The 57,671-nt window shown below is 62.5% G+C and carries 48 protein-coding genes and 1 riboswitch (2 of these 49 running past the window's edge); of the genes, 16 read left to right on the top strand and 32 right to left on the bottom strand.

The genetic code is table 11. The features are described from left to right. Together mmsB and araD1 are read left to right on the top strand one after the other, a co-directional pair. A protein-coding gene (gene mmsB, locus NKH50_RS10730; protein ID WP_292659525.1) for a multiple monosaccharide ABC transporter permease crosses the window boundary here: on the top strand, window positions 1–1,068 show its 3' portion. The gene continues 225 nt to the left of window position 1, outside the view; 1,068 of the gene's 1,293 nt are visible here — the last part of the coding sequence; its start codon lies off the left edge, out of view; the stop codon is at window positions 1,066–1,068. Between the two features lie 183 nt (window positions 1,069–1,251). Beyond that, window positions 1,252–2,244, top strand: a complete 993-nt coding sequence (araD1, locus tag NKH50_RS10725) for an AraD1 family protein (protein WP_023719489.1) — start codon at window positions 1,252–1,254, stop codon at window positions 2,242–2,244. A 55-nt stretch (window positions 2,245–2,299) separates the two neighbouring features. On the opposite strand, the gene NKH50_RS10720 is transcribed toward araD1, so the two are convergent. Then, window positions 2,300–3,394, bottom strand: a complete 1,095-nt coding sequence (locus NKH50_RS10720; RefSeq protein WP_352702273.1) for a 2'-deoxycytidine 5'-triphosphate deaminase — start codon at window positions 3,392–3,394, stop codon at window positions 2,300–2,302. A gap of 135 nt (window positions 3,395–3,529) precedes the next feature. Beyond that, window positions 3,530–3,607: riboswitch (SAM riboswitch) on the top strand. 69 nt (window positions 3,608–3,676) lie between these two features. Between NKH50_RS10720 and NKH50_RS10715 the strand changes: the two genes are divergently transcribed. Beyond that, complete coding sequence (locus NKH50_RS10715; RefSeq protein ID WP_352702275.1) at window positions 3,677–4,867, top strand: O-succinylhomoserine sulfhydrylase; 1,191 nt, start codon at window positions 3,677–3,679, stop codon at window positions 4,865–4,867. A gap of 35 nt (window positions 4,868–4,902) precedes the next feature. Here NKH50_RS10715 and NKH50_RS10710 read toward each other — a convergent pair whose 3' ends face one another. Beyond that, complete coding sequence (locus NKH50_RS10710; protein ID WP_352702277.1) at window positions 4,903–6,057, bottom strand: ceramide glucosyltransferase; 1,155 nt, start codon at window positions 6,055–6,057, stop codon at window positions 4,903–4,905. 228 nt (window positions 6,058–6,285) lie between these two features. Here NKH50_RS10710 and apaG point away from each other — a divergent pair, with 228 nt between their 5' ends. Next, on the top strand, window positions 6,286–6,678 hold the full coding sequence (gene apaG / locus NKH50_RS10705) for a Co2+/Mg2+ efflux facilitator ApaG/CorD (RefSeq protein WP_254816331.1): 393 nt from the start codon (window positions 6,286–6,288) through the stop codon (window positions 6,676–6,678). A 6-nt stretch (window positions 6,679–6,684) separates the two neighbouring features. Here the strand turns inward: apaG and NKH50_RS10700 are convergent, their stop codons facing one another. The 3 genes from NKH50_RS10700 to NKH50_RS10690 all read right to left on the bottom strand — a co-directional run bounded on the left by NKH50_RS10700 (window position 6,685) and on the right by NKH50_RS10690 (window position 9,983). After that, window positions 6,685–7,695 (bottom strand): Hsp33 family molecular chaperone, encoded by a 1,011-nt coding sequence (locus NKH50_RS10700; RefSeq protein ID WP_352878493.1) that lies wholly within the window; start codon window positions 7,693–7,695, stop codon window positions 6,685–6,687. A 162-nt stretch (window positions 7,696–7,857) separates the two neighbouring features. Next, a complete protein-coding gene (gene argF, locus NKH50_RS10695; protein WP_254816329.1) occupies window positions 7,858–8,769 on the bottom strand; it encodes an ornithine carbamoyltransferase in 912 nt (303 codons plus the stop codon). Between the two features lie 14 nt (window positions 8,770–8,783). Next, a complete protein-coding gene (locus NKH50_RS10690) occupies window positions 8,784–9,983 on the bottom strand; it encodes an aspartate aminotransferase family protein (RefSeq protein ID WP_352878490.1) in 1,200 nt (399 codons plus the stop codon). A 355-nt stretch (window positions 9,984–10,338) separates the two neighbouring features. Between NKH50_RS10690 and NKH50_RS10685 the strand changes: the two genes are divergently transcribed. Beyond that, entirely contained in the window at window positions 10,339–10,863 is a 525-nt protein-coding gene (locus NKH50_RS10685) for a GcrA family cell cycle regulator (protein WP_352878487.1), read from the top strand. A gap of 117 nt (window positions 10,864–10,980) precedes the next feature. Here NKH50_RS10685 and NKH50_RS10680 read toward each other — a convergent pair whose 3' ends face one another. The 3 genes from NKH50_RS10680 to NKH50_RS10670 all read right to left on the bottom strand — a co-directional run bounded on the left by NKH50_RS10680 (window position 10,981) and on the right by NKH50_RS10670 (window position 14,214). Continuing rightward, entirely contained in the window at window positions 10,981–11,988 is a 1,008-nt protein-coding gene (locus NKH50_RS10680) for a magnesium and cobalt transport protein CorA (protein WP_023677347.1), read from the bottom strand. Window positions 11,989–12,105: 117 nt separating this feature from the next. After that, the gene (gene phoU, locus NKH50_RS10675) at window positions 12,106–12,831 is read right to left on the bottom strand and encodes a phosphate signaling complex protein PhoU (protein WP_254816325.1); all 726 of its coding nucleotides are present in this window, start codon (window positions 12,829–12,831) and stop codon (window positions 12,106–12,108) included. A 117-nt stretch (window positions 12,832–12,948) separates the two neighbouring features. Beyond that, window positions 12,949–14,214, bottom strand: coding sequence for a sensor histidine kinase (locus NKH50_RS10670; protein WP_352878485.1), 1,266 nt, complete (start codon window positions 14,212–14,214; stop codon window positions 12,949–12,951). A gap of 213 nt (window positions 14,215–14,427) precedes the next feature. Here NKH50_RS10670 and ppk2 point away from each other — a divergent pair, with 213 nt between their 5' ends. Beyond that, the gene (gene ppk2, locus NKH50_RS10665; protein ID WP_352475928.1) at window positions 14,428–15,330 is read left to right on the top strand and encodes a polyphosphate kinase 2; all 903 of its coding nucleotides are present in this window, start codon (window positions 14,428–14,430) and stop codon (window positions 15,328–15,330) included. A 24-nt stretch (window positions 15,331–15,354) separates the two neighbouring features. Here the strand turns inward: ppk2 and NKH50_RS10660 are convergent, their stop codons facing one another. From NKH50_RS10660 to NKH50_RS10650, 3 genes are all read right to left on the bottom strand, one after another. After that, a complete protein-coding gene (locus NKH50_RS10660) occupies window positions 15,355–16,104 on the bottom strand; it encodes an enoyl-CoA hydratase-related protein (protein WP_352702289.1) in 750 nt (249 codons plus the stop codon). Between the two features lie 15 nt (window positions 16,105–16,119). Further along, the gene (locus tag NKH50_RS10655) at window positions 16,120–16,758 is read right to left on the bottom strand and encodes an acyl-homoserine-lactone synthase (RefSeq protein WP_023677342.1); all 639 of its coding nucleotides are present in this window, start codon (window positions 16,756–16,758) and stop codon (window positions 16,120–16,122) included. 97 nt (window positions 16,759–16,855) lie between these two features. Then, window positions 16,856–17,587, bottom strand: a complete 732-nt coding sequence (locus NKH50_RS10650; protein WP_254816321.1) for a helix-turn-helix transcriptional regulator — start codon at window positions 17,585–17,587, stop codon at window positions 16,856–16,858. 271 nt (window positions 17,588–17,858) lie between these two features. On the opposite strand from NKH50_RS10650, the gene NKH50_RS10645 reads away from it, so the two are divergent. After that, window positions 17,859–18,710, top strand: a complete 852-nt coding sequence (locus NKH50_RS10645; protein WP_352644333.1) for an ABC transporter substrate-binding protein — start codon at window positions 17,859–17,861, stop codon at window positions 18,708–18,710. A gap of 8 nt (window positions 18,711–18,718) precedes the next feature. Here the strand turns inward: NKH50_RS10645 and NKH50_RS10640 are convergent, their stop codons facing one another. Then, complete coding sequence (locus NKH50_RS10640) at window positions 18,719–19,129, bottom strand: tellurite resistance TerB family protein (protein WP_352506179.1); 411 nt, start codon at window positions 19,127–19,129, stop codon at window positions 18,719–18,721. 246 nt (window positions 19,130–19,375) lie between these two features. Between NKH50_RS10640 and NKH50_RS10635 the strand changes: the two genes are divergently transcribed. Beyond that, a complete protein-coding gene (locus NKH50_RS10635; RefSeq protein ID WP_352878481.1) occupies window positions 19,376–21,031 on the top strand; it encodes a lysine--tRNA ligase in 1,656 nt (551 codons plus the stop codon). Here the strand turns inward: NKH50_RS10635 and NKH50_RS10630 are convergent. From NKH50_RS10630 to NKH50_RS10595, 8 genes are all read right to left on the bottom strand, one after another. Then, window positions 20,994–21,833 carry a thermonuclease family protein gene (locus NKH50_RS10630; protein ID WP_352878479.1) on the bottom strand — a complete coding sequence of 280 codons (840 nt, stop codon included), beginning with the start codon at window positions 21,831–21,833 and terminating at the stop codon, window positions 20,994–20,996. The two genes, NKH50_RS10635 and NKH50_RS10630, sit on opposite strands and share 38 nt — an antisense overlap. An 11-nt stretch (window positions 21,834–21,844) precedes the next feature. Then, the gene (locus tag NKH50_RS10625) at window positions 21,845–22,489 is read right to left on the bottom strand and encodes a S24 family peptidase (protein WP_352702294.1); all 645 of its coding nucleotides are present in this window, start codon (window positions 22,487–22,489) and stop codon (window positions 21,845–21,847) included. 81 nt (window positions 22,490–22,570) lie between these two features. Then, window positions 22,571–24,790 carry a 3-hydroxyacyl-CoA dehydrogenase NAD-binding domain-containing protein gene (locus tag NKH50_RS10620; protein ID WP_352878476.1) on the bottom strand — a complete coding sequence of 740 codons (2,220 nt, stop codon included), beginning with the start codon at window positions 24,788–24,790 and terminating at the stop codon, window positions 22,571–22,573. A 12-nt stretch (window positions 24,791–24,802) separates the two neighbouring features. After that, window positions 24,803–26,011, bottom strand: coding sequence for an acetyl-CoA C-acetyltransferase (locus tag NKH50_RS10615; RefSeq protein ID WP_352878473.1), 1,209 nt, complete (start codon window positions 26,009–26,011; stop codon window positions 24,803–24,805). Window positions 26,012–26,028: 17 nt separating this feature from the next. Then, window positions 26,029–26,484: an OsmC family protein gene (locus NKH50_RS10610; protein WP_254816313.1), complete on the bottom strand. Its 456-nt coding sequence runs from the start codon at window positions 26,482–26,484 to the stop codon at window positions 26,029–26,031. An 8-nt stretch (window positions 26,485–26,492) separates the two neighbouring features. Then, a complete protein-coding gene (locus NKH50_RS10605) occupies window positions 26,493–27,662 on the bottom strand; it encodes an acyl-CoA dehydrogenase family protein (protein WP_352878471.1) in 1,170 nt (389 codons plus the stop codon). A gap of 238 nt (window positions 27,663–27,900) precedes the next feature. Continuing rightward, a complete protein-coding gene (locus tag NKH50_RS10600; protein WP_352589117.1) occupies window positions 27,901–29,697 on the bottom strand; it encodes an acyl-CoA dehydrogenase in 1,797 nt (598 codons plus the stop codon). Between the two features lie 237 nt (window positions 29,698–29,934). Continuing rightward, window positions 29,935–30,396, bottom strand: coding sequence for a MerR family transcriptional regulator (locus NKH50_RS10595; protein ID WP_023677331.1), 462 nt, complete (start codon window positions 30,394–30,396; stop codon window positions 29,935–29,937). A gap of 552 nt (window positions 30,397–30,948) precedes the next feature. Here NKH50_RS10595 and NKH50_RS10590 point away from each other — a divergent pair. The 4 genes from NKH50_RS10590 (at window position 30,949) to NKH50_RS10575 (ending at window position 38,081) form a co-directional block, all read left to right on the top strand. Further along, window positions 30,949–34,809, top strand: coding sequence for a peptidoglycan-binding protein (locus NKH50_RS10590; RefSeq protein ID WP_352878467.1), 3,861 nt, complete (start codon window positions 30,949–30,951; stop codon window positions 34,807–34,809). Window positions 34,810–35,000: 191 nt separating this feature from the next. Continuing rightward, window positions 35,001–35,924, top strand: a complete 924-nt coding sequence (locus tag NKH50_RS10585; protein ID WP_023676949.1) for a sulfite exporter TauE/SafE family protein — start codon at window positions 35,001–35,003, stop codon at window positions 35,922–35,924. After that, window positions 35,924–36,715, top strand: coding sequence for a TIGR02186 family protein (locus tag NKH50_RS10580; RefSeq protein WP_352448631.1), 792 nt, complete (start codon window positions 35,924–35,926; stop codon window positions 36,713–36,715). Before NKH50_RS10585 ends, NKH50_RS10580 begins: the two co-directional genes overlap by 1 nt. 109 nt (window positions 36,716–36,824) lie before the next feature. Continuing rightward, window positions 36,825–38,081, top strand: coding sequence for an Hsp70 family protein (locus NKH50_RS10575; protein ID WP_352777893.1), 1,257 nt, complete (start codon window positions 36,825–36,827; stop codon window positions 38,079–38,081). Window positions 38,082–38,086: 5 nt separating this feature from the next. On the opposite strand, the gene NKH50_RS10570 is transcribed toward NKH50_RS10575, so the two are convergent. After that, window positions 38,087–38,989 (bottom strand): LysR substrate-binding domain-containing protein, encoded by a 903-nt coding sequence (locus tag NKH50_RS10570; protein WP_352738420.1) that lies wholly within the window; start codon window positions 38,987–38,989, stop codon window positions 38,087–38,089. Window positions 38,990–39,268: 279 nt separating this feature from the next. Between NKH50_RS10570 and NKH50_RS10565 the strand changes: the two genes are divergently transcribed. From NKH50_RS10565 to NKH50_RS10555, 3 genes are read left to right on the top strand one after another with little or no spacing between them, the layout of a single operon-like run. Next, window positions 39,269–42,202, top strand: a complete 2,934-nt coding sequence (locus NKH50_RS10565; RefSeq protein ID WP_352738417.1) for a molybdopterin oxidoreductase family protein — start codon at window positions 39,269–39,271, stop codon at window positions 42,200–42,202. After that, window positions 42,199–42,933: a 4Fe-4S dicluster domain-containing protein gene (locus tag NKH50_RS10560; protein ID WP_254816304.1), complete on the top strand. Its 735-nt coding sequence runs from the start codon at window positions 42,199–42,201 to the stop codon at window positions 42,931–42,933. Before NKH50_RS10565 ends, NKH50_RS10560 begins: the two co-directional genes overlap by 4 nt. Window positions 42,934–42,943: 10 nt before the next feature. Next, a complete protein-coding gene (locus tag NKH50_RS10555) occupies window positions 42,944–43,879 on the top strand; it encodes a dimethyl sulfoxide reductase anchor subunit family protein (RefSeq protein ID WP_352738415.1) in 936 nt (311 codons plus the stop codon). A gap of 2 nt (window positions 43,880–43,881) precedes the next feature. Here NKH50_RS10555 and pdeM read toward each other — a convergent pair whose 3' ends face one another. The 5 genes from pdeM to NKH50_RS10530 all read right to left on the bottom strand — a co-directional run bounded on the left by pdeM (window position 43,882) and on the right by NKH50_RS10530 (window position 49,860). Next, window positions 43,882–44,580 (bottom strand): ligase-associated DNA damage response endonuclease PdeM, encoded by a 699-nt coding sequence (gene pdeM / locus NKH50_RS10550; RefSeq protein WP_502906846.1) that lies wholly within the window; start codon window positions 44,578–44,580, stop codon window positions 43,882–43,884. Window positions 44,581–44,594: 14 nt separating this feature from the next. Continuing rightward, complete coding sequence (locus NKH50_RS10545; RefSeq protein ID WP_352878459.1) at window positions 44,595–47,117, bottom strand: ligase-associated DNA damage response DEXH box helicase; 2,523 nt, start codon at window positions 47,115–47,117, stop codon at window positions 44,595–44,597. 67 nt (window positions 47,118–47,184) lie between these two features. Beyond that, a complete protein-coding gene (locus tag NKH50_RS10540) occupies window positions 47,185–48,045 on the bottom strand; it encodes a C40 family peptidase (protein ID WP_352686789.1) in 861 nt (286 codons plus the stop codon). Between the two features lie 30 nt (window positions 48,046–48,075). Further along, the gene (locus NKH50_RS10535) at window positions 48,076–48,426 is read right to left on the bottom strand and encodes a MarR family winged helix-turn-helix transcriptional regulator (protein ID WP_023676939.1); all 351 of its coding nucleotides are present in this window, start codon (window positions 48,424–48,426) and stop codon (window positions 48,076–48,078) included. 69 nt (window positions 48,427–48,495) lie between these two features. Beyond that, window positions 48,496–49,860: a leucyl aminopeptidase family protein gene (locus tag NKH50_RS10530; RefSeq protein WP_352878455.1), complete on the bottom strand. Its 1,365-nt coding sequence runs from the start codon at window positions 49,858–49,860 to the stop codon at window positions 48,496–48,498. Window positions 49,861–49,982: 122 nt separating this feature from the next. Between NKH50_RS10530 and NKH50_RS10525 the strand changes: the two genes are divergently transcribed. Continuing rightward, window positions 49,983–50,804, top strand: a complete 822-nt coding sequence (locus NKH50_RS10525; protein ID WP_352878452.1) for a tetratricopeptide repeat protein — start codon at window positions 49,983–49,985, stop codon at window positions 50,802–50,804. Between the two features lie 114 nt (window positions 50,805–50,918). Here NKH50_RS10525 and NKH50_RS10520 read toward each other — a convergent pair whose 3' ends face one another. The 6 genes in view from NKH50_RS10520 to NKH50_RS10495 are tightly spaced (at most 55 nt apart) and all read right to left on the bottom strand, a layout consistent with a single transcriptional unit that may run on beyond the window. Further along, the gene (locus tag NKH50_RS10520) at window positions 50,919–51,935 is read right to left on the bottom strand and encodes a type II secretion system F family protein (RefSeq protein WP_352702302.1); all 1,017 of its coding nucleotides are present in this window, start codon (window positions 51,933–51,935) and stop codon (window positions 50,919–50,921) included. A 9-nt stretch (window positions 51,936–51,944) separates the two neighbouring features. Next, window positions 51,945–52,958, bottom strand: a complete 1,014-nt coding sequence (locus tag NKH50_RS10515) for a type II secretion system F family protein (protein ID WP_352878449.1) — start codon at window positions 52,956–52,958, stop codon at window positions 51,945–51,947. Between the two features lie 29 nt (window positions 52,959–52,987). Further along, on the bottom strand, window positions 52,988–54,493 hold the full coding sequence (locus NKH50_RS10510) for a TadA family conjugal transfer-associated ATPase (protein WP_352878446.1): 1,506 nt from the start codon (window positions 54,491–54,493) through the stop codon (window positions 52,988–52,990). A 29-nt stretch (window positions 54,494–54,522) separates the two neighbouring features. Continuing rightward, on the bottom strand, window positions 54,523–55,806 hold the full coding sequence (locus NKH50_RS10505; RefSeq protein ID WP_254816295.1) for a CpaE/TadZ family protein: 1,284 nt from the start codon (window positions 55,804–55,806) through the stop codon (window positions 54,523–54,525). A gap of 55 nt (window positions 55,807–55,861) precedes the next feature. Next, entirely contained in the window at window positions 55,862–56,596 is a 735-nt protein-coding gene (locus NKH50_RS10500; protein WP_352506158.1) for a CpaD family pilus assembly protein, read from the bottom strand. 14 nt (window positions 56,597–56,610) lie between these two features. Beyond that, a protein-coding gene (locus NKH50_RS10495; RefSeq protein ID WP_352702306.1) for a type II and III secretion system protein family protein crosses the window boundary here: on the bottom strand, window positions 56,611–57,671 show its 3' portion. The gene runs 469 nt beyond the window's last position; only the last 1,061 of its 1,530 coding nucleotides appear in the window; its start codon lies beyond the right edge, outside the window — the gene reads right to left on this strand; it ends in the stop codon at window positions 56,611–56,613.

The raw sequence follows: 57,671 nt of genomic DNA, 5'->3' as shown, positions 1-57,671 counted from the left end.
GCGCTGGGCATGCTTCTGGTGATCGTTTCGGGTCACATCGATCTCAGCGTCGGCTCCGTCGCCGGCTTCATCGGCGCATTGGCGGCGATGATGATGGTCATCTGGCCGCTTGGCCCATTGAGCAATCCGCTGGTGGTGTCGATCATCTGCCTGATCGTCGGTGGTGCGATCGGCGCGGCACAAGGCTACTGGATTGCCTATCACCGAATACCGAGCTTTATCGTCACGCTGGCGGGCATGCTGATCTTCCGCGGCATCTGCCAGGCGCTGCTTGGTGGCGGGTCTTCCGTGGGGCCGCTTCCAGTCGGCTTCAAGGCGCTCAGTTCCGGCTTCATTCCGGACCTGATCGGCCCATTGACGCTGATACCGCCAACCGTGAACGCCGCCGGCAAAACCATTGTCGGCAGCGGCCTCACGCTGCACCTGACGACGATCGTGATCGGCCTCGTCGCCGTGCTCGCCTATGCCTATTTCGGGCTCAGGGCACGGCGCACCCGCGAGAAGCATGGCTACGAAGCCGAGCCCTTCTCGCTGTTCGTCGTCAAGACCCTGGTGATCAGCGCGCTGGCGCTGTTTCTCGTTTACCAATTCGCCACCTATAGGGGCCTCCCCATCGTTCTCATGGTGATGGGCGTGCTGATCGCGTTGTTCGTCTTCGTTACCAAACGCATGACGATCGGCCGCCGCATCTATGCGATGGGCGGCAATGCCAAGGCAGCCCAGCTATCGGGCATCAAGACCGAACGGCTGACGTTGATGGTGTTCATCAATATGGGCGTGCTGTCGGCACTCGGCGGCCTGATTATCGCAGCGCGCTTGGGGCAAGCTGTGCCGGCGGCCGGCCTCGGCAGCGAGCTCGACGTCATCGCTGCAGTGTTCATCGGTGGCGCTTCGGCGATGGGCGGCGTCGGCCAGGTCATCGGCGCGGTGGTCGGCGGTTTCATTATGGGCGTCATGAACAACGGCATGTCGATCATGGGCGTCAATGTCGACTGGCAGCAGGTGGTCAAAGGCCTGGTGCTGCTCGGCGCCGTCGTCTTCGACGTCTACAACAAGAACAAGGCTTGAGAGGCAACCAGGAGGCATACGGGTCACATCGCGGCGCTGCCGGGCGGCGCGAAGAAGTCCCCCGAGGGACCTGACCCGCGAGCGCAATCCGGACGAAGAATTTCAACCGCGGCGTGGACAGGGTCTGAGCCGCGCCGGGCAGGGTTTGCCAAGAAGGCAGGCCGCAATTCAGAGAGGGTTACCATGCTGATCTCCCAGATCCTCGACGACGCCGAGACGATCCGCGTCGTTGCCCGCAACGGCGGCAAGACCCGCGTCATCAACGGGGCCCGCAGCGTCTATTCGCTGGCGATGGAAGCCGCGCGCACCGGCACCGGGCTTGTCGCCCTGATCGAGCGCAAGGGCTTCGGCGAAACCGTCGATCTCGATGCAGCCTACAAGAAGGGACGGCTGCTGTCGCCGATCAACCATCCCGATCCGGCGCATCTCCATCTCACCGGCACCGGGCTGACGCATCTCGGCTCCGCCGCGACCCGCGATTCCATGCACAAGAAGCTCAGCGATGGCGGCGAGGAACAGCTGACCGATTCCATGAAGATGTTCCGCATGGGGCTGGAGGGCGGCAAGCCGGCGAAGGGCCAGATCGGCGTGCAGCCCGAATGGTTCTACAAGGGCAACGGTACCATGGCAGTGGCGCCCGGCGCGGCGCTCATGTCGCCCGCCTTCGCCCAGGATGCCGGCGAGGAGCCGGAAATCGCCGGAATCTATGTGATCGGCGACGACGGCGCCCCGTTCCGCGTCGGCTTCACGCTGTCGAACGAGTTTTCCGACCACGTCACCGAGCGCGTGAATTATCTCTTCCTCGCCCATTCGAAACTGCGCAACGCCTCGTTCGGGCCGGAGATCCTGATCGGCGACCTGCCGTCCGACATTCGCGGCGCTTCACGCATCCTGCGCCACGGCAAGCTGCTTTGGGAAAAGCCGTTCCTGTCGGGCGAGGCGAACATGTCGCACACCATTGGCAATCTCGAGCATCACCACTTCAAATACTCGGCCTTCCGCCAGCCGGGCGACGTGCATGTGCACATGTTCGGCACGGCGACGCTGTCCTTCGCCGACGGCATCAGGACCGAGGCCGGTGACGTATTCGAAATCGAGGCGCAGGATTTCGGCCTGCCGCTGCGCAACCCGCTTGAAATCGAGCAGCCGGTGAAGGTGGCGGTGAAGGCGCTTTGAGGCGTCGATGACAGCGTGATCTCCCCCCTCGTGGGGGAGATTGGCAGTTCCAAACTCATCGCGCGGCGCGGAAATGCTTGGACAGTTTCAGGCCCTGCGCCTGATAGTTCGAGCCGAGATCTGTGCCGTAGAGTGCCTGCGGCCGTTTCAGCATATGCTCGTAGACCAACCGTCCGACGATCTGGCCGTGGTCGAGGATGAACGGCACTTCGTGGCTACGCACCTCGAGCACCGCCCGGCTGCCGGTGCCGCCCGACGCCGAATGGCCGAAACCCGGGTCGAAGAAACCGGCATAATGGACGCGGAACTCGCCGACCAGCGGGTCGAAAGGCGTCATTTCGGCGGCGTAGAGTGGCGGCACATGCACCGCCTCGCGCGACACCAGAATATAGAATTCGTCCGGATCGAGCACCAGCTCGCCGGCACCGCTCTTGTAGAGCGGCTCCCAGAAATCGACGACATCCTGCGCGGCGCGCTTGTCGACGTCGACCAGGCCGGTGTGGTGCTTGCCGCGATAGCCGACCAGCCCGTCCTTGTCGCCGTCGAGATCGATCGACAGCGCGATTCCCCCGCCTGAGATGTTGGGTGGTTCGGTGGCGACCAACATTTCGGCGCGGTGCAACTCGTGCAGCTCGCTTTCCGACAAGAGCGCATTGCCGGTGCGGAACCTGATCTGCGACAGCCGCGAGCCGGTCCGCACGATGATCGGGAAAGTGCGCGGGCTGACCTCCAGATAGAGCGGGCCTTCATAGCCGGCGGCGATCTTGTCGAACTCGTGGCCACGGTCGGTCATTACCCGGGTGAAGATATCGAGCCGTCCAGTCGAGCTTTTCGGGTTGGCGGAGGCGGAAATATGGGCGGGCAGCGCCAGGCTTTCGAGCAGCGGCACGATGTAGACGCAGCCGGTTTCCAGCACCGCACCTTCGGCGAGGTTGATCTCGTGCAGCTTCAGCCGGTTGAGCTTGTCGACAACCCTGTGGTCCGGGCCGGGCAAGAAGGAAGCACGCACTCGCCATGCCTTGTCGCCGAGCCTGAGGTCAAGGCTGGCCGGCTGGATCTGATCGGCATCGAGCATGCGCGGCGACTTCAGCGCGCCCGTCTGGAACAGCGCGGAAATATCCTGATCGGGAAGAATGCCTGTCTGCCGCAAGGGTCTGGCTCCGTTCGAACGCCGGGCGAGGTCTTGTTCTGTCGCAGGTCCGACCGTGGACGCCTTTGGCACCTGCTTGGTACAATCCTCTTAATCATGCCGGCAATTGACGCAAGCGTGGCGCGGGTCTAAAGCTCGTTATCCCGTGGTGATTTGGCCGGTCGGCTTGCAGCCACGTTAAACAAGTCGCTAAAGGACCGTCGGCCGCAAGGCCATATGGACCGGTTGCGACTTTCGCGGCCGGTTTTTTGTTGTTTGGACCAATTTTGGTGTTTGGATGGAATGATGACCAAGAAGCGCGACTGGAAGCCTCAGACCGCACTCGTGCATGCCGGGACGCTGCGTTCCGGCTTCGGCGAGACCTCCGAGGCGATGTATCTCACCCAAGGCTATATCTACGAGACGGCGCAAGCGGCGGAGGCCCGCTTCAAGGGCGAGGAGCCGGGCTTCATCTATTCGCGCTATGCCAATCCGACGGTCGACATGTTTGAGAAACGCATGTGCGCGCTGGAAGGAGCCGAGGACGCGCGCGCCACGGCATCCGGCATGGCGGCGGTGACGGCAGCACTGCTGTGTAGCGCCAAGGCGGGCGACCATATCGTAGCGGCCCGCGCGCTGTTCGGCTCCTGCCGCTGGGTGATCGAGACGCTGGCGCCGAAATACGGCATTGAGGCAACGCTGGTCGACGGCACCGACATCGCCAATTGGGAAAAGGCGGTCAAGCCAAACACCAAACTGTTTTTCCTGGAAAGCCCTACCAATCCAACGCTGGAGGTAGTCGACATTGCCGCCGTGGCGGCACTTGCCAATTCGATCGGCGCCAGGCTGATCGTCGATAATGTCTTCGCTACGCCCTTGCAGCAGAAACCCCTGCAGCTCGGCGCCCACATCGTCGTCTATTCGGCCACGAAGCATATTGACGGCCAGGGGCGTTGTCTTGGCGGCATCGTTCTGTCGGACAAGAAATGGATCGACGAGAATCTGCATGACTATTTCCGCCACACCGGCCCCAGCCTCTCGCCCTTCAATGCCTGGACGCTGCTGAAAGGCCTGGAGACGCTGCCGCTACGCGTACGCCAGCAGACGGAAAGTGCCGGCCGCATCGCGGATTTCCTGGCCGAGCGCCCGCAAATCGCCCGCGTCATCTATCCCGGCCGCGCCGACCACCCGCAAGCGGCCGTGGTCAAGAAGCAGATGTCGGGCGGCTCGACGCTGATTTGCTTTGATGTGAAGGGCGGCAAGCAGGCGGCCTTTGCCTTCCAGAACACACTCGACGTCGTGCTGATTTCCAACAATCTCGGCGACGCCAAGAGCCTGATCACCCATCCGGCGACGACCACACACAAGAACTTGACTGATGAAGCCCGCGCCGAGCTCGGCATCGGACCGGGAACGCTCAGGCTGTCAGTCGGCCTTGAGGACGCCGACGACCTGCTCGAAGACATCGAGCAGGCACTGAGAGTTGCCGGATAAGGGCTGGCCGAACAGAGGCAGCGGGGACGTGCCGATCAGGCGCCGGACGGGGTCTCTTCCAGCTCCGCGACAGTCTTCGTCTGGATAGTCATCACGTTGCCGCGCCAGTCGATGGCGCCGCTCAGCCATCCGCGCGCCCAAATGACGGGAAGCATCAGGTCTCGTGCCATCATCGCCGGGATCGTGCGCGGCGACAGGTGCCATCCCTTGGCCGAGGCCAAGGCGCATTCCGGCAGGTAGGCCGCGACCAGCACGGCGACGGCGGTTGCCGGCAGGCTGACGCCGGCGTCAGCCGCGGCGATCAGTGCAAGCACCAGCGGCGGTGCCGCGCCGATCAGGATTTCGGGGGCAAAGAACAGTGCAAAGGTGACGCGGCGCAGCCGCGCCCAGCGCGCCTGCCGCGACCAGATCTCGCCAAGCGTGCGCCGGCCGAGCGGCTGTTCGAAGGGAGAGGCGACAAGATTGACCCGTAGTCCGAGCCCATTGACCAGCTTGGTCGCGGCGGCGTCCTCGGCGATCTCGGCGGCAAGCGCGCGGATGCCGCCATTGGCATCGAGCATTGGCTTGTTCCACAACATGCTCTTACCCTGGGCGAAGCCGAGGCCGAGCGCCTCTCCAGCGTACTGCCAGCGTGCCTGCAGCGTGTTGAGAAAGGCGCATTCGACCTCCCCCCAGAAGCCGTCCGGCCGCGAGCCGATTGGCGTCGAGCAGACGAGGCCGGTGTCATGCCGCCACGCCGCCATCAGGTGCTGGACGTAGTCGCTCGGCATAAGCACATTGGAATCGGCAAGGATGACCCAGCGATAACGCGCCGCCTCCCAACCCTTCACGCAATTGTTGAGTTTTGGATTGCCGCTGATGCGGTCGTCACCGACCAGAAGGCGGGCGCGAATAGCTGGAAAGCGCGCCATTGCGGCGGTGATCGGCTTGACCACCGGGTCGTCGGCATGGGCGACACAGAAGATGAGTTCGTAGCGCGGCCAGTCGAGTGAGAAGGCGCGCTCCAGCGTCTCTTCGGCAAACGGCTCGACGCCGCGCGCCGGGATGACGATCGATACCGGCGGCGCGTTGGCCGCGGGCGGTGCAATACTGGCTGGTCGCTTCAGCTTCTGCGAAGCTAACAGGATGCTGGCGAGATTTGAAAGAAGGAGGGCTATGGAAAGGAGGGCGGCTGCGAATGTCGGTTCCATCGAGATCTGGTCGCTCCAGAAATGCCGGCCGCATGACAGCCGTTTTCAACAATTCGACAGAACGCTGAGTCGTCCGGCACAAGCCTGCACACCATCATTGTCATGTGTCACTCAAATGACATTGTTTTTCGGCACCTGCGCTTGAGATCGGGCAAGAAGATGCTGCGCATCGTTGACCAAACTGCGCTGAGCATCGAAAGTTCCATCTACATTGCTTTGGAGCAGTTTATGTACAGCGCCGTCACCCGCAACATCGAAGTGCAGGTCAGGCCGTTCTATCTGGAGGATCACTCCGATCCGCCGCAAAACCGCTATGTCTGGGGCTACCAGGTGACCATCGACAATCAGTCGGATGAGTTCGTGCAGCTTCTGTCACGCTACTGGCACATTACCGACGGTACCGGCAAAGTCGAGGAAGTGCGCGGCCCCGGGGTCGTCGGCGAGCAACCCGGACTCAACCCCGGCGACAGCTATCAGTATACGTCCGGATGCCCGCTCTCGACCCCGTCCGGCATCATGGTCGGGCACTACACAATGCGCAACAAGCGGGGCGAGACGTTCGACGTCGCCATCCCCGCCTTCTCGCTCGATTTGCCGGGCACGCGGCGCACCGTCAATTGAGGGCCGTCATCCAGCCGCTGCAAACTCCGCCGGGTCGAAGTCATATTGCTTCGAGCAGAATTCGCAGGCGACGTGAATGCTGCCATCCTCGGTGCTGTCCCTGATCTCCTCGGCGGAAAAGCCTTCGAGAATGCCGCGGATCTTCTCCCTCGAGCATGAGCACTGGTCGGCGACCGGCACGCCGCCGAACACGCGGACGCCATGCTCGTGGAAAAGCCGGTAAAGCAGCCGTTCGGCGCCGATCGTCGGATCGATCAGCTCGGTCGGTTCAATAGTACCAAGCAGCGCCAGCAGCTCCTGCCAGGAATTGTCGGTCGGGTCATGGATTTCCTCACGCGGATCGCCGTCGCCACCGGGAAGGTCGGGTACGCGCATACGCTCCGCCGACTGCGGCAGGAATTGTGCCAGCAGGCCACCGGCCCGCCATTGCTCGCGGGCACCGCCGACGCCGGGCGTCAGAAGCTTGGCAACCGAAAGGCGGAGGTCGGTCGGAATCTGCTCCGACTGGCGGAAATAGGTGCGTGCGGCATCTTCAAGTGTGACACCGTCGAGCTGGACGATGCCCTGGTAGCGTTGCGTGTGAGCGCCCTGGTCGATGGTCAGCGCCAGGACGCCGCTGCCGAGCAGCGTCTGCGGTGACGTCTCGCCGGCCGAAGTCAAAGCCTGCAGCCGGCCGGCATCGAAGCGGGCATAAGCGCGCAGCGCGTGCGGCGTGGAGAAATCGGCGACCAGCATGTCCACCGGCCCGTCGGTGCGGGTCTGCAGAATGAACTTGCCCTCGAATTTCAGCGAAGTTCCGAGCAGTACCGTCAGCACACAGGCTTCGGCCAGGAGCCGGGCGACCGGCTCGGGATAGTCGTGGCGGCTGAGAATGGCGTCGAGCATCGGCCCGAGCTGGACGGTGCGGCCGCGCACGTCGAGCGGGCCGACCTCGAACGGCACGACATGATCGTCGCCGGCGTAGCCGAATTCGCCGAGCTTGGGTTTATGTTCAGCCAATTGATGAGTTTCCAACATGACAAAGCTCCGGGGCGCGGCGATGCCGCCCTCCGGGGCGCATGCGACGAGACGCGCTCGATTTGCGTGATGCGCCTGAGATAGGCACCACCCACTCCCGGATCAAGGCGGCCCGGATCAAGGCGGCGCAGATCAGGCCGGCCCGGATCATCGCGGCCCGTATCAAGCGCCCAGGCACCAGGCCAGGACCGCCTTCTGGGCATGGAGCCGGTTCTCGGCCTCATCGAACACCACAGAATGCGGTCCGTCGATGACCTCGTCGGTAACCTCCTCACCGCGATGCGCCGGCAGACAGTGCATGAACAGCGCGTCCGGCTTGGCTTTCGCCATCAGTGCCGCGTTGACCTGATAGGGCAGGAAGACATTGTGGCCGCGGGCACGGTGCTCCTGGCCCATCGACACCCAGCAGTCGGTGACGATGCAGTCGGCCTCGTGAACGGCCTCCTCGGGCGAGCGGGTGAATTTCAGCTTGCCGCCATTGGCTTTCGACCAGTCTACATGCTTCTGAGCCGGTTCGCTGCCCTCGGGCACGGCGACGTTCAGCTTGAAATGGAACCGCGCAGATGCCTCCAGGAGCGAATGCAGCACGTTGTTGCCGTCGCCGGTCCAGGCGATCGTCTTGCCGGCCACCGGACCGCGGTGCTCTTCGAAGGTCATGATGTCGGCCATCAGCTGGCAGGGATGGGTCTCGTCGGTCAGCCCGTTGATGACGGGGACCGTAGCGTTTTCCGTCAGTTCCAACAGCCGGTCATGCGAGGTGGTGCGGATCATGATGGCATCGACATAGCGCGACAGCACCTTGGCCGTGTCGGCAATGGTCTCCGAGCGGCCAAGCTGCATCTCGGTGCCGGTCAGCATGATCGTCTCGCCACCCAACTGCCGCATGCCGACGTCGAACGATACGCGCGTGCGCGTCGACGGCTTGTCGAAGATCATCGCCAGCACCTTGCCTTCGAGCGGCTTGCTGCGTTCTCCGGCCTTGAGCCTTGCCTTTCGCACAGCTGCGTCGTCGAGCATGAAGCGCAGATCGCCTTCGGAAACGGCAGAAAGATCGGTAAAATGGCGAAGGGACATCAGGAATTCCAGGATTACTTCGCAGCGGCAGCGACGATGGCATCCGCCAGGCTCTTGGCGCCGGCACGAATGCGCTCGAGCGCCTCGTGGATCTCGGCGTCGGTGACGGTGAGAGGCGGCAGCAAGCGGATAACGTTGTCGCCGGCCGGAACCGTCAAGAGATGCTGGTCACGCAGTGCCACCGTGACCTTGGTGTTGGGCATCGCGCATTTAAGCCCAAGCATCAGGCCGGTGCCCCTGATGCTTTCGATAACATCCGGAAATTCGTCGGCGACACCGGCAAGCCCCTGCTTCAACAGCAGCGCCTTGCGCCGGACGTCCTCGAGAAAGCCGTCTTCCAGCACCACGTCGAGCACGGCGTTGCCGACCGCCATCGCCAGCGGACTGCCGCCGAAGGTGGTGCCGTGCACGCCGGCGGTCATGCCGACCGCCGCCTCGTCGGTGGCGAGGCAGGCACCCATCGGGAAGCCGCCGCCGATGCCCTTGGCCACCGCCATCAGGTCGGGGGTGACGCCCGCCCATTCGTGCGCGAACAGCTTTCCGGTGCGGCCGACGCCGCATTGGACCTCGTCGAAAATCAGAAGCAGTCCGTGCTGATCGCAGAGCTGCCTGAGCCGCTTCAGCGATTGCGTCGGCACTTGCCTGATGCCGCCCTCGCCTTGCACCGGCTCGATCAGGATCGCCGCGGTTTCAGGCGTGATCGCCTTTTCGGCCGCATCCACATCGTCGAAGCCGACCTGGTCGAAGCCGTCGACCTTGGGGCCGAAACCTTCCAGGTATTTGTATTGGCCCCCGGCGGCGATGGTCGCCAGGGTACGGCCGTGGAAGGCGCCTTCGAAGGTGATTGTGCGGTATCGCTCGGGATGGCCCGTGACGAAGTGGTAGCGCCGCGCCGTCTTGATGGCGCATTCGAGCGCCTCTGCGCCGGAATTGGTGAAGAACACCTTGTCGGCGAAGCTGGCGTCGGCCAACCGCTCGCCGAGCCGGCTCTGTCCCGGAATCTCGTACAGATTGGAGACGTGCCAGAGCTTGGCGGCCTGCTCGGTGAGGGCCGCGACCAGATGCGGATGGCCGTAGCCCAACGAATTGACGGCGATCCCGCCGGCGAAATCGAGATATCGCTCGCCCTTATCGGTGACCAGCCATGTGCCTTCACCGTGGTCGAAAGCCAGGGGTGCGCGAACAAAGGTCTCGAAAAGCGCCGAACCGCTCATTATATGCGTCTCCGGAACCGGAAAAATCAAAAAGCCGCCAAAGCGGCGGCCCTTGTGGCTTATCGTGTTTTTCGGCCGTGAAGTCAACGAAAAGGTCGCACAAGGACGTGCGGCAAGCCCTCCAGCATAACGCCGGCTCATAAGCGACCGGGCAAGTTGGGGAAAACCGAAAAAACCGATTCGTGTTGGCCTTGGGACTCTTGTCACCGAGTCAGCGCATAAGGTAATTGTAGTAGAGAAATAACTAGATTTCGTGCGGCGGACCTAATCACCCGATATATGTGGTGTCTGCCCGGCAGAAGCCGGGTCGGGAATGGATTCCGATTGCCGCACGTTTCAGCAGGAGCGCGGTCTCATGAACTGGACTGACGAGCGAGTCGAACTTCTCAGAAAATTGTGGTCGGAGGGCCTCAGCGCCAGCCAGATCGCCGCACAGCTTGGCGGGGTCAGCCGCAATGCCGTCATCGGCAAAGTGCACCGGCTGAAACTGTCCGGTCGCGGACGCACGACCGCCTCACCGGCACGCCAGAAGAAGACGGTACAGGGATCGACGATCCAGAAATCGGTGTCTCGGGCAGCAAGTGCCACGCGCCATGCCACCACGTCGATATCGATCGGTGCGACCGCGCTCAAGGCGCAGTTCGATGCCGAACCGGTAGCGCGCCACTATATCCGCCCGGTCGAGAACGTCGTCGTGCCGATCTCGCGGCATCTGCAACTCGTCGAGCTGAACGAGCGCACCTGCAAATGGCCGAATGGCGATCCGCTTTCGGAAGATTTCCATTTCTGCGGCAACGACGCCGCCGAAACCGGCCCTTACTGCAAGTACCACGCCCGCGTGGCGTTTCAGCCAGCATCGGAGCGGCGGCGGCATAGATAGGCGATAGGCACTGGGGAGTAGGCAGTAGGGGAAGATAGCGCTTCACAAGGGTCGTTTCGCCAACAACCCACTTCCGTATTGCCTATTCCCTACTGGCTACTGCCTATTCCCTTACCCCTACAGCCACCCATTCTTGCGAAACCGCCAGTAAAGAAACGTGCAGATCAGGGCAATTGCCGCTAGGACGGCCGGGTAGCCATATTCCATCCTCAGTTCCGGCATGTCGCTGAAATTCATGCCGTAAATGCCGGCGAATGCCGTGGGCACGGCCAAGATGGCCGCCCATGAGGCAAGCTTCTTGGAAATCGCCGTCTCCTGGCTTTGACCGACCAGAAGGCTCGCCTCGAAGGCGAAAGCGAGAACCTCACGCAGGCTGTCGATCTTTTCCTGGACAGTGCGGATATGGTCGGTGACGTCGCGAAACAGCGGATGCATGGCTGTGTGGATTTGCGGCAGATCGGCGCTGGTCAGCCGCCGGCAGACCTCCACCAGCGGCAGAGCAGCGTTGCGCAGGCGCAAGAGATCGCGGCGCAGCATGTAAAGCCGCTCGATATCGGAGCCGGTCATCGGTTTCAGCAGAACCTTGTCCTCGATCGCCTCGACCTCGTTTTCGATCTGCTCGAGCACGGGCATGTAGTTGTCGACGATGAAATCGAGAATGGCGTAGAGGACAAAATCCTCGCCCTTGGCGAGGGAATGCGGACAGCTTTCCCAGTGCTGGCGAACGGCGGCGTAGGAGGTCGACGGGCCATGCCTGACGCTGACGATATAGCCGGCGCCGACGAACAGATGCGTCTCGCCAAAGGTGACACGGCTGTCGATCAACTGCGCCGTGCGGGCAACGATGAACAGGGCATCGCCATATTGCTCGATCTTCGGCCGTTGGTGCGGATGCTCGGCGTCCTCGATCGCCAGCTCATGCAGATGAAATTGCGCCTGGACGCGCAGTAACAAATTGCGGTCGGGCTCCAGCAGTCCGATCCAGACGACATGGCCCGGCTTCCCGGCCCATTCGCCGGCTTCCTCGATCGGAATGTCGGCGATGCGCCGCCCAGCCGTATAGACGCCGCAAGCGATTATACCCGACATCGGCGGCGCAGGAGCAAACTCGCGGACATATTCCATCGCAGCCTCCTGAAGGCGGGGCCTTCATCGCGGAACCGAGAAGTCAGCGCGTCGAAAGCTTAGCGCAATTTTCGGTCAGGTGGCGAATCCGAAATTCGCATTGGTATCGAGAGACACTCATTTCGCTGGTTGCGTTGCGGGAAGAATAATCTTGTCCGTCTTGTCGCCCTTCGGACGATCGGCCGGCATCTGGTCGCCGGTGACAATATAGTAGATCGTCTCGGCGATGTTGGTGGCGTGGTCGCCGATGCGCTCGATGTTCTTGGCGCAAAACAGGAGATGCGTGCAGGGCGTGATGTTGCGTGGGTCTTCCATCATGTAAGTCAGCAACTCGCGAAACAGCGAGGTGTACATGGCATCGATCTGGTCGTCGCGGTCGCGCACGAAACCGATTTTTTCCACTGACCGCGATGCGTAGACGTCGAGTACTTCCTTGAGCTGTGTCAGCGCCAGATTAGCCAAAGCCTCGAGGCCGCGGAACAGGCTGCTCGGCTGGCGCCCATCAGCGACAGCAACCACTCGCTTGGCGACGTTCTTGCCGAGGTCGCCTACCCGTTCGAGGTCCGCCGAGATGCGGATCGCACCGACGATCTCGCGCAGATCCGTCGCCATCGGCTGGCGCTTGGCGATGATGATGATCGCCTTATCGTCGATCTCGCGCTGCCCCTCATCCAGAACCAGGTCGTCTCGAATGACTTTCTGGGCAAGTCCCGGATCCGCATTGACCAGTGCCGCGACGGCCTGCTCGACCATGCGCTCGGCATGCCCGCCCATCGCCGCGATGCGCTTCGACAGATATTTCAGCTCCTCGTCATAGGCGCTGACGATGTGCACGGACTGCATGGACCAAATGCCTTCCCGGGATCTTGTGGTTGAGTCGCTCCCTCGAATCCCCGCTGATACGCTAGCCGGATGACAGAAAAAAGAAACGGCCCATCATGGGCTAGAGATAGTACTGCGTCAGCGAGCCGGCAAATGGACGGTGAACGCCGCACCCTTGCCGACTTCCGACCAGATGGAGAGCCTGGCGTTGTGCCGGGTCAGGATATGCTTGACGATGGACAGGCCAAGGCCGGTGCCCTTCTGGGTCCGGCTGTTCTCGACGTCGACGCGGTAGAAGCGCTCGGTGATGCGCGGGATGTGTTCTTCGGGAATGCCGGGGCCGAAATCCCTGATAGTGACGTCGATCCCCGGTTCGGTATCGCCGTCGCTGCGCGTGATCGACACCACGACGCGTCCGCCCGACTGGCCATATTTGCAGGCGTTTTCCAGCAGGTTTTCGAAGACTTGGAAAAGCTCGTCCCGATCGCCAGGCACGGCGAGCGGCCCTTCCGCGAAATCACGCTCGATCACGACGCCGTTTTCTTTGGCGAGCGGCCCAAGCGAATCGATGACGCTGTCGATGGCCTGGCGCAGATCGACCTCGGTTCCCAGCTTGAGATAGGGCTTCATCTCCAGCCGTGACAGCGACAGAAGGTCGTCGATGAGGCGCGCCATACGGCTGGTCTGGTTCTGCATGATCTGCAGGAACTGCTCGCGTGCCGCAGGGTCGTTGCGGGCCGGCCCGCGCAGCGTCTCGATGAAGCCGGCAATCGAGGCGAGAGGCGTGCGTAGCTCGTGGCTGGCATTGGCAATGAAGTCGGCGCGCATTCTGTCGATCCGGCGCGCCTCGCTCTGGTCCTTGAACACCAGCACGTAGAGATCCGTGGCGTGACCGACAGAAGACGCGCTCACCCGATAGGCTCGTTCGACCGGCAGCCTTTCTATGTAGTCAACGCTGTCCGACGCGACGTTGCCTGCCAAGATATTATCCAGCAAGGACTGCATTTCCGGCGCGCGGAATTTCAGCGACAGCGACATGCCGGGGGCAATCCCGCCAAAGGCTGCAAAGGCGGCGGCGTTGGCATGGACGATGGCGGCGGAACGATCGAAAATGATCAGCGGATCGGCAACCGCTGCCGCGAGATATTCGCCGGAAAGTTGTTGCAAGCCGCTCGCCTCGACGGCCGCGGCATTTTCGGTCGATTGACGGGCGACGCCGGCCGGCAGTATCACCGCGGCAACCAGCACGGCGCCTGCCAGCAGCACCACATAGCCAGACATGCCGGCAAAACCATAAACGATCAGAACCGCAGCGAAGCCGGCCGCGAGCAGCCAGCGGCTGTTCCACAGCCGCATCGCGACGGCTTGCGCCCTGCCTTTCCGCTCTGTGCCGATATCGGCCATTTGCGCTCCGTCGCCTGCGCTCCGTGTGCGGCCAACGCTCAATAACTTCCTGCTGGACCGACGCTAGAGCGCCGTGCGTCCAATTGGGCGCACAAAGGACGCTCTACCGCTTTATCTGCTGCATCGTTCTTTCCGAAAATCGATTCCGATATTCCGGCCGATGCAGTAAGGCTTCCAATAGCATGAGTCCGGAGGCCGGAAAGGTTCGTCTCGATGAAAAACGCCAAGGAAAGCCCCGCTGCAGCTTCGTCGGGGCCGCTGAAGATCATGATCGACGGCAAGGAGCGGGAGTTCGACATCGAGGCCCCGACGCTTCCCGACTGGATCGAGGACCGCAAGCTCACCGCCGGCGGCTACCCTTACGACAAGAAAATGAAGAGCGAGGAGTATGACGAGAGGTTAGAGAAGCTGCAGATCGAGCTGGTCAAGGCGCAGGCGTGGCTGCAGTCGACAGGCAAGCGGGTAATGTCGCTGTTTGAGGGACGCGACGCTGCCGGCAAGGGCGGCACGATCTTCGTTTTGCGCCAGTATCTGAACCCTCGCACGGCGCGCAACGTGGCGCTGACCAAGCCAACACCCACCGAGCTTGGACAATGGTACTTCCAGCGTTACGTCGACCACTTCCCGACGTCGGGCGAATTCGTCACCTTCGACCGCTCCTGGTACAACCGCGCCGGTGTTGAACCGGTCATGGGATTCTGCACGCCCGAGCAGCACGAGCAATTTCTGGACGAGGTTCCGCATTTCGAGCGGATGATCCGCAACGAAGGCATCCATTTCTTCAAATTCTGGCTGAACATCGGCCGGGAAACACAGCTCGAGCGGTTCCACGACCGTCGCTGGAGTCCGCTGAAGAGCTGGAAGTTTTCCCCGATCGACATCGCCGGCATCACCAAATGGGACGACTACACCAAGGCGCGCGACCTGATGGTGGAACGCACGCACAAGGAGTTCGCGCCCTGGATCATTGTGCGGGCGAACGACAAGCGGCGCGCGCGGCTGGCCGTCATGCAGCGCATTCTCCTGTCGCTTCCCTATGACGGCCGCGATCTCGACGTCATCGGCAAGGTGGACAAGAAGATCATCGGCGAAGGGCCGACTTTCCTCGAAAAATAAGCTCACCTAATCGATCCGCGGCTGTCATGCCGCCAGCCGGGCAATCCGCTGCAGTCGCTTCAGCGTAGTGTCGTCCTGCAGCGCCTGCTGGAAAAGCGAGATCTCCTGGTCGATGCGGTCGCAGAGCGCGCCGGTGTCGCCCCTAAGCAGGTCGCGCGTCTGCTGCAGCGCCGCGACAGGCTTCTTGGCGAGTTGCCTGGCTCTTGCCAACGTGGCCTCCTCGACGCTGGCGTCCGTCACGATCTCGCCGACAAGGCCCAGTGCCCTGGCATCTTCGGCGGCGAGCGTGTCGCCCAGGCAGAAGAAGCGGAACGCCCCGGCATAGCCGAGCTTCTGCGGCGCCAGGATGCTGGTCGCCGCGTCCGGCACCAGGCCGAAATCGACGAACGGCACCCGAAACGTGCTCTTGCTCGAGGCGATCACCATGTCGCAGTGGAACAGGATGGTGCAGCCGACGCCGACGGCGTCGCCGTCGACACAGGCAAGGACCGGTTTCGGGAATGTCGCCAGCGTGCGGAACATATCGGTGACGGCGTCAATCAGTCGCCGATGTTTGGTGGCGTCGAGAAATTCGGAGAAGTCGGCGCCGAGGCAGAAGCACCCGGCCAGGCCGCGTAGGACCACGACGCGGACGTCGTCGTCGGCAGCGGCTTCATGGAATGTCCTGGCCAGGCTTTCATAGGCCAGCCTGTCCAGCACCGGGCGGCCGTCACCCGACGATACCGTGACGATCAGCGTGTGATTGCGGAATTCTGCTTTTGAATGAACGTTCATGGCCTCTCTCCAATCTCACGAGGCGCGTCTCTGTCCGAGCATGTCCGGGTACCCTCTGGCCAGCACCGGCGCAAAGTGGTTGCGGCGCGAACGCACCACGTCGAGCGTGTGCTCGTTGAAGGTGAGCAGTGTGGCAACCACCTGCTGGTTGCCATAGGTACGCTGGTAACCGAGCGGCGTTGCCAGGAAATGCAGCTGCAGCGCGCGAAGCACCCACATCGGCTCGAATTCGATGATAACCTGGTTGACGTTGCGCTTCAGACCCCACTCGACGAAGCCGGCGATCAGCTCCGTGCCGACCGTCGACACGCCGCGCCGGCCGTCGCGGAACCCCGGTGCAACCGCATAGCGGGTCAGTTCATAGACATTCGGGCCCGACGGTGGGGTTCCCTCATAAAGGTCCGCCAGCACATCGGTTAGAAGATGTGCCCGAGTCGTCGGCAACATCCGCTGGTAACCGGCGAGCTCGCCATTGCGGATGACGATCTGGTGCACTGCCTCGTCGTGGTCGAATTGATCGATCTCGAGGCCGTCGGGGCGCTGCAGATCGGTCCATCCCATCTCTTCGACGAAAACTCTGTAACGCAAACGATGAACTGCCTCCCAGAGGTCGGGCCGTTCCATCAATTCCTGGGTCGTGAGGGAAAAAAGCATTTGCCGTCTCCTAGTTTCAATAGGAAGATACGGCCGTGCTTCCCCGAAAAAATTACGCGATCGCGTAGGCAAGAATTTCTAGGCCGGCGCGGCCGACCTAGTTAATATAGCCGCGCCTTATCGCTTCCGCGACGGCCTGGACCCGGTTGACGGCACCGAGTTTGCTTTTGGCGTTAAGAAGGTGTTTCTCTGACGTGTGTTCAGAAATGCCGAGAATTTGTGAAATCTCCCATTCGGACTTCCCAACGGCGGCCCATTGCAGGCATTCGCGCTCACGCGGCGTCAATTCGACATGGTCGATGGTTTTGCCCGCCATAGTGTGGAGCTGCATGGCGCGGCCAATCGCATAAGTCGAGACCAGCGACACAAGCCCGAATTCGGCGCCCGACAATTCGACAGCCTCGCCGCCTAGCGACACCATGACGATCTGGCCATCGAGCGTGATCAGCGGGAAGGCCAATCCGTCGCGCAGCTTGAATTCACCGGCGTCACCCATGACATCGCCGCCGCTCTTGCCGATACGGATGCCCTGAGACGCTTCCCGCCACTGGAATGGCGCTTGAAGCTGCTTCATGTGACTGACGACTGGGTCGTGATCGACATAGTTGCGCGCAACGTAGCGCTCAAGCCATTCGGCCGGCCAGTCGCAAAGCAACACATGGTCCTTTTGCCGATTTCTCGGCGTGCCGGGTTGCGGAACCGTCCCGGCCATGAGCGCCGTCAGCCCGAACCCGCTTGTTACCCCCAGCAGCTTTTCGCAGACGGCGGCCGCTGTACCGGCGTGCTGCAACTGATCTATCAACTCCAGGGTACGATCGAAATGACCCATCGCAACATCTACCCCATGTTGCCTTCCGCTCTTGAGACCAATGGCAGTGATCAACCCGCACTATGCCATCAACCCCGGACTGCAAAGCTGCTCCCTTTGTACGCCCTACCGCTCCTCTTCAGCTGGCATCACACAGTCATTTGCAAACTCACTAAACAATATCCCTAAATCGTCACGATGAAACCAAAAACCGTTGTGCCTGTGTTATTTTCGTACAAAAAACTGTGTTATTTCGTACTAAAGTCGGGGCAAGACCGGACGGAGTCGTCGCGTGGCGTTTCGGCGCATATCCATTTCATTGATTTCGATATTGATCGGAGCGCAATCGCTTGCGGCTGATGCGCTCGCCGCGGAGCCGCAGGTGCCGGTGTTTTGGGACGCCAAGGAGCGGCTGCCTAAGCCGGACCTTTCGATGCTGCCGCGGCTGCGATTCCTGACCACCACGGATTTCCCGCCGTTCAATTTCCTCGATGGGGCAGGCCGGCTGTCGGGCTTCCATGTCGACCTGGCGCGCGCCATCTGCGCCGAGCTCGGCATTGCCGAAAAATGCCAGATCCAGGCGCTGCCCTGGGCCGAGCTCGAAGGTGCGCTCGGGAAAGGCGAAGGCGAAGCGATCATTGCCGGCATCGCCGCAACGCCGGAGTCGCGGTCGAAATACGCATTCTCACGCCCCTACCTGCAATTTCCGGCACGCTTCATCATGCTGAAGACACAGGCGCTGACCGAACCAATGTTCGACAGGCTGCGCAGCAAACGTGTCGGCGTGATAGCCGATTCCGCGCATGAGCGGATGCTGCGCACTTATTTCGGCGACGTCCAAATCGTCCCCTTCGCAAGGCCGGAGGAGCTTTATGGCAAGCTGAAAGCCGGCAAGATCGACGCCGCCTTCGGCGACGGCATGCGTTTCGCCTTCTGGCTCGGCGGCTCCGATGCGGCTGGCTGCTGCCGCTTTGCCGGCGGCCCCTATCTGGCGCCCGAATACCTTGGCTCGGGCATGGCGATCGCCACCAGGGCCGACGATCCGGCACTGGCGGCCGCATTCGACTACGCGCTGCAGGAAATTTCGGTGAAAGGTACGTTCGCCGAGTTCTATCTTCGCTATTTTCCGGTCAGCTTTTTCTGACTGCCGGCTCAGGTCAGCGTGCGAAGGCGCGCCTTGGCGGCTCGCGCGATGGCGGCGACCGTCAGCGCATCGAGATCGAGTTCCCGGCGGACGAGCTGCAGCACGCGCACCTCCTCCAGGCGCATTTCGAGGTCGACGGCCGCAACCTCGAAGGCGGCCGCATAGGCGGTGTCACGCAGCCGTTCGGGCAGCGCCTCGGCGACACGCGCCAGGACGCCCTCCAGCCCGTCCTTTTCCTGCAGCATTTCCTGGCAGGCCTGGGCGACATCGACCAGCCGCTCCTGATTGAAATCCTCAAACACCGGCCAGGATCGAACGACGTCACCGATCCGCGCCAGTTCGATGTCGGTCATGTCGCGGTCCGACGCCGAAGTGATGACCATCAGGTAGATCATGGCTTCGTGTGGCGACAATGGCATTTAGAACTCCTTGAGATGGGTCCCGAAGTTAGGAACGAGGGATCGGCGCCGCAAGGAAAAAGAGCGGCGATCGTTGGCGCTCCGGTCACGCTTTGGAATTTGATCCTCCCGACTAATTGGGACGGGAGCTCTCAATCTTCTTGCCTGATCGCGGTCCTGCCCTGAAACCGGGTTCCACTTTTCGGGATCATGGTCTAGAGCATGCGGCTGCCGGCATGCATGCCGGCAAGTTGCAGGAATAGCATCATGGCCGAACAACAGCCGATCGATCTCAGCCCGGAACTCCTCACTGCCGCCGCCGAAAGCAAGGCGTGGCCGTTCGAGGAAGCGAAAAAGATCGTCGCTCGCTACGCGATCGGCGGCTACCCGGAAACGGTGCTGTTTGAGACCGGCTACGGCCCGTCCGGCCTGCCGCATATCGGCACGTTCGGCGAGGTGGCGCGCACATCTATGGTGCGCCACGCCTTCCGCGTGCTGACTGAAGACAAGGTCAAGACGCGACTGCTGTGCTTCTCCGACGACATGGACGGATTGCGCAAGGTGCCGGACAATGTGCCTAACAAGGACATGCTGCGCGCCTATCTCGGCAAGCCGCTGACCAGGATACCGGACCCTTTCTCCAATGAGTATCCGTCGTTCGGCGCCGCCAATAACGCACGGCTGCGCGCTTTCCTCGACCGTTTCGGCTTCGATTACGAATTCGCTTCCTCGACCGACTATTATACTTCCGGCCGCTTCGACGCGACGCTGCTCAAGATGCTCGAGCGCTTTGATAAGGTGATGGCAATTATGCTGCCGTCGCTGCGCGAGGAGCGGGCGCTGAGTTATTCGCCCTTCCTGCCGATCCATCCCAAGACCGGGATCGTCATGCAAGTCGCGATCGACGAGCGCAAGCTCGACGCCGGCACCATCGTGTGGCGCGATCCGGACACCGGCGAGCGCTTCGAGACGCCGGTGACCGGCGGTCATGCCAAGCTGCAATGGAAGCCCGATTGGGCGATGCGCTGGGCAGCACTCGGCGTCGATTACGAGATGTCCGGCAAGGATCTGATCGATTCCGTCAAGCTCGCCGGGCAGATTTGCCGCGCGCTCGATGCTCCGGCGCCGGAGGGCTTCAATTATGAGCTGTTCCTCGATGAGCACGGCCAGAAGATCTCGAAGTCGAAGGGCAATGGGCTAACCATCGACGAGTGGCTAACTTACGCGCCGACCGAGAGTCTTAGCCTTTATATGTTCCAGCGCCCGCGAACCGCGAAGAAGCTTTATTTCGACGTTATCCCGAAGGCAGTGGACGAGTATTATACGTTCCTCTCTGCCTATCAGAGGCAGGACTGGAAGGAGCGGCTGGGCAATCCGGTCTGGCACATGCATGACGGCAATCCCCCGGCAGTCGACCTGCCGGTTCCGTTCTCGCTGCTGCTCAACCTGGTCAGCGCCTCGAATGCCCAAAACAGGAGCGTGCTGTGGGGTTTCATTTCGCGCCACGCGCCGGGTGTGACGCCGACGACCCATCCCGAGCTCGACCGGCTGGCCGAATATGCCATCCGCTATTTCGACGATTTCGTGAAGCCGGCGAAAGTGTATCGTGCCGCCGACGCGGTCGAGCGCGAGGCGCTGACCAAGCTTTCGGAAGCGCTCGCCGCGCTGCCGGCTAATGCCGACAGCGAGGCGATCCAGAACGCTGCCCTCAATGTTGCGCGCAAGATTGAGCGCTACCAGGATCATTCCAAGCAGAGCCCGGAGGGCGGACCCGGTGTCTCCGTCGCCTTCTTCCAGATGATCTATCAGGTGCTGATAGGTCAGGAACGCGGGCCGCGCTTCGGCTCCTTCGCCGCGCTCTACGGCATCGCCGAAACGCGTGAGCTCATTCGGCGGGCGCTGGCTGGTCAGCTGGCGGCATGAGGGCGCCGTCCTGCTCCTCCAGGATCGAGCTAGGCGCTACAGGCGCGGATCGCGACGCAGCAGCCGGGAGCGGCGGCAGGCCTGAAACGCTCGGCGGCGGCCCGAAGACGCCTTTTTTTGCTGCACGCGCCTTCTCGCCGGCTTCTACGTAAGGGCCGCCCTTGGCGGCGCGCGCCCAGCCATTTTCGACCAGCCATTGGCCGATATCCTGATTGCCGATCCGGCACTCGGCGGCGATCAGATCACGACCGCCTTCGGGCGGCACGGCACAGACCACCGCACGACTGCGGAGAAAGGCGCGGAAGGCCGTTCGCGCCCGAATGCCGCAATTCCAGGACTCGCCGCCGTCGGTGCAAGTCTCCTCCTGCTTGACGATGTCGATACCGGAAACCGCAATCGAATAGCCCTTTGCTTCGATGACCCCGGCGGCCGACGCGACGGGCTGGAATAGTTTCGTGCCTTTCCAGTCGTCGGGCATTTTCGTTTTTGGCGGCTTGGGCGGTCCGGCCAATGCCAGATCGCTCAACGGGGCGCGCGGCTCTATCCGTTCAAGCTCGTTGGAACCAAGCTGCGGCGGCACCACGATTTCTGGATCGATTGCCCTCGAATGCGCGGCCTGCTTGGCCGGCACTGGTTTCGGGATGGCCGACGTAGCCGGCGCGGCGGGCTGAGGTTCAGCGCCGACCTGGATTTGCTCCCAGGCGCCGCCGCTTTCGCTCTGGACGACGCGGCCGCCGGCGACAATTGCCGTGGCCATTGCCGGGATCGCCAGAACAGCCAAGGCAAGGTGAGGCAGACGCACCGGCCCCGCGCCTACTGGCTTGCCCAGACAATCCGCGCCACCCATTCGACATCGCGCATGGGGATGTCGCGGTCCGGGTGATCGGGATTCAGGGAGACCAGCGCGATCGACTTCGGTGTCTGGCGGTCGAGCACCTTGGCCATCACCTCGCCGGCATTGGTCTTGACGACGACGCGATCGCCCTTTCGTGTGGTAGCTCCCGGCTCGACGATGAGGACATCGCCATTGCGGTAGAGCGGCAGCATGGAATCGCCTTGGACCTTCAACGCATAGGAGGTTTCGGTTGCCCGTGCCGGCAATTCGATCAGGTCCCATCCCTGCCCCGCCGGAAACCCGGCATCGTCGAAGAAGCCACCGGCGCCCGCCTGGGCGAAGCCAAGCAGTGGCACCGACGATTTCTGCACAGGCAGTGCGCCGGAATTACCCCGGCCTTCGACCAGTTCTGCAAATTCATCCAGCGAGGCGCCGGTCGCCTCGATGATCTTGGCCAGCGATTCGGTCGACGGCCAGCGCGGCCGCCCATCTGAGGACAGCCGCTTCGATTTGTTGAAGGCGGTCGAGTCGAGGCCAGCGCGCCTGGCCAGTCCGGAGGCCGAAAGCGAATAACGCTCGGCAAGAGCGTCGATGGCGGCCCAAACGCGGTCGTGCGAGAGCACCTTGCTCTCCTTCGAAACAGGAAAAAATACCTTCGCTGTTCTACCTCTTGGCCGCCATCTTGTCCACCGCCGGAGACGGCGTCAGGCCGCCTCCTTGGCCTCGTTCCTGGTATAGGGATCGAAGCGCTCGTAGAAGGTCTCGCCCTTCTCGGCCATGTCGAGCAGCAGCTTCGGCGCCTTGAACTCGGCGCCGTATTTCTTCTGCAGGCGCTTGGCGAGTTTGACGAATTTCTTCGCGCCGATGCCGTCGATGTAGGACAGTGCACCGCCTGTATAGGGTGCGAAGCCGAAGGCCAGGATCGAGCCGACATCGGCCTCGCGTGGGTCGGTAACGATGCCCTCTTCCATGACCCGTACCGCCTCAAGCGCGATGGTGACCAGCAGCCGCTGCTTCAGTTCCTCATAGTCGACCTGCTCCGGCGACAGCTGCGGGTAGAGGTCCCTGAGGCCTGGCCACAGCTTCTTCTTTGCCGGTTTTGCCGGATAGTCATAGAAGCCCTTGCTGTTCTTACGGCCCAAGCGACCATGCGTGTCGACCATCGTGTTGATCAGCGCCATCTGCTTCGGATCGACCGCCTTGTCGCCGAGGTCGCGCATGGTCTGCTTCATGATCTTCTGGGCAAGGTCGATCGCCGTCTCGTCGGTCAACGCCAGAGGACCGACCGGCATGCCAGCGGCTTTCGCCGCATTCTCGATGATCGGCGCCGGAACACCTTCGATCAGCATCTTGTAGGCTTCCGACATGTAGCGCAGTACGCAGCGATTGACGTAAAAACCGCGCGTATCGTTGACGACGATCGGCGTCTTCTTGATGGCGCGGACAAAGTCGATCGCGGTGGCCAGCGCCTTGTCGCCGGTTTTCTTGCCGAGGATGATCTCGACCAGCATCATCTTGTCGACCGGCGAGAAGAAGTGGATGCCGATGAAATTCTTCGGCCGCGCCGAATTCCTGGCCAGCGATGTAATCGGTATGGTCGACGTATTCGAGGCGAAGATCGCCGACGGCTTGAGTACAGCCTCGGCCTGTTCGGTGGCATCCTTCTTGACGGCCGAGTCCTCGAACACCGCCTCGACCACAAGATCGCAGCCGGCAAGATCCGCGTAATCGGCCGTTGGTGTGATCAGCGACAGCAATCGATCCTTGTCCTGCGGCTTGGCACGGCCCTTCTTCACCTGATCCGAGATCAGGGTCTCGGAATGCGCCTTGCCCTTGGCGGCGGACTCCATGTCGCGGTCGAGCAGCACCACCGGAATGCCAGCCTTGGCCGTTACATAGGCGATCCCGGCGCCCATGAAGCCAGCGCCGAGCACGCCGATCTTCTTGAACGTCGTTTCCGGCACACCAGCTGGGCGGCGAGCGCCCTTGTTCAGTTCTTGCAGCGACACGAACAATGAGCGGATCATCGCCGCCGCTTCCCTGGTCTGCATGACCTCGGTGAAGTAGCGTTGCTCGATCCGCAAGGCGGTATCGAACGGCACCAGCAGGCCCTCGTAGACGCATTTCAGGATGGCGGCGGCAGCGGGATAATTGCCATAGGTCTCGCGGCGCAGAATGGCGATAGCCGGCGGCCACAGATTGGCACCTGCCACCGAATAGATCGGAGCGCCGGGCAGCTTGAAGCCCTTTTCATCCCATGGCGCCACCGGTTTCAAGCCGTTCTTGATCATCGCCTTGGCAGTTTCGACCAGCTTGTCCGCCTCGGCAATCTCATGGATCAAGCCCATTGACTTGGCCTTCTGCGGCGACAGCGTCTGGCCGGACGTCAGCATTTGCAGCGCCTGCTGCTGGTCGGTCAGCCGCGGCACGCGCTGGGTGCCGCCGGCGCCTGGAAAAATGCCGATCTTCACTTCCGGAAGCGCCATCCTCACCTGGTCGGAATCGGCCGCGACACGGCCATGGCAGGCGAGCGACAATTCGAACGCGCCGCCCATGCAGGTGCCGTTGATCGCCGAAACCCACGGCTTGCCCGAGGTTTCCAGTTTACGGAACAGGCCATTCATAGCGCCCGCCTTGTCGAACAGCGCCTTGGTCGCCTTCTCCGGGTCCTTCGCCTTGTCGGCGGCGAAGCTCGCCAGCATCTTCTGCAGCATGGTGATGTCAGCGCCGCCCGAGAACGTATCCTTGCCGGAGGTGATCACCGCGCCCTTTATCACTGCATCGCTTGCCACTTTGTCGACGATGGCGTTCAGTTCGCGCATCACCTCCTCGGTGAAGACGTTCATCGAACGGTCCGGCATGTTCCAGGTGACCAGCGCAATGCCGTCGGCGTCGATGTCGAGGGTGAAATTGGTGTAGCTCATCATCTCTCTCCGTCAGACGCGTTCGATGATCGTTGCGGTGCCCATACCGGCGCCGATACAAAGCGTCACCAGCGCGGTGTTGAGGTCACGGCGTTCCAATTCGTCCAGCACCGTACCGAAGATCATCGCACCGGTGGCGCCGAGCGGATGGCCCATGGCGATGGCCCCACCATTGACGTTGATCCGGTCATGCGGAATGTCGAAAGCCTGCATGTAGCGCAGCACCACCGAAGCGAAGGCCTCGTTGAGCTCGAACAAGTCGATGTCCTGCAGCTTCATCTTCGCCCGCTTCAACAGCTTCTCGGTGACGTCGACCGGGCCGGTCAGCATCAGCACCGGTTCGGAGCCGATATTGGCGAACGCACGGATGCGCGCGCGCGGCTTGAGGCCGAGCGTCTTTCCCGCCTTTTTCGAGCCGAGCAGCACGGCCGCCGCGCCGTCGACAATGCCGGAGGAATTGCCGGCATGGTGGACGTGGTTGACCTCTTCCACCTCGGGATGCTTCTGCACGGCGACGGCGTCGAAGCCGCCCATTTCGCCGGGCATGACGAAGGACGGATTGAGCGCGGCCAGCGACTGCATGTCGGTCGAGGGCCGCATGTGCTCGTCATGGTCGAGGATGGTCAGGCCGTTCTGGTCCTTGACCGAGATCACCGAATTCTTGAAGCGGCCCTCTCCCCACGCCTTGGCGGCACGCTTCTGGCTCTCGACCGCATAGGCGTCGACGTCATCGCGCGAAAAGCCGTATTTGGTGGCGATCAGGTCGGCCGATATGCCTTGCGGCACGAACCAGCCGGGCAGGCCGACCGAGGGATCCATGAACCAGGCGCCGCCGGAAGCGCCCATGCCGACGCGCGACATTGATTCGACGCCACCGGCAATGACGATCTCGTCGGCGCCTTGCGCGATCTTGGCGGCCCCGAAATTGATGGCGTCGAGGCCCGAGGCGCAGAAGCGCGATATCTGCATGCCGGGCGCCCTGGTGTCGTAGCCGGCTTCGAAAGCGGCGGCACGTGGAATGACCGCACCCGCCTCGCCAACCGGATCGACGCAGCCGAAGATGATGTCGTCGACGGTGCTAGTGTCCAGCCCGTTGCGGTCGCGGATGGCCTCGAGCACCTTGGCGCCGAGCCGCACCGCCGGCACTTCGTGCAGCGAGCCATCTTTCTTGCCCCTGCCGCGCGGCGTGCGCACGGCATCATAGACATAAGCTTCGGCCATTGGTGATCTCCTGTGATCTAAAATCGGGGCTCGACCACCACTTCGGTCCGCACCGAATTGGCGATGAAACAGGCGTCGTGCGCCTTGTGATGAATACTCTCGATCATAGCCGCATCTGCGTCGCATTCGACGAGCGGCCGAAGGGTGACATGTGTGATGGCTGTGCGCCCCTCAGCATTCTTGGCCATCAGGCCTTCGGCTTCGTCGTGATAAGATCGGACATTGAGCTTAGCGCGTTTTGCCAGATCCAAGAACCAAAGCATGTGGCAAGAAGAAAGCGAAGCGACGAACAGTTCTTCCGGATCGACGATCGTTGCATCGCTAAAAGGTGCCGGCACAATCGACGGCGATGCGGAAGCGGAGATAACCGCGCCACCATCAAAATGAAGTTCATGGACCCGGGAATAGCGGCCGGAAAGGAAATCCTCCCGTGCCCCCGACTTCCAGCGAAGCCCAGCAAAATGCTTCGACATGCGACCTCCTAAAGGCTCCGCCCGATCAGCAATTTCATGATCTCGTTGGTGCCGCCGTAGATGCGCTGGACCCGGGCATCGCGGAACATGCGGGCGATCGGATATTCATTCATGTAGCCATAGCCGCCATGCAATTGAAGGCATTCGTCGACGACTTTTCCTTGCAGGTCTGACAGCCAGTATTTGGCCATCGAAGCCGTCACCGGGTCGAGGCCACCGTTAATATGGCGGGCAACGCAGTCATTGTAGAAGACGCGGCCGATGGTCGCCTCGGTCTTCAATTCGGCAAGCTTGAACTGGGTGTTCTGGAATTCGATGATGGCCTTGCCGAACGCCTTACGCTCCTTGACGTAGTCGATGGTAAGCGCCAGAGCCCGCTCGACCATGGCAATAGCAGTGGTGCCGATCTGCAGCCGCTCCTGCGGCAATTGTTGCATCAACTGGACGAAGCCCTGGCCTTCGTCGTTGCCGAGCAGGTTCGAGGTCGGCACACGTACGTCGTTGAAGAACAGTTCCGACGTGTCGTTGGCCTTGAGGCCGATCTTGTCGAGGTTGCGGCCGCGCTCGAAACCTTCCACCTCGTCAGTCTCGACGACGATCAGCGAGATGCCCTTGGCGCCCTTCTCAGGATCGGTCTTGGCAACGACGATGATGAAATTGGCGAGCTGGCCGTTGGTGATAAAGGTCTTCGAGCCGTTGAGCTTGTACTGGTTGCCGTCCTTTTCGGCGCGCGTCTTGACGCTCTGAAGGTCGGAGCCCGCACCGGGCTCGGTCATGGCGATGGCGCCGATCAGCTCGCCGGTCGCCAGCCTCGGCAGCCATTTCTTCTTCTGCTCGTCCGAGCCGTAATGGAGGATGTAGGGGGCAACGATCGAATTGTGCAGGCCAATGCCGAACCCGTCGACGCCGACATGGCCGATCGCCTCGATGATGGCGCTCTCATGCGCGAAGGTGCCGCCCGATCCGCCATATTCCTCCGGCATAGAGGCACAGAGCAGGCCGGCAGCACCCGCCTTCAGCCAGCTCTCGCGGTCGACCATTTCGTTCTTCTCGAACTCGTCGTAACGCGGCGCGATCTCTTCCGACATGAAGCGGTGCGCCATGTCGTAAAGCATGCCGACCTCGTCCGCCGCCCAGGCGGGCTTGGGAAGGCCAAGGATTTCGGCGGGGTGGGTCATGGTTTCTCCCTCGCGCCGACGTTCCCCTCCCCCTCGAGGGGAGGGTGGCCGCGAAGCGGCCGGGTGGGGTCGCCGATGACTTGCTCGACCTTACCTTTTACAACCTGCGCCATGTGCCACGGCATTGCGATCATTTTCCTCCAAGGCATGCACCAGAATGGAGGTCGGCGCACTGCACGCAGGACCCCTCCCGGCCCTTCGGGCCACCATCCCCTCGAGCGGGAGGGAGACGCCGAACCTAGAACGCTTCCGCCGGCAGTGCCATCAATGTGTCGGCGCCGCTGGAGATGCGGGCAAGATGCGCCGACGTCTCCGGCATGATCCGCTCCATGAAGAAGTGCGCCGTCACCAGCTTGTTGTCGTAGAAGGACGAAGCGCCGTCGGCGCCGTTCGCCAATTTCGCTGCGGCCACCTTGGCCATCTGCGCCCACATATAGCCCAGCGCCACCAGGCCGAAGAGATGCATGTAATCGGTCGAGGCGGCACCGGCGTTATCGGGCTTGGCCATGCCGTTCTGCACCAGCCACATCGTCGCCGTCTGCAGATCGTTGAGGCCCTTCTTCAGCGCCTTGGTGAAGGGCGCCATCGTCTCGTCGGTGCGGTTTTCCTCGCAGAACTCTCCGACTTCCTTAAAGAAAGCCTGGACCGCGCGGCCGCCATTCAAGGCCAGCTTGCGGCCGACGAGGTCGAGCGCCTGGATGCCGTTGGCACCCTCATAGATCATGGCGATGCGCGCATCGCGGACGAACTGGCTCATGCCGTGCTCTTCTATATAGCCGTGGCCGCCGAAGACCTGCTGCGCCATTACCGCATGATCGAACCCCTTGTCGGTGAGCACGCCTTTGACCACCGGCGTCATCAGGCCGGTGTAGTCGTCTGCGACCTGGCGATCTTTGTCGTCACCGGAGCGGTGAGCGATGTCGGACTTGATCGCCGTCCACAGCGCCAGCGCGCGGCCGGCCTCGTTGAAAGCCTTCATGGTCATCAGGCTGCGGCGGATGTCCGGATGGACGATGATCGGATCGGCCTTCCTGTCCGGCGCCTTCGGCCCTGACAGCGAGCGGCCCTGCAGACGATCCTTGGCGTAGGAAACCGCATTCTGGTAGGCAACCTCAGATAGCGAAAGTCCCTGCAGGGCGACGCCAAGCCGCGCCTCATTCATCATGGTGAACATTGCTTTCAGCCCGCCATTGGCCTCGCCAAGCAGCGTGCCTTCAGCGTCGTCGTAATTCATGACGCAGGTCGAGTTGCCATGGATACCCATCTTCTCCTCGATCGAGCCACAGGAGACGGTGTTCTTCTCGCCCGGATTGCCTGAGGCATCGAGCTTGAGCTTCGGCACGATGAACAGCGAGATGCCCTTCACGCCATCCGGCGCGCCCTCGATACGGGCCAGCACCAGGTGGACGATATTGTCCGACATGTCATGCTCGCCGGCCGAGATGAAGATCTTCTGACCGGAGATCCTGTAGGTGCCGTCGCCATTTGGGACGGCCTTGGTGCGCAGCAAGCCAAGATCGGTTCCGCAGTGTGGCTCGGTCAGGTTCATGGTGCCGGTCCAGGCGCCCTCGACCAGCTTCGGCAACCATGTTGCCTTCTGCTCTTTGGTGCCATGGGTGATGATCGCAGCGATCGCGCCTTGCGTCAGGCCGGCATACATCATCAGCGACATATTGGCCGACACCATGTATTCGGCAACCGCAGTGTGCACCGCGTAGGGCAAGCCTTGCCCGCCAAACTCGACAGGTGCCGCGAGCCCCATCCAGCCGCCTTCGCGATACTGGTCGAAAGCTTCCTTGAAGCCTTTCGGCGTCGTTACCGAACCGTCGTCATGGCGCATGCAGCCTTCCACGTCGCCAACGCGGTTCAGCGGCTGCATCACGTTTTCGGCGAGCTTCGCGCCCTCGGCAAGGATGGCCTCGAGCACATCCGGCGTCGCGTCGGAAAATCCGGGAAGATTGGAATAACGCCGATATCCCAGCACTTCGTTCAGCACGAACAGCGTGTCCCGGACCGGCGCTCTGTAGATCGGCATGCGTTTCCTCCACCATGCGGTCTTGGCCCCGAAATCAGCCCCAGCATATGAGGATGGCAGACGGACCAACGTTGTGGTCGAGATAACAAATATTGACGTTTGCGTAAACGTCAATTCGGCGGTGCGTCAAATTTTCCCCCGCGCGCCAGGACGACAAACGACAAAGCACGGCAAACGACGAAGAACCGCGCAGCGAAAGCCACGCGGCTCTTATTCGTCACAAATCGAAAGCTTAGTTTAGCTCGCTACGCTGGCCTGCGGCGTCGAGCGCTCGATCAGCATTTGCCGGACGGTCGACATCGAAGCACTCAGTTCGCTGATGGCGTCGTCGATCAGCGCCCGCTGCTTCTGCAGACGGGCAAGCTGCTTCTCCGACTTGTCGAGCGCCAGCCGCAATTGCTTGGTGTTGGAGCCGTTCGGATCATAGAGGTCCATCATCTGCTTGACGTCGCGCAGCGAGAACCCGACCTTGCGGCCAAGCAGGATCAGCTTCAGCCGGGCCCTGTCGCGGCGTGTATAGAGACGGGTCGAGCCGTCGCGCTGCGGGTTGAGCAGACCCTTGTCCTCATAGAAACGCAGCGTACGCAGCGTCACTCCGTATTTCTTGGCCATTTCGCCGATGCGGACAAGCTCTTCACCGGCTTCGCTCGACATATCGTTGGTGTTGGCCGCGGCTTGGCCGGGCGAAATAAGTTTCATGGTCACTGGCTTTCCCCGTCTGGTGGCGTCGCGGTCGCGGACCTTGCGTCGCCTGAGTGAAAGCGGGGGCGTGCTTCCACTCGTGGTTTCAACAAACAAATCGCAAACGGCGTAATCCGCTCATTTACGTTTACGTCAATTCTATATCGATAGCCGCCTCACCACGCAAGAGCGTTCTGGTCTTGCAACTTTATGCCGCAGCACCAGCGGACAACCTAAAAGGTCGTTGCCGATTTCGGGAGCGATCATGCGGCTGATCAAAATTCTACAACGTCTTTTGCGCGTCCAAAAAAGACACCCGGCGCCGTCGGCGGCCAGCCGACAAAGTTGCAACTTCTTAAGCTTGGTTAACGCGTTGTTTACCACGTTGGGGCGAAATGTGCGCATGTCGGTTACCCGTGTCTATCCTGTACTGAATTTTTCACGGTTTTTCGGAGCGCGGATGAGACCCGGGAAGCTCGTCTTCCACTGCAACAAGCCAAGCAGTCGCCTTCGTCCCGGCAGGACTTTGGGAACCTGGTGAAAGCCAGCAATTCTGAAACGGGCGCATTGATGAACAGCAAGCGGTCCTACCTCGATACACTCAACGCCGGCAGGCAACGCCGGCCGCACACGACGCTTGAAGAGCTCAACCGCTCCCTGGAAACTCTGGAGCAGCGGCTGGAGCGGACGCGCGAGGAGACGGCAAGCCACCCCGATCCGCGCCGACCAGCGGCAGAACCACGCTATCCCAGCGCCCAACCCTATGGCCAGCAGCGCCGGTATGAGAATCCACGCGCGCAGCGGCCGAAAGGTCCAGCAGCGGCTTTCGACCAGAATTATCAGGCGATCGCCCACGATATCGACCGGGTACGCGGCCAGGAGGACAGCGTCGCCCTAGCCGGCAAGATCGCCGGGGAATTGCGCGGCCTGCGCGAAGACTTGCGCCAGCAGATGACCTCCGGCCTGCAACGCGAGTTCGAGGTACTGCGCAAGAATATTGGGCGAGCCTTCCAGTCAAATGGCGGCGGCAAAGGCAGCGCCGAACTCAGCGTCGAATTCGAGCGGCTTTCCGGCGCCATCCAGACACTGGCCGAAAAAAGCGACGACAGAAGCGTCAATATGCTGCGGCTCGAGCTTGAGCAGGTCAAGGCCGCGCTCGATACGCTAGCGCGCGAGGAGAGCGTGCAGGCGGTCGGCCGCCGCTGGGACGAATTCGACCGCCGCTGGAATGCCTTCGAGGACCGCGTCGACGCCGATCAGCGCAAGCGCTCCGACGCGCCCGGCCTGTCGGCGCTGACGGAGCGGCTCGAACAGATCAGCAATGCCGTCAGCAATCTCCCGGAATCGCTGTCGCTGCGCTCGCTCGAAGAAAAGGTCCGCACGCTTGCCGGAGCGGTCGACCATTTCGCCCGCCAGCAGGACAATCGCGGCAGCGACACATTCAGCCAGATCGACGAGCGGCTCGACGAGATTTCCCGCGCGATCGTCGCCTCGACGGTTGCCGCGCAAGCCAATTCGTTCGACCCCGAGCCCTTCGAACGCATCGAGAAGCGGATCGATTCACTGGCCCAGCAAATCGAAGAAGTGTCGCAGGACCGTCCGGGCCGGGAGGTCATCGACCGTCTCAACACATTGTCGAGCCGCATGGATGAACTGGCCGGCCGAGCCAATCTGCCGGAACAGGCGATGGAACGCCTTGCCAGGCAAATCGCGCTTATCTCCGACAAGATCGACCACGCACCGGCCATGCCCGACGCCGATTACATCTTCCAGGGGCTCGAACAGCGCTTCGACGTGCTGTCCAGCATGATGGAACGTCGCCAGGGCGACGCCATCGAACAAGGCAACATGCTGTTTCGCGACCTCGAGCGCCGGTTGGACGAGGTCGCCGACAGGCTGGACCAGCGCATGCCGCAGGTCGACAACGCCGACATCATGGATGCCATCGACGCCCGCTTCACCGCACTGGCCAAGCGGATGGAGACACGCGTTCCAGATCCCGCCAACGAGGCGGCGATCCGCGGCCTGGAGAGCCGGCTCGAAGACATCTCAAGCCGGCTGGATTCGTCCGCCGCACAAGTCGCCAGCATCGACCCGGCTTTGATCCGCAGCCTCGAAGCGCAGGTGGCCGGCCTGACGGCGCATCTTTCCAAGCCCGGCACGCCGCTGCCGGAATTCGACGACATCAGCCCGCGTCTCAACGAAATCGAGAAATCGCTGGCCGGAACCCGCGATTCCATCCTCGGCGCGGCGCGCGAGGCGGCCGAGAGTGCCGTCCGCTCGCTGGCCGGATCAAGCGCCAACACAGCGGCCGTTACCGGCCTCGCCCAGGACCTGAAGACGCTCGAGGCGCTGACGCGTCGTTCGGACGAGCGCAATTCGAGAACGTTCGAGGCTATCCACGATACGCTGCTCAAGATCGTTGACAGGCTTGGTTCACTGGAGACCGGCGAACCGGCAAGCGCCGAGTTGAGCAAACGCTCCGGCCGGGCATCCAAGATATCGGTGCAGGACGCACCGTCGATGGACATCGACCAGTCGCTGCCGTTGACGGGCAACATGGCCGATCTCGACGGCCGCGCCGCGGCGCTCGTGCGCGGAGAGCCAGGTCCGCGAACGCCGGCCGAGGCCGCCGCCGCAGCAGCACTGGCTGCTCTCGGTTCAGACACGACACGTGAAAAGAACGAACAAGGCGGCGGCAGGAAATCGATGTTAGGCGGGCTGGCGCGCGCCTTGAAGGGCAAGAAGGAGGCTGAGACGCCGCCGCTTGCAGGCTCGGCGCCGAGCGCCGAGATACCGAGCGTCGATCTCGACGAGCCCCTCGACCCCAAGCTCGCCAACCGGCCACTGGAACCCGGCTCCGGCGCACCCGACCTCAGTGCCATCATGAAGCGCGTGCGCGACGAGCGCGGGCAGCCGGCCAGGGAAGGCAGCGCCGAGGCGGCGAAATCGGACTTCATCGCGGCAGCCAGAAGGGCCGCGCAAGCGGCGGCCGCCGAGGCGGACGCCCTCAAGCGCCAGTCGACGATGAAAGGCCCGGTCAAGGCACTCAGGATCGGCGACCTGCTCAAGGCGCGGCGCAAGCCGATCCTGATGGGGGCAATCGCCATCATGCTGGCGCTTGCCGGCCTGCAACTGGGCAAAGCCTTCTTCTCCGAGCCGGTCGAAGTCGCCGACAATGAGGCGGCGCCGGCCGTGGCCGTTCAGCCGGTGGAAACCGCCTCAGCCAGCGTTGCCAGCGAGCCGAAGGCGGACGCGCAGACAACAACACAGGAGAGCGAGCCGTCGCCCACCGTCAGGCAGGCCGAGCCATCCGCATCGATGACCAAGGACGACACTGCGGCGCAAACCGGCCCCGCCACATCGGCAGCCGAGGCATCGACGGCGCCCTCGGCCTCCGCGGCGTCTGCTGACCTGGCGGCGCCAGACACCACGGCCGCAGTGCCCGCGCCGGCAGCGGCGACGGCCAGCGACGCCGCGCCATTGGCCGCCGCGCCTGCTATAGCCACCGCTGCGACGGAGGACAGGACCGGCACTGTGCCGCCGGCGGATGCTGCCCCGGCAGGCGTTGCCAAGATCGAAGTTCCGGCCGATGCCGGTCCGGCCGCCCTGCGCGACGCAGCGGCCGGCGGCGACGCCAAGGCGCTGTTCGAGATCGGCTCGCGCTACGCCGAGTCGCGCAGTGTCAAGGAAGACGTGGCGGCGGCGGCCAAATGGTATGAGAAAGCTGCCGACCTCGGTTTCGCACCGGCAGAATACCGCATCGGCAATTTCTACGAGAAGGGCATCGGCGTCGCACGCGACATCAAGAAAGCGAAGACCTGGTACCAGCTTGCCGCAGAGCAGGGCAATGCCAGCGCAATGCACAATCTTGCTGTGCTGTTTGCGATGGCGGCGGACGGCGTGACCGACAACGAATCGGCAGCACGCTGGTTCCAGGCGGCGGCGGATCTCGGCGTCAAGGACAGCCAGTTCAACCTCGGCATCCTCGCGGCGAAGGGTGTCGGCATGAAGCAGAATCTCGAGGAGAGCTATAAATGGTTCGCGCTCGTCGCCAAGACCGGCGACAAGGATGCAGCGGCCAAGCGCGACGAGATCGCCAAGGCGCTGAGGCCCGAGCAGTTGGAGCGTGCGCGGGCCGCGGCTGAACTGTGGAAAGCCAAGCCGCTCGATCCAGCCGCCAATTCGGCCGACATTCCTGAATCGTGGCAGGACGGCACACCGCAGACCACCGCCGGCATCGATATGAAGAAAGCGGTCCAGAACATCCAGCGCATTCTCAACAAGAACGGCTACGAGGCCGGCAATCCCGACGGCATGATGGGCCTGAAAACCAAGAACGCAATCATGGCCTTCCAGGCCGACAACGATATGAGGGCAACCGGCGCGATCGACGAAAAGCTGGTCAAGGCGCTGCTCGCGCGTAAATAACGGCGGATGCGTCGTTTCCGCGACGCCCTTGCCACAGATTTGCCTGTTAACTGATTGAGTTGTTTTTTGTTTCGGCGGCGCGGCGAAGTTTGACTTCACCGCCCGGCCGGCGCAAGAACGAAATAGCCTTTTGGCGCATAATGCCCGCAACGGTTGCATTCGCCAGGAGGCAAACTGATCGAGACTGACGGGTGGGCATCTATCTCCCGATCGCGGAAATTTCCGTCAACATCTTCGTGCTGCTGGCCATGGGTGCGGCGGTGGGTTTCCTGTCGGGCATGTTCGGCGTGGGGGGCGGCTTTCTCATTACGCCGCTGCTGATCTTCTACAACATACCGCCGGCAATCGCGGTCGCCACCGGCGCCAACCAGGTCATCGCTTCCTCCTTCTCCGGCGCCCTGTCGCACATGAAGCGCGGCACGCTCGACTTCAAGCTTGGGGGCGTGCTTTTAGCCGGCGGCATCGTCGGCTCGACTGGTGGTATCTATGTCTTTGCGCTCCTGCGCCGGCTCGGCCAGCTCGACCTGTTCATCTCGCTGCTCTACGTCGTGCTGCTCGGCACCGTCGGCGGACTGATGCTGGTCGAGAGCGTCAATGCGCTGCGCGCCACTCGCAGCGGCGCCGCACCGGTGTTGAAGAAATCCGGCCAGCATAATTGGATCCACCGCCTGCCGCTGAAGATGCGGTTCAGGGCCTCGAAGCTCTTCGTCAGCGTCATTCCGGTGCTTGGGCTGGGCGCGGCGATTGGCTTCCTGTCCTCGATCATGGGCGTCGGCGGCGGCTTCATCATGGTGCCGGCCCTGATCTACCTTTTGAAAGTGCCGACCAACGTCGTCATCGGCACCTCGCTGTTCCAGATCATCTTCACCTCGGCTTACACCACGCTGGTCCACGCCACCACCAATCAGACGGTCGACGTCATGCTCGCCTTCCTGTTGATGGCAGGCGGCGTCGCCGGCGCGCAATATGGCGCCAAGGCTGGTCAGAGGCTGCGGGGCGAGCAACTCAGGGCACTGCTGGCGCTGCTCGTGCTGGCGGTAGCCATCCGGCTTGCCATCGATCTTTTCGTCACGCCGCCCAATCTCTATTCTCTGTCCGGCGTGGGCCTGAGCTGATGGCCGGCCTAAGGACGCTCGCGGCCGCCGTCTTGCTGTCGCTGCTGGCTGCTGCGCCACCGGCGAAGGCGCAGGCGCCACTAACCGAAAACATCCAGATCGGCCTTTCCACCGACAATGTCTCGATTACCGCCGGCTTTTCCGGCGCCGACCTGACCATTTTCGGCTCACTGGAAAATGCCGATCCGCTTGTCGCGCGGCAAGGGCGCTACGACGTGATCGTCGTGCTGGAAGGCCCGGCTCGGCCGGTCGTCGTGCGCCGCAAGGACCGGGTGCTCGGCGTCTGGGTCAATCTGGAGTCGGAGACCTTCAAAAACGTACCTGTCTCCTATTCGGTGGCGACGACGCGGCCGCTGCAGGACGTCACCGATCCGAACAGCTACAAGCAGCTGTCGCTTGGCGCCTCCAACCTCTATTTGCAGCCGGCCGACGCGGAGGACAGCCCGGCGACAATCGAGGAGTTCACCGCCGCGCTGCGCGAACGCAAGGCGGCGACCGGCCTCTACAGCGAGAATGTCGGCGGTGTGCAGTTCCTGTCGCAGAACCTGTTCCGCGCCACCGTCAGGCTCGCCCCAAACGTTCCGGTCGGCACCCATAAGGCCCGCGCCTTCCTGTTCAAGAGCGGCTTGTTCATCAAGGAAAGCTCCGCCCAGCTCGAAATCCGCAAGTCCGGTTTCGAACAGTCGATCTTCCGCGTCGCGCACGACTATTCCTTCCTCTACGGTGTCTTTGCCGTATCGCTGGCCATGCTGACCGGCTGGCTCGGACGACTGGTGTTCAGGAAAGACTGAACTCTCGTAAAAGTGGTTTCCCTTTCCGAGGGTATGGGTTAGACCGCGACCCCCGGGCCCGACCGGACACGAGCTGCTGCTCCCCAAATCAGAAATACAGGAACGCACGATGCGACCAGCATTCGCCGGGATCGACTTCGGCACTTCGAATTCCACCGTAAGCGTGGTCAGGAACGGGCAGCCGCGGCTGGTGGCGTTGGAAGACGGCCAGGTCACGCTGCCCAGTGCGGTGTTTTTCAATTTCGAGGACAACCGCACCTATTTCGGGCGACGCGCCCTTGCCAACTATACGGACAGTATCGAAGGCCGCCTGATGCGCTCGTTGAAGAGTGTGCTCGGCAGCTCGCTCGCCCACGAAAAGACACGCATCAAGGCGCGCTCGATCGGCTTCATGGAGATTGTCGGCCTGTTCGTCGGCCATCTGAAAAAGAAGCTGGAAGAAGAAGCCCATGACGCGGTCGACAGCGTCGTGCTGGGACGGCCCGTGCAGTTCGTCGACGACGATGCCCAGGCTGACGCGAAGGCGGAGCACGAACTCGAAAATGCCGCTCGTGCCCACGGCTTCAAGCACATCGCCTTCCAGTTCGAACCGATTGCCGCGGCACTCGACTACGAACAAAAGGTGACGCGCGAGGAACTGGCGCTGATCGTCGACATGGGCGGCGGCACGTCCGACTTCTCCATCGTGCGCGTCTCGCCCGAGCGCGCCCGCTCGCTTGACCGCAAGGACGACATCCTGGCCAGCCGCGGCATCCACATCGGCGGCACCGACTTCGACCGCCTGTTGAGCATCGCCCATGTGATGCCGCAGCTCGGCTATCTCTCACTGACCAAGGATGGCAAACGTAATCTGCCGGCGAGCTACTTCATCGACCTGGCGACGTGGCAGCGCATCAATCTGGTCTATACCGCGAGGGCGATGACGCATCTGCGCCAGATCCGCTATGAGGCGGAGCGCGCAGACCTGGTCGACCGCTTCATCCACATCGTCGAGCATCGTTATGGCCACGCGCTGGCGGCGCTGGTCGAAAAGGCCAAGATCGAGCTGACGGACCGTTCGTCGGCCGATGTCGAGGTCGCGCTGCCGGAGGTGAGGTTCACGGCAGAAATCACGCGCAAGGGTCTCGAAGCCACCATAGCCAGGGACATTGAGCGTGTTGCGGCTACGGTCGAGCAGACCATCCGCGACGCACAGGTGAAGGCCTCGGACATCACCGCGGTGTTCTTGACCGGCGGATCGACCGCGATCCCGCTGGCCAGGCAGCGGATCCTGGCGCTGGTGCCGCAGGCGTCGGTAATCGAAGGCGATGTGTTCGGCTCGGTCGGGCTTGGGCTGGCGCTCGACGCGCAGCGGAAGTTCGGCTGATCGGCTTAAAGCGGCGCGGGTATCTCAGCTTTGCCGCCAAGATGCGCCTTGAGCGCCATCTGGGCCAGGCTTGGCTGCCGGTCGCGATGCGTGATCATGGCAAATTCGCGCTTCGGCAGATCGACCGGCACAGAACGTAGGCTACCTTCGGCGACCGCGCGGGCGACGACGAGTTCCGAGATGATGCTGGCGCCGGCGCCGGCCTCGACCGCCTGGCGAATAGCCTCATTGCTCGGCAATACCAGGAATATCTGCAGGTCCGCGAACGAAATCCCGTCGCGTCGGGCAAGGTCCTCCAGCGCCTCGCGCGTGCCCGAACCGCCTTCGCGAATGATCCAGCGAAGCCCGCCAAGATCGGGATGTCCAGGCGAAACTTCCGCGATCTCAGGGTGCGAGCGCGCCACGACCAGCATCATGCGATCGATATCGACCTTGGCACGCCGCAAAATGTCGGATTCGGTGCGTCCCTCGACCAGGCCAAAATCGGCTGCGCCATCAAGTACATTGGTCTCGACCTGCCTGGTGTTGCCAATGCTCACGCTCAGCCTGACGGCAGGATAGGCTTCGTGGAAAGAGGCGAGCCGGCGCGGCAGCCAATAGCTGGCAATGGTCTGGCTGGCAGCGATCGAGAGACTGCCGGTGATCGTTTGCGAGACATGCTCCAGCACGTTGTGGGCGGCCGCAGCCCGCTCGAGGACCGCCTTGGCCTCGGGCAAGAATCGGCGTCCGGTTTCGGCGAGCTCGATGTTGCGGCCGACGCGGTTGAACAACTGGACGCCATGCTGCTGTTCGAGCGAGCGAATCGCGGCGGATGCGGCCGACTGTGAGATGCCCAGCAACTCGGCCGCTTTGGTCATGTGCGCCCGTTCGGCGACGGCGACGAAGATCCGCAACTGATCCAGGGTCATTCCGACACTAAGAAGCAAATCCGATTGGAATTACAAGAGCAAGTTGTTAGACGGATCGGTCGCTTTGTTCTAAATTTTGGCCCGAAATTGGAAAAAAGTCGCGCCAGAGCAGTCGAGGGTAGAATTGGTGGGGCGGTTCAAATCCGCGTTTGCGCACTGGACCCGCAGCCTGCGGCGGCGGCTCTTGGGTGAACGCTATCGGCCGGAAGAGCATTACATGCGCGGCCCAGGCCCGAAGACGAGAGCCAAGTTCGCCGAGCGCAAGAGCATCACCGAACCATGACCAACAACCTGCTGCGCGGAGCCAATTCGGCACCATCACAACGGCCGCTTGCCGATACGCGAGCGCCCGCTGAACGCGACGGCGTCGATACTTCGCCTGATGTCTCCGACAGCATCGCCAAGACCACCTGCTATATGTGCGCCTGCCGCTGCGGCATCGACGTCCATATCAAAGATGGCAAGGTCCGCTACATCAACGGCAACAAGGATCATCCAGTCAATCGCGGCGTGCTGTGCGGCAAAGGCAGCGCCGGCATCATGCAGCATTACAGCCCGGCCCGGCTGACGAAACCATTGCTGCGCACCGGACTGCGCGGCTCGGGCGAGTTCCGCGAGATCGAGTGGGAGGAAGCTTTGTCGCTCGCGACAGAACGGCTTTCGAGCATCCGCCAGACCGATCCGAAGAAACTCGCCTTCTTCACCGGCCGCGACCAGTCGCAATCGCTGACCGGTTGGTGGGCGAGCCAGTTCGGCACGCCGAACTTCGCGGCCCATGGCGGTTTCTGCTCGGTGAACATGGCAGCCGGCGGCCTCTACACGATTGGCGGCTCGTTCTGGGAATTCGGCGAGCCCGACTGGGACAACACCAAATATTTCATGCTGTTCGGGGTTGCCGAAGACCATGATTCCAATCCGATCAAGATCGGCCTCGGCAAGCTCAAGGCGCGCGGCGCCAAGGTGGTTTCAATCAATCCCTGCCGCACCGGCTACAACGCGATTGCCGACGACTGGATCGGCATCCGGCCCGGCACCGACGGCCTGTTTGTGTTCGCCCTCATCCACGAATTGCTGAAGGCAGGGCGCGTCGATCTCGACTACCTCCTGCGCTACACCAACGCCCACATCCTGGTCATTCAGGAGCCTGGAGCCGCCGATGACGGGCTGTTCATGCGCGACGGCGACGGCAATCCGCTGGCTTGGGACAGGGTGGCGAAGACGCCTGTCGACGCCGGCGATACCGACGCAAAGCCCGCACTGACCGGCAGCGTTCTCGTCGACGGCCGCCGCTGCGTGCCGGTCTTCCAACTCGTCGCCGACCGCTATCTGGACGAGTGCTATTCACCCGACGCCGTCGCTGACCGGTGCGGCATCTCCGCCGACACGATCCGACGCACTGCTGCAGAACTCGCTCATGTCGCCTTCGAACAGCAAATCGAACTGCCGGTGGCCTGGACGGACTGGGCCGGCCGCCGGCATAAGACCATCAAGGGTCGGCCGGTGTCGATGCATGCGATGCGCGGCATCTCGGCCCATTCGAACGGGTTTCACACTTGCCGCGCCATTCATCTGCTTCAGGTGCTTCTCGGCACGGTGGACGTGCCGGGCGGCTTCCGCTTCAAACCGCCTTATCCGCGGTCCGCGCCGCCGGGTCCAAAGCCCGCCGGCAAGAATGTGAAGCCGATGACACCGCTCGAAGGCATGCCGCTCGGCTTCGTCTGCGGACCTGAGGACCTGCTGATCGATGAAGGCAGCAGGCCTGTTCGTATCGACAAGGCATACTCCTGGGACGCGCCGCTGGCCGCCCATGGGCTCATGCACACGGTCATCCGTAACGCCTGGGCAGGCGATCCCTACAAGATCGACACTCTGTTCATGTACATGTCCAACATGGCCTGGAACTCGTCGATGAATACGGTCGAGACGATGGCGATGCTGACCGATATCGATGCGGCGGGCGAGTACAAGATCCCGTTCATCATCTATTCCGACGCTTATTATTCCGAGACCGTGCCCTTTGCCGATCTGGTGCTGCCGGACACGACCTATCTCGAGCGTCATGACTGTATCAGTCTGCTCGACCGGCCGATCAGCCACGCCGACGGTCCGGGCGACGCCATCCGCCATCCCGTCGTCGAGCCGGACCGCGACGTCAGGCCGTTCCAGACGGTGCTGATCGAACTCGGCGCGCGGCTCGGTCTGCCCGGTTTCGTCGATGACGACGGCTCCGCCAAATACCGCGACTATGCCGACTACATCGTCAATCACGAGCGTACGCCAGGTGTCGGTCCACTCGCCGGCTGGCGCGGCAAGGACGGGACCTTGGTCGGTAAGGGCGACGTCAATCCCGACCAGTTGCAGCGCTACATCGACAACGGCGGCTTCTGGCACCAGGATTTCGCGGCCGATCAGCGCTACTACAAGATGGCCAACCGCTCCTATCTCGACTTCGCGGAGAGCATGGGCTTCATCCCGAAAGCCGAGCCGATCGTGTTCCAACTCTATTCCGAGCCGATGCAGCGCTTCCGCCTGGCGGCACGCGGCCATGGCCGGGTGCTGCCGCCGGAAGCCGAGCGTAGCCGCATCGAGACCTATATGGATCCGCTGCCGTTCTGGTATGCGCCCTTCGAAGAGACTGCGGTCGACAGCCAAGCCTATCCGCTGCACGCGCTGACGCAGCGGCCAATGCACATGTATCATTCCTGGGGCTCGCAGAATGCCTGGCTAAGGCAGATCACCAGCCAGAACCGGCTGTTCGTGCATCACCGGACCGCCGCCAGCCTCGGGCTTGTCGATAACGACTGGGTGTGGATCGAGAGCATCAACGGCAAGGTCAAAGGACAGGTCAAGCTGGTCGACGGCGTCAACGCCGATACGGTGTGGACGTGGAATGCGATCGGCAAGCGTCGCGGCAGCTGGGGGCTCAAGGATGACGCGGCCGAATCCAATCGCGGCTTCCTGCTCAACCACATCATCGGCGACCAGACCTCCGCCGATGCCAGCGGCAAACGCTATTCGAATTCCGATCCGGTGACCGGCCAGGCGGCGTGGTTCGACCTGCGCGTGCGCATCGTCAAATGCGCGGTCGAGGAAGCCGGCTTCACCGAGCCGCAGTTCGAGCGGTTCCGGCAGCCACCGCATTTCGAACCCTCGCCCGATAAGCTCACTTTCGGCGCAGAGTTCCGCCGGGAAAGAGAAGCTGCCAGACCATGACCTGCCTTCCCGCCCAAACCGACAAGAAGCTCGGCCTGGTCATCGATCTCGACACCTGTGTCGGCTGTCAGGCTTGCGTCACCGCCTGCAAGGAATGGAACACCGGCGGCCACATGGCGCCGCTGACCGACATCGATCCTTATGGCGGCGACGCCGACGGGGTCTGGTTCAACCGCGTGCACAGCTATGAGCACATGACTGAGATGGGTGGGCGCACGGTCAATTTCCCGCGCTCCTGTCTGCATTGCGAGACACCGGCCTGTGTCACCGTATGTCCGACCGGCGCCTCCTACAAACGGGCCTCGGACGGCATTGTGCTGGTCGACGAGGACAAGTGCATCGGCTGCAAATTGTGCAGCTGGGCCTGCCCCTATGGCGCGCGCGAGTTCGACACCGATGTCGGCGTGATGAAGAAATGCACGCTGTGCGTCGACCGTATCTACAACGACAATCTGGCGGAAGAAGATCGCGTGCCGGCCTGCGTCGCTGCTTGCCCGACCAGCGCGCGGCATTTCGGCGATCTGGGCGATCCGGCATCGGCTATCTCGCAACTGGTGGCCGAGCGCGGCGGTGTCGATCTGATGCCGGAAATGGGCTATAAGCCGACCAACAAATATCTGCCGCCACGTGCCCACACCACCCGCGCCGCATCGGTGCCGGCGCCGGCGCTTGAAGCGGTGCGGGCCGAAGGCGGCTTCCTCGGCTGGGTCGACCGCATGCTTTCGAACTAACCCGCGTCTCATGCATCCAGCATTTTCCGTCGTCTTTTTCACCACCGCCACGGGCGCCGGTTACGGCCTGCTCTCACTACTTGGCGTGCTCGCCGGACAGGGCTTTATCCCGCCCGATTTCTGGCTTGGCCTCACCGGCATGGGGCTGGCGCTTGGCCTGATCTCGGCAGGCCTGCTGTCGTCGGCCGGCCATCTCGGCCGGCCCGAACGCGCCTGGCGTGCCTTCTCGCAATGGCGAAGCTCCTGGCTGTCACGCGAAGGCGTTGCGTCGGTTGCGACCTTCATCCCGGCGGGACTGTTCGGTATTGGCTGGGTGGTCCTCGGCCGTACGAGCGGCTGGGTGGCTGTCGCCGGGCTGCTCGCTGCCATCGGCGCGGTCGCAACCGTCTGCACCACCGGCATGATCTACGCGTCGTTGAAGCCTATCGCCCAATGGCACAGCCGCTTCACCCTGCCCGGCTATCTGATCTTTTCGGCAATGACCGGCTGCGTGCTGCTCAATGCGCTGCTGCAGGGTTTTGCCGTCGGCTCGAATACGCTTCTCGCGGCTGCCCTATTGCTGACCGTGCTCGGCTGGGGCTGGAAGCTGGCGACCTTGCGGTACAACGACCGGCTGGAAATCCCGACCACCGCCAACACGGCGACGGGTCTGGCCGGCGGCGCGGTGCGGTCGATGGAATGGCCGCATACCGAAGAAAACTACTTGCTCAAGGAGATGGGTTTCCGCATCGCGCGCAAGCACAGCGTGCGGCTACGCCAGATCACGCAGGTGCTGGCCTTTGCTTTGCCTGCGTTGCTGTTGGTGGCGGCGTTCGCCCTGCCGTGGCCCTATGCGGCGGTTTCGTCGATGCTCGCCGCAATCGCCCAACTCGCCGGCATGCTGGTCGAGCGCTGGCTGTTCTTCGCCGAGGCCAAGCACACCGTCACTTTGTACTACGGCAGGTAGGTTCAGCCCGGCCTGAGCATCGCGTGGGAAATCGCGAAGATGCGTTCGGTGCCAAGCATGTAGGCCATCAGCGTTTCGCGGCGGAACAGCCCGGCATAGGCGCGATCAAGCAGATTGAGCGAGCCGGTATAGGCGCCGAAGGCCGGCATGATCATGCGGCCGCCATCGCCGGCAAAGCAGCGCCGCCGCACCGAGCGACCTTGCTGCACGATGCGGGCGCAAGGATGCAGATGGCCTGATATCTCGCCCTCCACCCTTACCGCCGAAGGCTCGTGCCGGAAGAGCAGAGAGCCGATGGCCAATTCGCGCACGGTCTCGCCGGGCAAGTCGACCGGTGCTTCAGGATCATGATTGCCGGTGGCCCAGAACCAGTCGCGCCCAACCATCAGGCCTTCCAGCCTTTCGCGAAAGCTTGCGTGCATGCGCGCAGCGCCGCCGCCATCGTGAAAACTGTCCCCCAGGCTGATGACGATCGAAGGCTGGTAGTCGGCGATTACCGCTTGCAAGCGGAGTAACGTGGCTCCGGTGTCGTAAGGGGGAACCAGCATGCCGCGCCTGGCCAGCGAGGAGCCTTTTTCCAGATGCAGGTCGGACACGGCCAGAAGCCGAAATTCGGGAAAGTAGAGCACGCCGCGGCGGTCGCAGACCGCGCGTTCGCCGGCGATATCGACAGAGCCCACCTCCGCCAGAGGTGCAGCCATGGCCAGCGCGACAGTCATTTCGTCCCCATGGCCTCCTCGACCAGCGTGGCTGCATCCATCAGCAGCGTGTCATCGGCCTCGCCGTGCACAGGCAATTTGCCGATCTCGAGCATGATCGGCACGGCGAGCGGCGATATCTGCTCGAGGTTCTTATGCATGATTCGGCCCTGGACGCGCGAGAGCATCTCGGCAAGTCTGCTGACATCCAGCAGACCGGTCGCGGCGTCGGCACGCGTCGCCTGCAGCAGGATATGGTCAGGCTCATGGCTGCGCAGCACGTCGTAGATGAGATCCGTCGACACGGTCACCTGGCGGCCGCTCTTCTCTTGGCCCGGGTGGCGTTTCTCGATTAATCCCGAGATCAGCGCGCAATTGCGAAAGGTGCGCTTCAACAACCAACTGCCGGCGAGCCAAGCTTCGAGGTCGTCGCCCAGCATGTCCTCATCGAAGAGCGCTGCCAGCGACGGTTTCTTCGCCCTGAACATCCGGCCCATATCGGCAAGCGACCATATGGCAAGCGCATAGTCTGTGGCGACGAAGCCGAGCGGCTTGGCTCCCGCCCTGTCGAGGCGGCGGGTGAGCAGCATGCCGAGCGTCTGGTGCGCCAGCCTGCCCTCGAACGGATAGGCCACCAGATAGTAGCGGTTGCCGCGCGGAAAAGTCTCGATCAGCAGATCGTCGCGTTTCGGCAGCACCGACTTGTCGGCCTGGAAACGAAGCCAGTCGGCGACCTGCTCCGGCAGCTTCTTCCAGCGCTGCGGATCGTCCAGCATGGCGCGGACCTGTTCGGCCAGGTACGTCGAAAGCGGGAATTTGCCACCGCCGTAATACGGGACCTTGGCGTCGCTGCCGGGTGCATTCGAGACAAAGCACTCATTCTCGCGGATACCTTCGAAGCGCAGCACCTTGCCGGCGAACATGAAGGTGTCGCCATGCGTCAGCGTTTCGAGGAACGCCTCCTCGATCTTGCCCAGAACCCGGCCGCCACGCGAAGCCGCGCCTCTGCTGCCGGCCTGGACGTAGCGGACGTTGAGCGCCGGCACTTCGATGATGGTGCCGACATTGAGCCGGTATTGCTGGGCGACGCGAGGATTTGAGACCCGCCACAGCCCGTCCTTGTTCAACCGGATGCGGGCATAGCGCTCGTAGTTCTTCAGCGCATAGCCGCCAGTGGCGACGAAATCGATGACGCGATCGAATGTCGGCCGATCGAGATTGGCGTAGGGTGCTGCCGTCCGCACTTCCCCAAACAGCGCATCGGCATGCAACGGCGCACCGCAGGCACAGCCCAGCACGTGCTGCGCCAGCACGTCGAGCCCGCCATTGACCAGCGGCGGCGTATCCTGGGCACCGAGATAATTGGCATCGAGCGCCGCCCTGCATTCCAGCACCTCGAAGCGGTTGGCCGGAATCAGGATCGCCTTGGACGGCTCGTCCATACGGTGGTTGGCGCGGCCGATGCGCTGCGCCAGCCGGCTGGCACCTTTCGGCGCGCCGACATGGACGACCAGGTCGACATCGCCCCAGTCGATGCCGAGGTCGAGCGTCGAGGTGGCGACGATCGCACGCAAGGCATTCTCGCCCATCGCCTTTTCGACGCGCCGGCGCTGGGCGACATCGAGCGAACCGTGATGCAGCGCGATCGGCAAGGTGTCCTCGTTGACCCGCCACAACTCCTGGAACAGCAGCTCCGCCTGGCTGCGTGTGTTGACGAACAGCAGGGTTGTCTTGTGGCGCTTGATCTCGTTGTAGATCTCCGGCGTTGCATAGCGGGCCGAATGTCCCGCCCACGGCACGCGCTCCTCCGAATCGAGAATGGAGATGTCGGGCTTGGCGCCGCCGGTGACGACGATCAGGTCGGCCATCGGCCCTGGTGGATTCTGGCTGACCAGCCACCGCCGCAATTCGTCGGGCTCGGCGACCGTCGCCGACAGGCCTATCGTCTGGAGGGCGGGCACAAACGAGCGCAGCCGGGCCAGCCCGAGCGACAGGAGATGCCCGCGCTTCGAGGTCACCAGCGAATGCAATTCGTCGAGCACGACATAGCGCAGGTCCTCGAAGAAGCGCCTGGCATCGGGCGCGGCAATCAGCAGCGCCAATTGCTCGGGCGTGGTCAGGAGAATGTCGGGCGGCGCCAGCTTCTGCCGCTGGCGCTTGTGTGCGGGCGTGTCACCGGTGCGCGTCTCGACGGTGACCGGCAGCCCGATTTCTGCGACGGGTTTGCCGAGATTGCGCTCGATGTCGACGGCCAGCGCCTTCAGCGGCGAGATATAGAGTGTATGGATGCCTCGATGCGCCTGCCCCGGCCTTCTCCTCGGTCGGCCGGCCAGTTCGGTCAGCGATGGCAAGAACCCGGCCAGCGTCTTGCCGGCGCCGGTCGGGGCGATCAGCAATACCGACTGCCCGTCCTGGGCTTTGGCCAGCAAATCGATCTGGTGAGCGCGCGGCGACCAGCCCTTTTCCGCAAACCATTTGACGAATGGCTCGGGCAGGACGACGGCGGCATTCTGTTGGGCAAGGCGCGGCTGCTCTGTCACGTGCCAGAGGTAGCGCGGCGACGCGCAATCGCCAAGCAGAATCAGAACAAAAGGTGATCGATTCGCGTTATGGCCGGCGAAACCCGGTCGGGCCGCCATAGAGATAACCGATACGGGCGACCGCCTCCCTCAGTCCTTCGCGCGACACCAGCATGGTGTGGCCGTTGGCGTGGATCATGGTCTCCGGATCCGTCATGATCGCGACGTGGCCTTTCCAGAAGACCAGGTCGCCGCGCCGCAACCCGGCAAAACCCGGCCCGGGATCGAGCGGTTCGCCGACGGTCGCCGCCTGCATGTCGGTGTCGCGTAGCACTTGCCTGCCAGCCATGTGCATTGCAAGTTGCACGAGACCGGAACAATCGATGCCGAATCCGGAGACGCCACCCCACAGGTAGGGCGTGCCGAGAAACGACTCGGCGACCGCGACGTAGTCGGGGGCAAACTCGGCGACAGGCCTGAGATGACCCGAGATGACCGCCTGGCCGGACGGCAGCAGAGCATAATGCGTGCCGCGCGTTTCCGCTGAGCCCGTCACCGCCACCAATGACCCCATCGAGAGCTCCCCGCTCACCGGGAACCGCAAATCCGGTCCCGGATACAGGAAAGTGCGCGGCACCGAGACAACATGCGTGGCCGCATGATCCCGACCGCCCAGCACAGTGTCGGCGACATAGCCGACGTAGCCGTCGCGCTCGGCCTGTATCCAGGCCCAGTCCCCAACGTCCTCGAAGACGAGGACGTCTTCGCCGAACAGAAGCTGGGTATCGACGCCGGCGTCCGGCCGCGGCGCCCTGCGGATGTCAGCGACGGAGGCTGATATGCGAGCCGGCCGGCCGGCGACGAAACGGTCGGCGGAAACCTCGCCTTTCAGCCTGGCGTCGGCGAGATCGGAGCGGAAGGCATGGAGGCGGGCATCCCTGGCGGTCAAATCGGCAACTCGTTCAAATGGGCAACTCGTTCAAATGGGCAACTCTTGGGCTCTGGCAATGATAACATCGCCAAAGCGCTCGACAAAGAGCGCGCCTTCTACTGTGCGCCTGACCAGCACGTTGCGCTTGTCGAGCTCGTCGCGGTGGCGCGACACCAGTTTCAGCGCCCCCATCGTATCGAGCGCACGGGTGATCACCGGCTTGGTGACGTTGAGCCGGGCGGCTAACCCGCGCACCGTGTGTGGCGGCGGATCGAGATAGATGGTGAACAGGATCGCCGTCTGGCGCATGGTGAGATCGGGCGCGTCGTCACGCACCTCGGATAACACCACCTGTTGCCATAGTCGCAAGGCCTGGCTTGGACGCATGATAATCGACATCCGTCCAGCATGACTGAAAATTGTTTCGGTTCCGTTTCAGTCAATACCTTCGTCGGCTATGCCCGAGAATCAACCGTAGCGGTTCGAAATGACCTGCTGCAGCGCCCGGATGCCTTGCGCTTCGCCACCGGCAAGACCGTGCGGGCGGTCGGACGGGTTCCAGGCGAAGATGTCGACATGCGCCCAGCCGACGGTCTTTTCCACGAAGCGCTTCAGGAAAAGCGCCGCGGTGATCGAGCCGGCGAAACCATCTGACGTGACGTTGTTGATGTCGGCCACCTTCGACGCCAGCTTGGCGTCATAGGGCTTCCACAACGGCATGCGCCATAGCGGATCCTCGACCGCAACGGAGGCGTCCGCCAGTTCGGATGCAAGCGCCTCGTCACCGGTGTAGAACGGCGGCAGGTCGGGACCGAGCGCAACACGGGCAGCGCCTGTCAGTGTCGCCATATCGACCAGCATCTGCGGCTCTTCGTCATCGGCCAAGGCCAAGGCATCGGCGAGTACCAGCCGTCCTTCGGCGTCGGTGTTGCCGATCTCGACGGTGATGCCCTTGCGGCTCACCAGCACGTCGCCTGGCCGGAAGGCGTTGCCGGCTATCGAATTCTCGACAGCCGGGATGAGCACGCGTAGCCGGACCTTCAGCCCGGTGGCCATAATCATGGAAGCGAGGCCCAGCACGTTGGCAGCGCCGCCCATGTCCTTCTTCATCAAAAGCATGCCCGAGGACGGCTTGATGTCGAGACCCCCTGTATCGAAGCAGACGCCCTTGCCGACCAGCGTTATCCTGGGGGCATTGTTCGGCCCCCAAATCATGTCGATCAGGCGCGGCGCGTCGGCAGAAGCCCGACCGACGGCGTGGATCATCGGAAAGTTGGCGGTAAGAAGATCGTCGCCTTTGGTCACCGATATTTCGGCCTTGTGCGCCGCGGCCAAGGTTCGGGCGGCTTTTTCCAGCTGGTCGGGGCCCATATCGCTGGTTGGCGTGTTGACCAGATCGCGCGCCAGGAAAACGCCATTGGCGATGCGGCGGATGCGGGCAGCGTCGGTGCCTGCCGGCAGCGCGAGGCGAAGGCTCTTGCCTGGCTTCTTGCCGTAGCGGGTGAAGACATAGCCGCCGAGCGCCACGGCTAGTGCCGTAAGCTCCGGCTTGGCGGGTGCCGACGCAAAATGCCAGTCGCCTGCGGGCAAGGCTCTCGCCAGTGCGCCGATGGCCAGTGCGCCCTCGTCATTACCGGTGCCGAACAGGGCTCCGGCAATCGCGCCGTTGTCTCCAGGCACGATCAGCGTCCTGCCGGCCTCGCCGGAGAAGTCGTTGGCCTTGGCCCAGGCAACCGAGGATGGCGCAAGGCCCGCTGCCGCCAGAGCATCCTTCGCCACCAGATGGACCGGCAGCGCATTGCTCAATTCTTTCTCGACGAGTTCGACAGGCATTCGCTGGTCTCCGGGTTTCCGAGTCGGCGTTTCTTAACTCTCCGTTAGGGTTAACAGAATATTTCTGCGGGAGGGAAGATGACCACGCAAACGGTCACGCGATGAACGGAGCTCGGGTGCCGATGCCGACCAACCGCAGGATGAACGCCAGCGCCAACAGGCTGATCAGCACGGCGTTGATGATGGCGCTTGCCGCAGGCGTCGCTGGCTGCGGAACCAGCAAATTGACGACTGGCTCGATTTCTCGTCCAAGCGGCAGGCCGCTGGAAACAATGTCGGCGGGCGAACTGCACAACGCTACGATGGCGCTCGGCCAGTCCTATTCGAAAAACCCCGGCGACAAGCGCATCGCGACAAATTATGCCGCGGCGCTGCAGATGGACGGCGACGCAGACCAATCGCTTGCGGTGATGCGCAAGCTGGCTATCGCCTTGCCGAAGGACCGCGACGTGCTCGCCGCCTATGGCAAGGCGCTTGCCGCCAACGGACAGTTCGAACCGGCTCTCGATGCCGTGCGCCGCGCGCAGACCCCTGAATATCCTGATTGGAAACTGGTGTCGGCGGAAGCTGCCATTCTCGACCAGCTGGGCCAAAAGGACGAGGCGCGCCAAGGCTATCGCAAGGCGCTTGACCTCAGGCCGAACGAACCGTCGATCCTTTCCAATCTCGGCATGTCGTACGTGCTGGAAGGTGATTTGCGCACGGCCGAAACCTATATGCGCTCGGCCGCCCAGCAGCCGAATGCAGATAGCCGCGTTCGCCAGAACCTGGCGCTGGTCGTCGGTCTGCAAGGCCGTTTCGACGAGGCTGAGAAGATCGCCTCGCAAGAGCTGTCGCCGGATCAGGCGCAGGCTAACGTCGCCTACCTTCGCCAGATGCTGGCGCAGCAGAATGCCTGGAGCCAGCTCAAGGACCAGGACAAGGCAAAGCCCGCCACCAACTGACCGGCTCGGGCGCCGAACCGGCGCACGAATTCCGCAACATGTCCAACGCAAAGAGCCGCGCTGCACCGGCAGCGTGGCTGAATCGTATCAGCGTTTCTGGCAAGGCCGCTGGTGCTACTCGCTGCTGGATTTCGGCTGGTCGCCGAAGATGCCGCGCTGGCTCACCTGGATGCCGGCGGGACCAAGAATGATGGCGAACAGTACCGGCAGGAAGAACAGGATCATCGGCACGGTGAGCTTCGGCGGCAGCGCGGCCGCCTTCTTCTCGGCGGCATTCATGCGCATGTCGCGGCTCTCACTGGCAAGCACCCGCAACGCATGCGCCACGGGCGTGCCGTAGCGCTCGGCCTGAACCAGCGCCTGGGACACCGACCTGACGGATTCCAGGCCAGTTCGGCTTGCAAGGTTCTCGTAGGCCTGCTTGCGCTCCTGCAGATAGGAAAGCTCGGCGTTGGTCAGGATGAATTCTTCCGCCAATGCCACCGATTGCGCGCCGATCTCATCGGCGACTTTGCGAAGCGCCGCTTCCACCGACATGCCGGACTCGACACATATCAGCATCAGGTCGAGCGCGTCCGGCCACGCCATCTGAATCGACTGCTTGCGCTTGGTAGCGCGGTTGTTGACGTAGAGCACCGGCGCGTAGAACCCCGCATAGGCAACCACGACGCACACGAACAGCTTCACGAAAAACGGCTGCTCGGGCAATCCGCCGAGCACGAACAGATACATCGCCGCCAATGCAAAGCCGATGAAGGGCAGGACGAGACGGAAGAAAAGGAAGCGCGTCAGCGGATTTTGCCCGCGAAAACCCGCCACTTTCAATTTTTGCAAGGTACCTTCATCCGCCAGCGCACGCCTGAGATCCAGGCGATCGACAATATTGCGCATGCCGACCGACTGTTCTTCGCGCAGGCCCTTGCGGCGGCGGTCGGCTTCGATTGCCAGCCGCGCCCGCTGCTTGGCGCGCAGCTCATCGCGCTCCAGCGCCACGGATTTCATGCGCGCCTTGAGCTGGTTCCCGCCAAAGGCGGGCAGCAGTGTGAAGACGGTCGCAAACACCGCTATGCCGACCAGCAGTGCGATCAGCAGGGACGGATCGGTGAGAGTTCTGACGACGTGATCGGTCATACGCGAGTCCTAAACTTCGAAATTCATCATCTTGCGCATTACCAGGATGCCCATCGACATCCAGATGCCGGAACAACCGAGGATCAGATGGCCGGTGCTGGTGGTGAAGAGGGGCATGATGTAGTTCGGGCTCGTCAAATAGACGAGACAGGCGACGACGAAAGGCAACGCGCCGATGATCACGGCGGATGCCTTGGCTTCCATGGACAACGCCTGGACCTTGGCTTTCATTTTCTTGCGATCGCGAAGCACGCGCGAAAGATTGCCCAGCGCTTCGGAAAGATTGCCGCCGGCCTGAGACTGGATCTGGATGACGATGCCGAAGAAGCTCGCCTCGGTGCACGGCATCGTTTCTGGCATGCGCATGGCCGCGTCGGGGATCGACAAACCCATTTGCTGCGAATCGACGATGCGACGGAACTCGGTCTTGACCGGCTCGGGGGATTCGTTGGCGATCAAGCGCACGGCATCGTTCAGCGGCAGGCCGGATTTTACCGCACGCACAATGATATCGAGCGCGTTCGGAAATTCGTTGAGGAACGCCTTGACGCGGCGCCCGCGGCGAAACGAGACGAACCAGCGTGGCAGACCCAAGACGCCGACCAGCAGCGCAGCCGGCAAGACCAGCAGCGGTGCGCCGATGAAATATATAAGAGCCGTCAAGACGACGCCGCAGGCCGCCGAGTAGACATAAAAGCGCTCAAGCGAGATCTTCATGCCGGCCTGACGGATTTGGATCTTCAGCGGTGGTTTTTTGACCAGGCTCTGATTGGACTTTTGCTTTTGATCGAGATCCTTCAGCGAATCCTGGACGGACTTGCGACGCTTGGCCGCTTCCGCGACGCGATCGCGCGAAGCCTTGACGACGGAACGATCCGTCTCGGCGGTCTTGATCGATTCAAGCCGCTTACCGACCTGCTTCTCGGTGCTGATCCGGTTGAACAGGAAAGCATAGGCCACAGCGCCGGCGCTGAAGCCGGCGAGCACGACGAATGCCAATACGGTGCCGTCAATTCCGAACATCGATCCTGGCCCCCACGGTTCCGGACGGATCAGTCAGCGCGCTTCTCCATTGCCTCGAGCGCAACGGCGAGGCGCTGCTCCTCGCCGTAATAGCGGGCACGCTCCCAGAAATGCGGACGGCCGATGCCGGTCGACACGTGCTCGCCCAGCAACCTGCCGTTCGCGTCCTCGCCCTTGATGTTATAGAGAACGATGTCCTGGGTGATGATGACGTCGCCCTCCATGCCGATCACCTCGGTGATGTGGGTGATGCGCCGCGATCCGTCGCGCAGGCGTGCAGCCTGTATGATCACGTCGACGGAGCCGACGATGATTTCGCGCACGGTTTTTTGCGGCAGCGTGTAGCCGCCCATGGCGATCATCGACTCTATACGGTTGAGGCATTCGCGCGGGCTGTTCGAATGGATCGTGCCCATCGAGCCGTCATGGCCAGTGTTCATCGCCTGCAGCAGGTCGAACACTTCGGGTCCGCGCACTTCGCCGACGATAATGCGTTCGGGCCGCATGCGCAGACAGTTCTTGACCAGGTCGCGCATGGTCACTTCGCCCTCGCCTTCGAGGTTGGGCGGGCGGGTTTCGAGACGCACCACATGCGGCTGCTGCAATTGCAGCTCAGCCGAGTCCTCGCAGGTGATGACGCGTTCCTCGCGGTCGATATAGTTGGTCAGGCAATTGAGCAGCGTCGTCTTGCCCGAGCCGGTACCGCCCGAGATGACGATGTTGCAACGGACACGGCCGATGATCTTGAGAATCTCGGCCCCTTGCGGCGAAATCGAGCCGAACTTGACCAACTGATCGAGCGTCAGCTTGTCCTTCTTGAACTTGCGGATGGTAAGTGCGGTGCCGTCAATAGCCAAGGGCGGTGCGATGACGTTGACACGCGAGCCATCAGGAAGACGCGCATCGCAGATCGGGCTTGATTCATCGACGCGGCGGCCGACCTGGCTGACGATACGCTGGCAGATGTTGAGGAGCTGCTGGTTATCACGGAACCGGATGCCGGTCTGCTCGACCTTGCCGTTGACTTCGATGTAGACGTTCTTGGAGCCGTTGACCATGATGTCGGCAATATCGTCGCGCGCAAGCAGTGGCTCCAGCGGCCCGTAGCCCAAAACGTCGTTGCAGATGTCCTCGAGAAGCTCTTCCTGCTCGGCGATGGACATCGCGAAATTCTTGATCGCGATGATGTCGTTGACGATGTCGCGGATTTCCTCGCGCGCGCTTTCGGGATCGAGCTTGGCCAGCTGCGACAGGTCGATCGTGTCGATCAGTGCGGCGAAGACCTGGCTTTTGGTGTCGTAGTAGGTTTCGCTCTTTTGGCGCTGGATAGTTTTCGGCTCCGGCGCCAATGGCGGCGGCTCGACTGCACGGCGAACCGGCGCAGCAGGCGCGCCGGATGGCGGCAGCGTCGCGGGTTTGGCGGCTATAGCCGCTTCCATAGGGTTCGCGGCAGCCGGCGCAGCAGCTGCGGGTGCGGGCTGACGGAATTCCGGGATGGTCCGGTTGCCGTCGTCGCTGCCTCTTTTACCAAACATGATCGCTTACCAATTCCACCGCTGAGGCATCACTTCTTGTTGCGCGAAAGCTTGCCTATCAGGTTGCCGAGGCCAGCCTTTTTCTTCACCTTGATTTCGCTGCGCCCTGTCAGCACATGGGCGATCTCGTTGATCGTGGCGACGACCGGACTCTTGGCATCCATTTCACCAAGCATACGTCCGTTATTGGCAGCATTTCCGAACAAAAGCGGCTCGAACGGGATGACCGACATCGGCGAAAGGCCGAGGGATTCGGAGAAGTCGGACGGCGTAATCTCGGGACGTTTCGGCACACCGGCCTGGTTGATCACAAGCTTTGGCGCAGGATCGTTCGGACGAAGCCGCTTCAGCATGTCGACCAGGTTCTTCGTGTTGCGCAGATTGGCCAGTTCGGGCGTCGCCGTGATGACGATCTCATCGGCCTTGACCAGCGTGTTCTTGGTCCAGCCCGCCCACAAGTGGGGAACATCGAGCACGAGGAGCGGCGCGCTACGCTGGGCTATGTCGATAAGCTGGGTGAAAGCGTCGGGATCGAAATCGTAGACCCGCTCCAGGGTCGAAGGGGCCGCAAGCAGCGACAGGTGCTCGGCGCATTGGGCGAGCAGTCGGTCGAGATAGACCTCGTCGACACGTTCCGGCGAGAAGACCGCCTCGGCAATGCCTTGGGCCGGGTCCTGGTCGAAGTTGATATTGGCCGTTCCGAAGGCGAGGTCGAGATCGGCGACAACCACTTCGGATTTGAAAAGGGACGACATGGCCCAGGCCACATTATGGGCTATGGTCGAGGAGCCGACGCCGCCCTTGGCGCCGATGAACGCAATCGAGCGGCCGATCGGCTCAGCTTCCGGATCAACGAAGATCGAAGACACCACGCTGACGATGTCGGCCATCGATACGGGCGCGATGACATATTCGGAGATGCCCGAACGAATGAGTTCGCGATACAGGCCGACATCGTTGTAGTGGCCGACAACCACCACCTTGGAGGTCGGGTCACAATGCTCGGAGAGCTGGGCGAGTTGTTCAAGCAACAGCTTCGGCTCGCTGCGGGATTCAAGCAGGATCAGGTTCGGTGTCGGCGCCGACTGATAGAATTCGATAGCGGTGGGGATGCCCCCCATATGCACCTTCAGATGGGCCTTGGCCATGCGGCGATCCTCGCCGGCGCGCTCGACCGGATTGGCTACGCCTTCGGTCTCGCAAAATGCCTGGATCGAAATGCGCGGGATCGGCCGCAACGCCTGCATCGCGGCAATATCCTGCTCCGAGGTTTCGCCGCCCGGTACCTCTGTGTCATAGGCAAGATTGCTCATTGTCATCACTTTCCGTGACTTGCGCGGCTTAGAGTTTGTTGAGCCTCAACACTCGTTAATAATCGACTTCCGAATTGCCGAGGAATTCGTCCGAAATACCCCTGTCACGATAGACGTCGATCACCGCGCCGCGATTTTCCGCGTCGATCGGCGACGGTTTGCGTGGCCCGATCAGATCGGACGGATTGGCCATCTGGGCAGCCAGGTTGTTCTGATACGAACAGCCGAAATCGGCATAGTGCTTGTTTTCCGAAGTCTGCAGCAGGTCTTCGGGCCAGCGCCCGCATTTATCCGTCTGAGCCTTCACCGAGACGTAGGCAACGCGGACCGGTGCGGACGCTTCGGCTGAAACAGACTGATAGGACCGCATGGCGATCCGCTTCCGGCTGATGCCGCTGGCTATGGCGAGCCTGGCGAAATCGCGGCCGGCCGCGGCCGCTGCGATTTCGTTAGCTGAGCCGCTCGGAATCTCGATCGTCAGCACCGGAGCCGCGCTCCTGTCGTATCCGTTGAGAAAGCCCAGGAGCGTGTCACGCTGGGATCTGGTCATGCCACGGTCGCCGGCGCCGACCGGAAGGTCGATCTTCTGGACCTTCTCGGCGATGACGATAGGATGCGTGGTGCGATAGTCGTCCGGTATGGCACCGACCGTGACGCTGTCGCGATTGGCGCAGCCGGCCAGTGATGCCGCTACCGCGATCGCTATGATCGGAACGGCCGGCCGCCAGATCCGCGAATGAACGGACTGTATCGCGGTGACCGCCCTTGCCTTCGATACTGCCTGAGACATGTCGACTTCCCCGCTTACTTGTAGATAAAGCCGACAACGCCGTGATAGCGGCCGTTGGGCTTGTCGGTCTGCATGGTGCCGTAGACGCGGTTGACGCGGCCAAGGAACATGCCGGCGCCATCGCTGGCTGCGTTGAAATTGTCATCCGGCTTGGCAAGATCGTTGCGCGCCACCGGCTTCACCAGATAGGGCGTGATGATGATGACGAGTTCGGTCTCGTTGCGGACGAAATCCCTGCTGCGGAACAGCGTGCCTAGCACCGGTATTTTGGTCAGGCCGGGCAGCCCGGCAACCGCCTGCCTGATGTCGTCGCGGACAAGGCCGGCGATCATCATGGAACCGCCGGAGGGCAATTCCACCGTGGTGTCGGCCAGGCGTTTGCGGATCGACAGCAAAGTGGTGCCGGGTAAGTCGCCGGCACCTTCCAGGACTGCGGCGCCTTCGGTCGTAGGTTCCGAAACCGACGTCCTCACTTTCAGGCTGATGCGGCCCGCCGAGAGCACGACCGGCTGGAATTCGAGCCCAATTCCATATTCAAGGCGTTCGTGCTCGTAGGTAATCTGGCCAGTTTGATTGTCGTTTGAAACGTTGCTTGTTCGGCCGGTGATGATATTGAATTCGCCGCCGACCTTGAAGGTCGCCTTCTCGCCGGAAACGGCGGTGAGAGTCGGCTCGGCCAGCGTCTTCATGACACCGCTTTGCTCCATGGCGTTTATGTACGCTTGAAGAGTTGAGCTGCCGATCGCCGCCCCCGAATATTGCGACAGTGGCTTTCCCAATCCGTATGCGGGCGTGGTGAGAGCGCTCCAACTGATGCCGTTGCTGCTGCCGTTGCCGACCATGTTGACGCCGAGCTGCTTCATCACCGTGCGGCTGACCTCGGCAACCGTCACCTTCAGCGTCACCTGGTCGTCGCCGATAATCTGCAGCAGGTTGACGATCTTGCTGACGCGGCGCTCGGCATCCGGGTTGTCGATGGCGACGCCGGCTTCGGCCGAACCGCCGGCAGCGGTCTGCGAATATTGGCCCGTGGTCGCCTCGCCGCCGGACACGAAGATGTTTGCCAGATCGGCCG

Origin of the sequence: Mesorhizobium sp. M1027 (genome assembly GCF_040318745.1) — a bacterium.
Lineage (GTDB): Bacteria > Pseudomonadota > Alphaproteobacteria > Rhizobiales > Rhizobiaceae > Mesorhizobium.
Note: the sequence above shows the minus strand (reverse complement) of the source record. Positions and strands in the feature narration are given on the sequence as shown.

Bases quoted from the DNA above. Each gene is read 5' to 3' on its own strand.
- araD1 (WP_023719489.1), top strand. From the start codon at position 1,252: ATGCTGATCTCCCAGATCCTCGACGACGCCGAGACGATCCGCGTCGTT.
- NKH50_RS10715 (WP_352702275.1), top strand. From the start codon at position 3,677: ATGATGACCAAGAAGCGCGACTGGAAGCCTCAGACCGCACTCGTGCAT.
- NKH50_RS10710 (WP_352702277.1), bottom strand. From the start codon at position 6,057: ATGGAACCGACATTCGCAGCCGCCCTCCTTTCCATAGCCCTCCTTCTT.
- apaG (WP_254816331.1), top strand. From the start codon at position 6,286: ATGTACAGCGCCGTCACCCGCAACATCGAAGTGCAGGTCAGGCCGTTC.
- NKH50_RS10700 (WP_352878493.1), bottom strand. From the start codon at position 7,695: ATGTTGGAAACTCATCAATTGGCTGAACATAAACCCAAGCTCGGCGAA.
- argF (WP_254816329.1), bottom strand. From the start codon at position 8,769: ATGTCCCTTCGCCATTTTACCGATCTTTCTGCCGTTTCCGAAGGCGAT.
- NKH50_RS10690 (WP_352878490.1), bottom strand. From the start codon at position 9,983: ATGAGCGGTTCGGCGCTTTTCGAGACCTTTGTTCGCGCACCCCTGGCT.
- NKH50_RS10685 (WP_352878487.1), top strand. From the start codon at position 10,339: ATGAACTGGACTGACGAGCGAGTCGAACTTCTCAGAAAATTGTGGTCG.
- NKH50_RS10680 (WP_023677347.1), bottom strand. From the start codon at position 11,988: ATGGAATATGTCCGCGAGTTTGCTCCTGCGCCGCCGATGTCGGGTATA.
- phoU (WP_254816325.1), bottom strand. From the start codon at position 12,831: ATGCAGTCCGTGCACATCGTCAGCGCCTATGACGAGGAGCTGAAATAT.
- NKH50_RS10670 (WP_352878485.1), bottom strand. From the start codon at position 14,214: ATGGCCGATATCGGCACAGAGCGGAAAGGCAGGGCGCAAGCCGTCGCG.
- ppk2 (WP_352475928.1), top strand. From the start codon at position 14,428: ATGAAAAACGCCAAGGAAAGCCCCGCTGCAGCTTCGTCGGGGCCGCTG.
- NKH50_RS10660 (WP_352702289.1), bottom strand. From the start codon at position 16,104: ATGAACGTTCATTCAAAAGCAGAATTCCGCAATCACACGCTGATCGTC.
- NKH50_RS10655 (WP_023677342.1), bottom strand. From the start codon at position 16,758: ATGCTTTTTTCCCTCACGACCCAGGAATTGATGGAACGGCCCGACCTC.
- NKH50_RS10650 (WP_254816321.1), bottom strand. From the start codon at position 17,587: ATGGGTCATTTCGATCGTACCCTGGAGTTGATAGATCAGTTGCAGCAC.
- NKH50_RS10640 (WP_352506179.1), bottom strand. From the start codon at position 19,129: ATGCCATTGTCGCCACACGAAGCCATGATCTACCTGATGGTCATCACT.
- NKH50_RS10635 (WP_352878481.1), top strand. From the start codon at position 19,376: ATGGCCGAACAACAGCCGATCGATCTCAGCCCGGAACTCCTCACTGCC.
- NKH50_RS10620 (WP_352878476.1), bottom strand. From the start codon at position 24,790: ATGAGCTACACCAATTTCACCCTCGACATCGACGCCGACGGCATTGCG.
- NKH50_RS10615 (WP_352878473.1), bottom strand. From the start codon at position 26,011: ATGGCCGAAGCTTATGTCTATGATGCCGTGCGCACGCCGCGCGGCAGG.
- NKH50_RS10610 (WP_254816313.1), bottom strand. From the start codon at position 26,484: ATGTCGAAGCATTTTGCTGGGCTTCGCTGGAAGTCGGGGGCACGGGAG.
- NKH50_RS10605 (WP_352878471.1), bottom strand. From the start codon at position 27,662: ATGACCCACCCCGCCGAAATCCTTGGCCTTCCCAAGCCCGCCTGGGCG.
- NKH50_RS10600 (WP_352589117.1), bottom strand. From the start codon at position 29,697: ATGCCGATCTACAGAGCGCCGGTCCGGGACACGCTGTTCGTGCTGAAC.
- NKH50_RS10595 (WP_023677331.1), bottom strand. From the start codon at position 30,396: ATGAAACTTATTTCGCCCGGCCAAGCCGCGGCCAACACCAACGATATG.
- NKH50_RS10590 (WP_352878467.1), top strand. From the start codon at position 30,949: ATGAACAGCAAGCGGTCCTACCTCGATACACTCAACGCCGGCAGGCAA.
- NKH50_RS10580 (WP_352448631.1), top strand. From the start codon at position 35,924: ATGGCCGGCCTAAGGACGCTCGCGGCCGCCGTCTTGCTGTCGCTGCTG.
- NKH50_RS10575 (WP_352777893.1), top strand. From the start codon at position 36,825: ATGCGACCAGCATTCGCCGGGATCGACTTCGGCACTTCGAATTCCACC.
- NKH50_RS10570 (WP_352738420.1), bottom strand. From the start codon at position 38,989: ATGACCCTGGATCAGTTGCGGATCTTCGTCGCCGTCGCCGAACGGGCG.
- NKH50_RS10565 (WP_352738417.1), top strand. From the start codon at position 39,269: ATGACCAACAACCTGCTGCGCGGAGCCAATTCGGCACCATCACAACGG.
- NKH50_RS10560 (WP_254816304.1), top strand. From the start codon at position 42,199: ATGACCTGCCTTCCCGCCCAAACCGACAAGAAGCTCGGCCTGGTCATC.
- NKH50_RS10555 (WP_352738415.1), top strand. From the start codon at position 42,944: ATGCATCCAGCATTTTCCGTCGTCTTTTTCACCACCGCCACGGGCGCC.
- pdeM (WP_502906846.1), bottom strand. From the start codon at position 44,580: ATGGCTGCACCTCTGGCGGAGGTGGGCTCTGTCGATATCGCCGGCGAA.
- NKH50_RS10535 (WP_023676939.1), bottom strand. From the start codon at position 48,426: ATGTCGATTATCATGCGTCCAAGCCAGGCCTTGCGACTATGGCAACAG.
- NKH50_RS10530 (WP_352878455.1), bottom strand. From the start codon at position 49,860: ATGCCTGTCGAACTCGTCGAGAAAGAATTGAGCAATGCGCTGCCGGTC.
- NKH50_RS10525 (WP_352878452.1), top strand. From the start codon at position 49,983: ATGCCGACCAACCGCAGGATGAACGCCAGCGCCAACAGGCTGATCAGC.
- NKH50_RS10520 (WP_352702302.1), bottom strand. From the start codon at position 51,935: ATGACCGATCACGTCGTCAGAACTCTCACCGATCCGTCCCTGCTGATC.
- NKH50_RS10515 (WP_352878449.1), bottom strand. From the start codon at position 52,958: ATGTTCGGAATTGACGGCACCGTATTGGCATTCGTCGTGCTCGCCGGC.
- NKH50_RS10510 (WP_352878446.1), bottom strand. From the start codon at position 54,493: ATGTTTGGTAAAAGAGGCAGCGACGACGGCAACCGGACCATCCCGGAA.
- NKH50_RS10505 (WP_254816295.1), bottom strand. From the start codon at position 55,806: ATGAGCAATCTTGCCTATGACACAGAGGTACCGGGCGGCGAAACCTCG.
- NKH50_RS10500 (WP_352506158.1), bottom strand. From the start codon at position 56,596: ATGTCTCAGGCAGTATCGAAGGCAAGGGCGGTCACCGCGATACAGTCC.